This window comes from Amycolatopsis nivea (assembly GCF_004522235.1).
In the GTDB taxonomy this organism is placed as follows: domain Bacteria; phylum Actinomycetota; class Actinomycetes; order Mycobacteriales; family Pseudonocardiaceae; genus Amycolatopsis; species Amycolatopsis nivea.
The window spans coordinates 1-57,671 of sequence record NZ_SDLT01000035.1 but is presented as its reverse complement, the minus strand read 5'-3'; the positions used below and the strand labels follow the sequence as shown (position 1 = coordinate 57,671).

At 70.2% G+C, this 57,671-nt stretch carries 51 protein-coding genes and 1 riboswitch; of the genes, 19 read left to right on the top strand and 32 right to left on the bottom strand.

Translation table 11 applies throughout. From position 1 onward, the window contains the following. Positions 1-91 precede the first annotated feature (91 nt). Positions 92-1,114 carry an alpha/beta fold hydrolase gene (locus tag EIZ44_RS32690; protein WP_134732990.1) on the top strand — a complete coding sequence of 341 codons (1,023 nt, stop codon included), beginning with the start codon at positions 92-94 and terminating at the stop codon, positions 1,112-1,114. A gap of 120 nt (positions 1,115-1,234) precedes the next feature. Beyond that, complete coding sequence (locus EIZ44_RS32685) at positions 1,235-2,716, top strand: amino acid permease (protein ID WP_134732988.1); 1,482 nt, start codon at positions 1,235-1,237, stop codon at positions 2,714-2,716. 969 nt (positions 2,717-3,685) lie between these two features. Here the strand turns inward: EIZ44_RS32685 and EIZ44_RS32680 are convergent. Beyond that, positions 3,686-4,735, bottom strand: a complete 1,050-nt coding sequence (locus EIZ44_RS32680) for an NAD(P)H-dependent flavin oxidoreductase (protein ID WP_134732986.1) — start codon at positions 4,733-4,735, stop codon at positions 3,686-3,688. Positions 4,736-4,795: 60 nt separating this feature from the next. On the opposite strand from EIZ44_RS32680, the gene EIZ44_RS32675 reads away from it, so the two are divergent. Further along, the gene (locus EIZ44_RS32675) at positions 4,796-5,242 is read left to right on the top strand and encodes a pyridoxamine 5'-phosphate oxidase family protein (protein WP_134733049.1); all 447 of its coding nucleotides are present in this window, start codon (positions 4,796-4,798) and stop codon (positions 5,240-5,242) included. Positions 5,243-5,286: 44 nt separating this feature from the next. Here EIZ44_RS32675 and EIZ44_RS32670 read toward each other — a convergent pair whose 3' ends face one another. Continuing rightward, entirely contained in the window at positions 5,287-5,853 is a 567-nt protein-coding gene (locus EIZ44_RS32670; protein WP_037813701.1) for a Uma2 family endonuclease, read from the bottom strand. Positions 5,854-5,973: 120 nt separating this feature from the next. Continuing rightward, a complete protein-coding gene (lepA, locus tag EIZ44_RS32665) occupies positions 5,974-7,824 on the bottom strand; it encodes a translation elongation factor 4 (protein ID WP_037813702.1) in 1,851 nt (616 codons plus the stop codon). Between the two features lie 116 nt (positions 7,825-7,940). Between lepA and EIZ44_RS32660 the strand changes: the two genes are divergently transcribed. Next, the gene (locus EIZ44_RS32660; protein ID WP_037813703.1) at positions 7,941-8,552 is read left to right on the top strand and encodes a class I SAM-dependent methyltransferase; all 612 of its coding nucleotides are present in this window, start codon (positions 7,941-7,943) and stop codon (positions 8,550-8,552) included. On the opposite strand, the gene EIZ44_RS32655 is transcribed toward EIZ44_RS32660, so the two are convergent. Together EIZ44_RS32655 and EIZ44_RS32650 are read right to left on the bottom strand one after the other, a co-directional pair. Continuing rightward, positions 8,549-8,923, bottom strand: a complete 375-nt coding sequence (locus tag EIZ44_RS32655; RefSeq protein WP_037813704.1) for a VOC family protein — start codon at positions 8,921-8,923, stop codon at positions 8,549-8,551. The two genes, EIZ44_RS32660 and EIZ44_RS32655, sit on opposite strands and share 4 nt — an antisense overlap. A gap of 22 nt (positions 8,924-8,945) precedes the next feature. Beyond that, a complete protein-coding gene (locus EIZ44_RS32650; protein WP_037813707.1) occupies positions 8,946-9,806 on the bottom strand; it encodes a DMT family transporter in 861 nt (286 codons plus the stop codon). 392 nt (positions 9,807-10,198) lie between these two features. On the opposite strand from EIZ44_RS32650, the gene rpsT reads away from it, so the two are divergent. After that, on the top strand, positions 10,199-10,459 hold the full coding sequence (gene rpsT / locus EIZ44_RS32645) for a 30S ribosomal protein S20 (protein WP_009081037.1): 261 nt from the start codon (positions 10,199-10,201) through the stop codon (positions 10,457-10,459). Positions 10,460-10,560: 101 nt separating this feature from the next. On the opposite strand, the gene holA is transcribed toward rpsT, so the two are convergent. Then, positions 10,561-11,532, bottom strand: a complete 972-nt coding sequence (holA, locus tag EIZ44_RS32640; protein ID WP_037813709.1) for a DNA polymerase III subunit delta — start codon at positions 11,530-11,532, stop codon at positions 10,561-10,563. 131 nt (positions 11,533-11,663) lie between these two features. After that, a riboswitch (SAM riboswitch) is annotated at positions 11,664-11,797 on the top strand. 13 nt (positions 11,798-11,810) lie between these two features. On the opposite strand from holA, the gene thrC reads away from it, so the two are divergent. Then, positions 11,811-13,076 (top strand): threonine synthase, encoded by a 1,266-nt coding sequence (thrC, locus tag EIZ44_RS32635; RefSeq protein ID WP_134663031.1) that lies wholly within the window; start codon positions 11,811-11,813, stop codon positions 13,074-13,076. Between the two features lie 24 nt (positions 13,077-13,100). Here thrC and EIZ44_RS32630 read toward each other — a convergent pair whose 3' ends face one another. From EIZ44_RS32630 to nadD, 8 genes are all read right to left on the bottom strand, one after another. Continuing rightward, positions 13,101-15,479, bottom strand: a complete 2,379-nt coding sequence (locus tag EIZ44_RS32630) for a ComEC/Rec2 family competence protein (RefSeq protein ID WP_134663032.1) — start codon at positions 15,477-15,479, stop codon at positions 13,101-13,103. Next, on the bottom strand, positions 15,476-16,189 hold the full coding sequence (locus tag EIZ44_RS32625; RefSeq protein WP_370318227.1) for a ComEA family DNA-binding protein: 714 nt from the start codon (positions 16,187-16,189) through the stop codon (positions 15,476-15,478). Before EIZ44_RS32625 ends, EIZ44_RS32630 begins: the two co-directional genes overlap by 4 nt. A gap of 463 nt (positions 16,190-16,652) precedes the next feature. After that, positions 16,653-17,039 carry a hypothetical protein gene (locus tag EIZ44_RS32615; protein ID WP_134732984.1) on the bottom strand — a complete coding sequence of 129 codons (387 nt, stop codon included), beginning with the start codon at positions 17,037-17,039 and terminating at the stop codon, positions 16,653-16,655. A gap of 449 nt (positions 17,040-17,488) precedes the next feature. Next, positions 17,489-18,334, bottom strand: coding sequence for a DegV family protein (locus tag EIZ44_RS32605; protein WP_037813714.1), 846 nt, complete (start codon positions 18,332-18,334; stop codon positions 17,489-17,491). Between the two features lie 4 nt (positions 18,335-18,338). Next, on the bottom strand, positions 18,339-19,067 hold the full coding sequence (gene octT, locus EIZ44_RS32600) for a diglucosylglycerate octanoyltransferase (RefSeq protein ID WP_037813716.1): 729 nt from the start codon (positions 19,065-19,067) through the stop codon (positions 18,339-18,341). Positions 19,068-19,071: 4 nt separating this feature from the next. Continuing rightward, positions 19,072-19,686 (bottom strand): histidine phosphatase family protein, encoded by a 615-nt coding sequence (locus EIZ44_RS32595; RefSeq protein WP_043837324.1) that lies wholly within the window; start codon positions 19,684-19,686, stop codon positions 19,072-19,074. After that, positions 19,683-20,090, bottom strand: coding sequence for a ribosome silencing factor (gene rsfS / locus EIZ44_RS32590; RefSeq protein ID WP_037362547.1), 408 nt, complete (start codon positions 20,088-20,090; stop codon positions 19,683-19,685). The genes EIZ44_RS32595 and rsfS overlap by 4 nt, the downstream gene beginning before the upstream one ends. 45 nt (positions 20,091-20,135) lie before the next feature. Continuing rightward, entirely contained in the window at positions 20,136-20,735 is a 600-nt protein-coding gene (gene nadD, locus EIZ44_RS32585) for a nicotinate-nucleotide adenylyltransferase (RefSeq protein WP_078870493.1), read from the bottom strand. A gap of 166 nt (positions 20,736-20,901) precedes the next feature. Between nadD and EIZ44_RS32580 the strand changes: the two genes are divergently transcribed. The 3 genes from EIZ44_RS32580 (at position 20,902) to argS (ending at position 26,765) form a co-directional block, all read left to right on the top strand. After that, a complete protein-coding gene (locus tag EIZ44_RS32580; RefSeq protein ID WP_134663036.1) occupies positions 20,902-23,019 on the top strand; it encodes a RecQ family ATP-dependent DNA helicase in 2,118 nt (705 codons plus the stop codon). A 680-nt stretch (positions 23,020-23,699) separates the two neighbouring features. Continuing rightward, complete coding sequence (locus tag EIZ44_RS32575) at positions 23,700-24,989, top strand: MFS transporter (RefSeq protein WP_037813724.1); 1,290 nt, start codon at positions 23,700-23,702, stop codon at positions 24,987-24,989. 57 nt (positions 24,990-25,046) lie between these two features. Then, positions 25,047-26,765 carry an arginine--tRNA ligase gene (argS, locus tag EIZ44_RS32570; protein ID WP_134732982.1) on the top strand — a complete coding sequence of 573 codons (1,719 nt, stop codon included), beginning with the start codon at positions 25,047-25,049 and terminating at the stop codon, positions 26,763-26,765. A 13-nt stretch (positions 26,766-26,778) separates the two neighbouring features. On the opposite strand, the gene EIZ44_RS32565 is transcribed toward argS, so the two are convergent. Further along, positions 26,779-27,402, bottom strand: a complete 624-nt coding sequence (locus EIZ44_RS32565) for a TetR/AcrR family transcriptional regulator (protein ID WP_037813729.1) — start codon at positions 27,400-27,402, stop codon at positions 26,779-26,781. Positions 27,403-27,517: 115 nt separating this feature from the next. Here EIZ44_RS32565 and EIZ44_RS32560 point away from each other — a divergent pair, with 115 nt between their 5' ends. The 5 genes from EIZ44_RS32560 to EIZ44_RS32540 are packed head-to-tail and all read left to right on the top strand — an operon-like array spanning position 27,518 to position 32,346. Continuing rightward, positions 27,518-28,312, top strand: a complete 795-nt coding sequence (locus EIZ44_RS32560; protein WP_037813731.1) for an enoyl-CoA hydratase-related protein — start codon at positions 27,518-27,520, stop codon at positions 28,310-28,312. 2 nt (positions 28,313-28,314) lie between these two features. After that, positions 28,315-29,460 carry an acyl-CoA dehydrogenase family protein gene (locus EIZ44_RS32555; protein ID WP_037813733.1) on the top strand — a complete coding sequence of 382 codons (1,146 nt, stop codon included), beginning with the start codon at positions 28,315-28,317 and terminating at the stop codon, positions 29,458-29,460. A 10-nt stretch (positions 29,461-29,470) separates the two neighbouring features. Then, positions 29,471-30,205 (top strand): SDR family NAD(P)-dependent oxidoreductase, encoded by a 735-nt coding sequence (locus tag EIZ44_RS32550; protein ID WP_134732980.1) that lies wholly within the window; start codon positions 29,471-29,473, stop codon positions 30,203-30,205. 13 nt (positions 30,206-30,218) lie between these two features. Next, complete coding sequence (locus EIZ44_RS32545) at positions 30,219-31,841, top strand: AMP-binding protein (protein ID WP_134732978.1); 1,623 nt, start codon at positions 30,219-30,221, stop codon at positions 31,839-31,841. 28 nt (positions 31,842-31,869) lie between these two features. Next, a complete protein-coding gene (locus tag EIZ44_RS32540; protein ID WP_134732976.1) occupies positions 31,870-32,346 on the top strand; it encodes a hypothetical protein in 477 nt (158 codons plus the stop codon). A 2-nt stretch (positions 32,347-32,348) separates the two neighbouring features. Here EIZ44_RS32540 and EIZ44_RS32535 read toward each other — a convergent pair whose 3' ends face one another. Then, positions 32,349-33,620, bottom strand: coding sequence for an FAD-dependent oxidoreductase (locus EIZ44_RS32535; protein ID WP_240691477.1), 1,272 nt, complete (start codon positions 33,618-33,620; stop codon positions 32,349-32,351). 64 nt (positions 33,621-33,684) lie between these two features. Here EIZ44_RS32535 and EIZ44_RS32530 point away from each other — a divergent pair, with 64 nt between their 5' ends. Beyond that, positions 33,685-34,308, top strand: coding sequence for a TetR/AcrR family transcriptional regulator (locus EIZ44_RS32530; RefSeq protein WP_037813743.1), 624 nt, complete (start codon positions 33,685-33,687; stop codon positions 34,306-34,308). Here the strand turns inward: EIZ44_RS32530 and EIZ44_RS32525 are convergent. The 6 genes from EIZ44_RS32525 to EIZ44_RS32500 form a co-directional block, all read right to left on the bottom strand. After that, on the bottom strand, positions 34,305-34,472 hold the full coding sequence (locus tag EIZ44_RS32525; protein WP_439098631.1) for a PUA domain-containing protein: 168 nt from the start codon (positions 34,470-34,472) through the stop codon (positions 34,305-34,307). The genes EIZ44_RS32530 and EIZ44_RS32525 overlap by 4 nt on opposite strands. 59 nt (positions 34,473-34,531) lie before the next feature. Then, a complete protein-coding gene (proB, locus tag EIZ44_RS32520) occupies positions 34,532-35,638 on the bottom strand; it encodes a glutamate 5-kinase (RefSeq protein ID WP_134732974.1) in 1,107 nt (368 codons plus the stop codon). Further along, on the bottom strand, positions 35,635-37,158 hold the full coding sequence (gene obgE, locus EIZ44_RS32515) for a GTPase ObgE (RefSeq protein ID WP_134732972.1): 1,524 nt from the start codon (positions 37,156-37,158) through the stop codon (positions 35,635-35,637). Before obgE ends, proB begins: the two co-directional genes overlap by 4 nt. Before the next feature lie 126 nt (positions 37,159-37,284). Beyond that, positions 37,285-37,542 (bottom strand): 50S ribosomal protein L27, encoded by a 258-nt coding sequence (gene rpmA, locus EIZ44_RS32510; protein WP_009081082.1) that lies wholly within the window; start codon positions 37,540-37,542, stop codon positions 37,285-37,287. Between the two features lie 46 nt (positions 37,543-37,588). After that, entirely contained in the window at positions 37,589-37,903 is a 315-nt protein-coding gene (rplU, locus tag EIZ44_RS32505; protein WP_037813760.1) for a 50S ribosomal protein L21, read from the bottom strand. 161 nt (positions 37,904-38,064) lie between these two features. Next, entirely contained in the window at positions 38,065-41,397 is a 3,333-nt protein-coding gene (locus EIZ44_RS32500; protein WP_134732970.1) for a translation initiation factor IF-2 N-terminal domain-containing protein, read from the bottom strand. 510 nt (positions 41,398-41,907) lie between these two features. Here EIZ44_RS32500 and EIZ44_RS32495 point away from each other — a divergent pair. Next, positions 41,908-43,338, top strand: coding sequence for a S8 family peptidase (locus EIZ44_RS32495; RefSeq protein WP_134732968.1), 1,431 nt, complete (start codon positions 41,908-41,910; stop codon positions 43,336-43,338). 14 nt (positions 43,339-43,352) lie between these two features. On the opposite strand, the gene EIZ44_RS32490 is transcribed toward EIZ44_RS32495, so the two are convergent. The 8 genes from EIZ44_RS32490 to EIZ44_RS32455 all read right to left on the bottom strand — a co-directional run bounded on the left by EIZ44_RS32490 (position 43,353) and on the right by EIZ44_RS32455 (position 53,033). Beyond that, positions 43,353-44,192: an ABC transporter permease gene (locus EIZ44_RS32490; RefSeq protein ID WP_037814200.1), complete on the bottom strand. Its 840-nt coding sequence runs from the start codon at positions 44,190-44,192 to the stop codon at positions 43,353-43,355. Continuing rightward, the gene (locus EIZ44_RS32485) at positions 44,192-44,995 is read right to left on the bottom strand and encodes an ABC transporter permease (RefSeq protein ID WP_134732966.1); all 804 of its coding nucleotides are present in this window, start codon (positions 44,993-44,995) and stop codon (positions 44,192-44,194) included. The genes EIZ44_RS32490 and EIZ44_RS32485 overlap by 1 nt, the downstream gene beginning before the upstream one ends. Continuing rightward, entirely contained in the window at positions 44,995-45,936 is a 942-nt protein-coding gene (locus EIZ44_RS32480; RefSeq protein ID WP_043837293.1) for an ABC transporter ATP-binding protein, read from the bottom strand. Before EIZ44_RS32480 ends, EIZ44_RS32485 begins: the two co-directional genes overlap by 1 nt. 159 nt (positions 45,937-46,095) lie before the next feature. Further along, entirely contained in the window at positions 46,096-49,431 is a 3,336-nt protein-coding gene (locus tag EIZ44_RS32475; protein ID WP_134732964.1) for a phosphodiester glycosidase family protein, read from the bottom strand. A gap of 124 nt (positions 49,432-49,555) precedes the next feature. Further along, positions 49,556-50,281: a maleylpyruvate isomerase family mycothiol-dependent enzyme gene (locus EIZ44_RS32470; RefSeq protein WP_134732962.1), complete on the bottom strand. Its 726-nt coding sequence runs from the start codon at positions 50,279-50,281 to the stop codon at positions 49,556-49,558. Between the two features lie 134 nt (positions 50,282-50,415). Continuing rightward, positions 50,416-50,826 carry a nucleoside-diphosphate kinase gene (ndk, locus tag EIZ44_RS32465; RefSeq protein WP_020660996.1) on the bottom strand — a complete coding sequence of 137 codons (411 nt, stop codon included), beginning with the start codon at positions 50,824-50,826 and terminating at the stop codon, positions 50,416-50,418. Between the two features lie 70 nt (positions 50,827-50,896). After that, on the bottom strand, positions 50,897-52,456 hold the full coding sequence (locus tag EIZ44_RS32460) for an alkaline phosphatase D family protein (protein WP_134732960.1): 1,560 nt from the start codon (positions 52,454-52,456) through the stop codon (positions 50,897-50,899). Between the two features lie 97 nt (positions 52,457-52,553). Then, complete coding sequence (locus EIZ44_RS32455) at positions 52,554-53,033, bottom strand: GNAT family N-acetyltransferase (RefSeq protein ID WP_134732958.1); 480 nt, start codon at positions 53,031-53,033, stop codon at positions 52,554-52,556. Positions 53,034-53,086: 53 nt separating this feature from the next. Between EIZ44_RS32455 and EIZ44_RS32450 the strand changes: the two genes are divergently transcribed. Continuing rightward, complete coding sequence (locus EIZ44_RS32450) at positions 53,087-53,467, top strand: VOC family protein (protein ID WP_134732956.1); 381 nt, start codon at positions 53,087-53,089, stop codon at positions 53,465-53,467. 40 nt (positions 53,468-53,507) lie between these two features. Here the strand turns inward: EIZ44_RS32450 and EIZ44_RS32445 are convergent, their stop codons facing one another. Both EIZ44_RS32445 and folC read right to left on the bottom strand, forming a co-directional pair. Then, entirely contained in the window at positions 53,508-53,924 is a 417-nt protein-coding gene (locus EIZ44_RS32445) for a DUF4233 domain-containing protein (RefSeq protein WP_037813787.1), read from the bottom strand. Beyond that, complete coding sequence (gene folC, locus EIZ44_RS32440; RefSeq protein ID WP_134732954.1) at positions 53,921-55,600, bottom strand: bifunctional tetrahydrofolate synthase/dihydrofolate synthase; 1,680 nt, start codon at positions 55,598-55,600, stop codon at positions 53,921-53,923. Before folC ends, EIZ44_RS32445 begins: the two co-directional genes overlap by 4 nt. 168 nt (positions 55,601-55,768) lie before the next feature. On the opposite strand from folC, the gene EIZ44_RS32435 reads away from it, so the two are divergent. Next, positions 55,769-56,401: a class I SAM-dependent methyltransferase gene (locus tag EIZ44_RS32435; RefSeq protein WP_134732952.1), complete on the top strand. Its 633-nt coding sequence runs from the start codon at positions 55,769-55,771 to the stop codon at positions 56,399-56,401. A 93-nt stretch (positions 56,402-56,494) separates the two neighbouring features. Continuing rightward, complete coding sequence (locus EIZ44_RS32430) at positions 56,495-57,370, top strand: SGNH/GDSL hydrolase family protein (protein ID WP_134732950.1); 876 nt, start codon at positions 56,495-56,497, stop codon at positions 57,368-57,370. The last annotated feature ends 301 nt before the right edge of the window (positions 57,371-57,671 follow it).

Genomic DNA, 57,671 nt, shown 5'->3' with positions numbered 1-57,671 from the left:
CCGGTGAATCGTCAACACCCCTGCTTCGCAATCAGATAGTGACCCCCGAAGTTCCACCAGAACTCGACCTTGGGCGGTTAACCTGGAGAACATGACCGCGACGCAGCGGCCCGCACCCGCCGACCGGGGCGGCCGGCACCCCAGCGACCCGGCGCCCGTCCGGGAGTCGTTCCGGCGCTTCGCCGGGATCCGCACGCGCGTGCTCGAGGTCGGGCCCGCCGTCGCCGAGGCGCCCGCACCGAAGCGCACGCGCCGCAAGGGCGCCGAGAAACCGCGCGCTCCGCGGCTCGTGTTGCTCCACGGGTATTGCGACAGTGCCGACACGTGGCGTCCGGTACTCGGAGAACTAGCCGCCGCGGGCATCGCCGCGATCGCCGTCGACCTTCCCGGTTTCGGCGACGCGCAGCCGCTGCGCCCCGGCCCGATGCTGCCCCAGCTCGACGCGTTCACCGCCGCGGTGGTGCGCGAACAGGCCGTGCTCGGCCCGGTCGTGCTCGCGGGCAACTCGCTCGGCGGCACGATGAGCCTGCGCGCGGCGCAGAACCACCGGCTGCCGACCACCGGCGCGGTGTCGATCGCCGCGCCCGGTTTCGTCGACTCGTGGCTGGTGCGCACGGTCGGGCGCAATCCGCTGCCGCTGCGGCTGTACTCCTCGCTTCCGTTGCCGGTGCCGGGTTTCCTGGTCCGCGCGGTCGCCGAACAGCTCGTGCCGCGGATCCTCTACGCCGACTCGCGGCACGCGGACGCGGGCCAGGTCCGGCGGTTCACCACGCTCTTCCCCGACTACCGGGCCACCACGTCCCGGCTCGAACAGGCCCGGCAGCTCGTCGCGGAGCTGGCCGACGCCTACCGGCTCGACCAGATCAAGATCCCGCTGCTCGCGGTCGCGTGCGGCAAGGACAAGCTGGTGACGGCCGCGTCCGGGCGGAAGCTGCACACCCTGGTGCCGCACAGCAGGCTCGTCGTCCGCGAGGACTGGGGCCACTGCCCGCAGCTGGACGACCCGGCCGAGGTCGCGGAGCTGCTCGCGTTCTTCGCCGCGGGCGCGGTCCGCTCGGCCGCGCGCCCGGCGCCCACGGTCAGCGACGTCGAGGACGATTCCGCGACTGGGTGACGCAGGGCCGCCGCGATCGTCACACTATGGAGTCGGTGACAGGCGCGGCGCCTCCGGGTACGGTGCCCTGCCAGGGCCCGGAACCCGGGTCCGGCGAACCACCAGTCTGAGGAGACATCGATGTCAGCTCCGCGCGGCGGCCCTAACCTGGGCTCCGGGTCCGGGATCTTCCGGCGGAAGCCGATCGAAACCATCGAGAGCGTCGGCGAAAGCGGCCTGCAGCGCACGCTCGGCCTGCGGCAGCTGACCGCGATCGGCGTCGGCGGCATCATCGGCGCGGGCATCTTCTCGCTCGCCGGGGCGGTCGCGAACAAGACCGCGGGCCCGGCCGTGCTGATCTCGTTCCTGATCGCGGGCATCGCGAGCGCCGCGGCGGCGTTCTCCTACGCCGAGTTCGCCGGCCTCATCCCGCGCGCGGGTTCGGCCTACACCTACGGCTACGCGGTGCTCGGCGAGATCGTCGGCTGGTTCATCGGCTGGGACCTGCTGCTGGAGTACACCGCGATCGTGTCCGTGGTCGCGATCGGCATTTCCGGTTATTTCAACGATCTGCTGGGCTTCTTGCACGTGTCGCTGCCGCACTGGATGTCCGGCGCACCAGGAACGGAACCGGCGGGCATCCCGTCCGGGTCCTACAAGGTCAACCTGTTCGCGGTGCTGCTCTGCCTGCTGATCGCCTTCATTCTCAACCAGGGCATGAAAAACGCGGCGCGCTTCGAAACGCTGCTGGTGTACCTGAAGGTCGGCCTGGTGCTGCTGGTGATCGTGGTCGGCGCCTTCCACATCCAGAGCGGCAACTACAGCAACTTCTTCCCATTCGGCCTGAGCGGCGCTTTCACTGGTGCGGCAACGGTATTCTTCGCGGTCTTCGGCTATGACGCCATGTCTACTGCGGCGGAGGAGTCGCAGGACTCCCAGAAGCACATGCCGAAGGCGATCATCTACTCGCTGGCGATCTCGATGGTGCTTTACGTGCTGGCCTGCCTGGTCCTGACCGGCATGGTGAAGTACACCGACATCAACCCGGAAGCGGCCTTCTCGAGCGCGTTCGCGAAGGTAGGCCTCGGCTGGCTGGGCGCGATCATCGCGGTCGGTGCGATCATCGGCATCCTGACGGTCCTGTTCACATTCCTGATGGGCGCGACCCGCGTGGGCTACTCGATGAGCCGAGACGGCCTGCTGCCGAAGTGGTTCTCAAAGACCCATCCGGTCCGCAAGGTCCCGTCCCGCATCACGTGGATCCTGGGCGGCGCTTCGGCCTTGATCGCCGGCGTGCTGCCCATCGGCGAGGCCGCGGAACTGACGAACATCGGCATCCTGCTGGCCTTTGTGGTCGTGTGCATCGCGGTGATCGTGCTGCGCTACAAGCGCCCGGACCTCCCGCGCACGTTCAAGACGCCCGGCATGCCGGTGGTCCCGATCATCGGTGTGGTGTTCTCGATCTGGCTGATCACGTTCCTGAAGCCGGAAACGTGGCTGCGCTTCGCGATCTGGTTCGTGATCGGCATGGCCATCTACTTCGCCTACGGCAAACGCCACTCCGCAATGGAACGCGGCTCCGGCGACGACGAGCAGGGCGAGTTGAAGTCCACTTCGGATTGACCGCTTTCGCCTGGTTGAGCGGGTTGTGATGCGGGGGACGCCTTTTGGTGGCGTCCCCCGCGTTTCTTTTTGTGCTGCTGGTGATGTCGTTCTGGGGCTCGTCCGCTCGGGGACTCGCGCGGTGTCCGTGCACGATCGGGCATCGTTCGCGGTCTACGAGCGCACTTCGTCTCCACAGCTTTCCGCGGCTGGATCACGCATAGTTGCTCGATCCGCTTCGCCGCCGAGTCAGCCCGCGAAGGCCTGACTGCTGAGGGATTCCACGGCCAGGAACTCCGACACGCGACCGGAGCACAGGAACCGGCCAAGCCGTTGTGATCCCCTGCCCGCGCCGCGGCGGGTTCTCCAACGCAACCGCCCAAGCCATCGCGACCCCGACCCTCCCCGCGGCAGATTCTCAACACAACCGGCAAGCCGTCGTGGCCCGTGCCCCGCCGCCAGGTCCTCGACACAATCGGCCAAACCGTCGCGCCGCCGCTACGGCAGATTCTGAACGCAACCGCCGGGCCATCGCGACCCCGGTCCCCACCGCAGAAGGCACTCAACACAACCAGCCAAGCCACCGCGAACCCGGTCCTCACCGCGGCAAATCCTCAACACAACCGGCAAGCCGTCGCGACCCCTGCCCCACAGCAGCAGACTCTCAACGCAACCGCCAACCCGCCGCGCCCTTTGCCGCGCCACAGCTGCAACCAGCCAAACCGTCACGCCCCTTGCCCACCGCAGCTGCAACCAGCCAAGCCGTTACGCCTCTTGCCTGCCGCAGCAGGAGCCAGCCAAGCCGTCGTGGCCCTTGACCCCGCCGCAACAGGCACTCACTGCAACCCGCCAAACCGTCGCAGCCCCAGCCCTCGCCGCCGGAGGTCTCAGCGCAACCGGCCAAGCCGTCGTGGCCCTCGTCCCCGCCACAGCAGGCAATCAGCGCAACCGGCCAAGCCGTCGCAGTCTCAGGCCTCGCCGCCGGAGGTCTCAGCGCAACCGGTCGAGCCGTTCCGCTGCCGCCTTTGCCTCGGTGCGCAGGCGGGTCATGATCGAGGCCGCCGAACCGTCACCGGCGAGGGGGTACGTCTGGCCAGCCCACAGCGACATCGCCTCCGGGTCACCGGCTTTGGCGGCCGCCCCGCGGACTGGCTTGCTCAGGTGGTGCAGTTGCGGGTAGGCGGCCGGGGCGTCGGCGGAGAGGTCGCTCAGGACGCGGTTCACCATGCCCCGCGCTGGACGTCCGCTGAACGCGCGCGTGAACGCCGTCGGCCGGCCAGCTTCGGCGAGTGCGCGTCGCTGGGTGTCGCCGGTGCCGGCTTCCGTCGCGAGCAGGAAAGCCGTGCCCAGCTGCGCCGCCGACGCACCAGCGGCCAGCACCGCCGCGACGTCGGCGCCGTTGACCAGTCCTCCGGCGGCGACCAGCGGCAGGCTCGTCCGCGCGCCGAGCAACCGCAGCAGCGCGAGCAGGCCGTATTCCTCGCCGCCGGCCGGGTTGCCCGGGTCGTCGGTGAACAGCCCTCGGTGCCCGCCGGCTTCGAAGCCCTGCACGACCAGCGCGTCGGCTCCGCGCGCGGCAGCGAGGTCGGCTTCCTCCGGGTTCGTGACGGTGACCGCGACCTTGCCGCCCGCCTCGTGGATCCGCTGCACCTCGGCGGACGTCGGCGCGCCGAAGGTGAACGACACCACCGGAACCCGGTGCCGCACGACGAGGTCGAGCTTCGCCGGGTACTCGTCGTCGTCCCAGACCGGTTCGCCGAGTTCGACTCCGTAGCGGACAGCCTCGGCGAGCAACCGTTCGCGGTGCGCGCTGAGGTCGGCCACCGACCGGCCGCCGGGGACGAACAGGTTCACGCCGAACCGGCCGCCGGTGAGGTCGGCGGTCTGCGCGATCCGGGCGTCCAGCGTCTCCGGGCTGAGGTAGCCCGCGGCGAGGAAACCGAACCCGCCCGCGTCCGTGACGGCGCCGACCAGCTGCGGAGTCGTCGGCCCGCCCGCCATCGGAGCCACGATCACCGGGAACTCGAGATCATCGAACATGTCCCCGAGCCTAATGCCGGACCGGAAATGCGCCGGGCCGCCGCCGCGTTGCAGAAGAGCATGACGGCAACCCTGGAACAGCTCCGCGCGCTGACGGTGCAGGAGAACGGCCTCGCCACCGTGGCCACGACCCGCGCCGACGGCACCGTGCACGCGTCCGTCGTGAACGCGGGCGTCCTGGACGACCCGGTGACCGGCAAGCCGAGCGTAGGCTTCGTCGCCGTCGGCGGCGCACGCAAACTCGCCCTGCTCCGCCGCAACGGCCACGCGACCGTCACGTTCCGCCGCGGCTGGCGCTGGCTCTCGGTGACCGGCCCGGTCCGCCTGATCGGCCCGGACGATCCCGACCCCGGCTTCCCGGCCGACGGCCTCCCGCCCCTGCTGCGCGAGGTGTTCCGCGCCGCCACCGGCACCCACGACGACTGGGCGGAGTACGACCGCGTGATGGCCGCCGAACGCCGGGCCGCGGTGTTCGTGGAGGTGAGCAAGATCATCGGGAACGGCTGAGCACTTCTCATGACGCGCACAACGAAGCAGGCCGTCCGAACCGTTTAGCTCCTTCCGGCGAGTACCTCGGGCACGACCCGGACGGGGAACGGCCGCTGCGCTTCGAACACCTCAGCTCCCGCTGCCTTGGCGACCTGGCAGTAACTGCCGTCCTCGTCAAGTTCGAAGGCAGTCAGTTCAGGCGCCGCCGGGTCGATCACCCAGTAGCTCGGCACGCGTAGCCGTTCGTAGAGCGCCTTCTTGGTGTTCAGGTCGTGAATCGACGTGCTCGGCGACAAGACCTCGACTGCAAGAACCGGCGGCACTGGAAGATCCTTGGCGGTGAAGTCCTCGGTCCGGCCGACCAGCACATCCGGCTGAAGTTCTATCCGGTCGCCCACATGCACAGCGAACGGCGCACCGACGACGAACATGTCCTCGGGGCAGGCTGCGTAAAGCACGCCGTACAACTGATAGCCGATCGTCTGGTGTCTCAGACCTGGCGCGGGGCTCACGAGGAGCGTCCCGTCGATGAGTTCGTAGCGACGGCCGTCATCCGGCATCCCCTCGAGGTCGTGCACCGTCATGGGCCCCGACCCGGGAGGATTCTGGATTTCCGCCATAACCGTCATGGTGCTCTCCTTTCCCTGTTCGCGCCAGAGACTCCCTGTCCGCAATTGAGAACACCAGCCACCACCGACAAAAAACGGCGGCCCCGGAAACCCGGAGCCGCCGTTCACCCGAAAGTGACGCTACTTCTTGTTCTTCCCGTTGTCCTCAGTGGACAGTGCCGCGACGAACGCCTCCTGCGGCACCTCCACCCGGCCGACGGTCTTCATCCGCTTCTTGCCTTCCTTCTGCTTCTCCAGCAGTTTCCGCTTCCGCGAGATGTCGCCGCCGTAGCACTTGGCGAGCACGTCCTTGCGGATGGCGCGGATCGTTTCGCGCGCGATGATCCGCGAGCCGATCGCCGCCTGGATCGGGACCTCGAACTGCTGGCGCGGAATCAGTTCCCGCAGGCGCGTCGCCATCCGGTTTCCGTACGTGTAAGCGGCGTCCTTGTGCACGATCGCGGAGAACGCGTCCACCGTCTCGCCCTGCAGGAGGATGTCGACCTTCACCAGGTCCGCCACCTGCTCGCCGGACTCCTCGTAATCAAGCGACGCGTAGCCGCGCGTGCGTGACTTCAGCGTGTCGAAGAAGTCGAAGATGATCTCCGCCAGCGGGATCGTGTAGCGCAGCTCGACGCGGTCCTCGGACAGGTAGTCCATGCCCAGCAGGGTGCCGCGTTTCGCCTGGCACAGCTCCATGATCGTGCCCACGAACTCCGACGGCGCGAGGATGCTCACCTTCGACACCGGCTCGTGCACCTCGGCGATCTTGAGCCCGGTCGGCCAGTCCGACGGGTTCGTGACGACGACCTCGCTGCGGTCCTCCAGCACCACGCGGTACACCACGTTCGGCGCGGTCGAGATCAGGTCGAGGCCGAACTCGCGCTCCAGCCGGTCCCGGGTGATCTCCAGGTGCAGCAGGCCGAGGAAGCCGCAGCGGAAGCCGAAGCCCAGCGCGACCGACGTTTCCGGCTCGTAGGTCAGCGCGGCGTCGTTGAGCTGCAGCTTCTCCAGCGCCTCGCGCAGCTCCGGGTAGTCCGAGCCGTCCACCGGGTACAGCCCGGAGAACACCATCGGTTTCGGTTCGCGGTACCCGGCGAGCGGTTCCGTCGCGCCGTGCCGCTCGGACGTCACGGTGTCGCCGACCTTCGACTGGCGCACGTCCTTCACGCCGGTGATCAGGTAGCCGACCTCGCCGACGCCGAGTCCCTTGCTGGCCTTCGGCTCCGGCGAGATGATCCCGACCTCGAGCAGTTCGTGCGTCGCCCCGGTCGACATCATCTTGATCTTCTCGCGCGGCGTGATCTTGCCGTCCACCACGCGGATGTAGGTGACGACGCCGCGGTAGGTGTCGTAGACCGAGTCGAAGATCATCGCGCGGGCTGGCGCGTCCGCGTCGCCGACCGGCGGCGGGACCTGCCGCACGCATTCGTCGAGCAGCTCGGTCACGCCCATGCCGGTCTTCGCCGACACGCGCAGCACGTCCGAGGGCTCGCAGCCGATGATGTGCGCGATCTCCGCCGCGTACTTCTCCGGGTCCGCCGAGGGCAGGTCGATCTTGTTCAGCACCGGGATGATGTGCAGGTCGTTCTCGAGCGCGAGGTACAGATTCGCGAGCGTCTGCGCCTCGATCCCCTGCGCGGCGTCGACCAGCAGGATCGCGCCCTCGCAGGCTTCGAGCGCCCGCGAGACCTCGTAGGTGAAGTCCACGTGGCCGGGCGTGTCGATCAGGTGCAGGACGTGGTCCTTGCCGTCCACCTGCCACGGCAGCCGGACGTTCTGGGCCTTGATCGTGATGCCGCGTTCCCGCTCGATGTCCATGCGGTCGAGGTACTGCGCGCGCATGGCCCGCTCCTCGACGACGCCGGTGAGCTGCAGCATCCGGTCCGCCAGCGTCGACTTGCCGTGGTCGATGTGGGCGATGATGCAGAAGTTGCGGATCAACTCCGGCGGCGTGAAGGTGGTGTCGGCGAACGTCTTGGGCGCTGTCACTCGGGCTGTCCTCGGGATGGTGGGGGATGTCCGTACCCCATCGTCCCATGGACCTCCGGGTGCGGGTGGGGGTCATCCCCGATGCGGCCCCGCTCGTCTCGTGATGACCTCGAAGCATGAGCACTTCACCCTCCCCCTCGCCGCCCGGCCCCGGCGTGCTCGACGCCGCGCTCGACCGGGCTTTCGGCCATCCCAGCGGGCTGCTGGGCAGGCTCGGCGGCAAGCTGATGGCGATCGGCAACGCCACGACCGAGCACCGCATCGTCGACCTGGCGCGCCTCGAACCCGACGAGACCGTTCTCGTCGTCGGCCCCGGGCCCGGGGTCGGCCTCGACGCGGCGAGCAAACTCGCCGGCGAGGTGATCGGCGTCGAACCCTCCCCGCAGATGCGCGACCTCTGCACGGACCGCTGCGGCGACCGCGCCGAGGTGCGCGCGGGCAGCGCGGCCCGGACCGGCTGCGCGGACGCGTCCGCCGACGTCGTGCTGACCGTGAACAACGTCCAGTTCTGGGAGGACCGCCCGGCGGCCTTCGCCGAGCTGTTCCGCGTGCTCCGGCCGGGCGGACGGCTGCTGCTTTCGGCGCACGAGAAGTGGCTTCCGGTGACGCGGCACGAACTGGCCGACGAAGCCGCCGCAGCGGGATTCACCGACCTGCAGACCTGGACCTGGGACCCGCCCGGATTCGCCGCGCTCGCCGCCCAGCTCCGGGCCGTGAAACCGGGCTAGCGCTTGTCGCGGCGCAACGGATGGTCCTCCGGTACCTCGACGAGCACGATCCGCAGCCCGTCCGGGTCGGCGATCCACGCCTCGTCGGTGCCCCACGGCTCGCGCCGGGCTTCACGCACCGGTTCGACCCCGCGTCCGGCCAGTTCGGCCAGCGTCGCGGGGAGATCGCGGACCTGCAGGAACAGATTGACGTCCGGACCGGGCCCCTCCTCGCCCGTGCCGACCACCTCGATCGACCCGCCGCCGGCGAAAAACCGCGTGCCGCCGGGGAACTCGCGCTCGATCGCGAGGCCGAGAGCGTCGCGGTAGAACGCGGTGGACACCTCGTGGTCGCGGGGGTGGATCAGCACCCGGCTGCTCAGTACGTCCATGGTTCCTGCCTACCCGAGCGGCTCAGGCGACCGCAATCGCAGCGATCCCGGCCAGCACGACCAGCGATCCGGCGAGGCGGCGGACCGCGTTGCGCTCGCGGAGCACGAGCCAGGCGGCGACCCCGCCGAAGACGATCGACAGCTCGCGCGCCGGCGCGACCAGGCTGACCGGCGCGATCCGCAGGGCGTACAGGACCAGCAAGTAGCTGGCCGGCGAGGCGAGTCCGACGATCAGCACCTCCCGCCGGTGGTCGCGCCACAGCCGCTTGATCTCCGACCGGCCGCGCGCCGCGGTCGGCGCGAGCAGGATGCTCTGACCGATCGCGCCGCCGCCGAAGTAGACGAGCGGAGGCACGCCGAGCGACGTGACCGAGTGCGCGTCCCAGAGCGTGTAAGCGGCGATGACGACGCCGGTCGCGACGCCGTAGAACACCCCCGCGCGGCGGGCCCGGGCGTTGCCGGTGCCGCCGCCGAGGCTGATCACCAGGACGCCCGCGACGACGAGGAACGCCCCGATCAGCCCGAGCACGCCCGGCCGTTCGCCCAGGACCGTGACGGCCACGAGCACCGACACCAGCGGCCCGGTCCCGCGAGCCAGCGGGTAGACGATGGACAGGTCGCCGACCTCGTATCCGCGCTGCAGCACGATCCCGTACGCCACGTGCAGGACCGCGGTGCCCGCGGCGGCGAGCAGCCAGGTCCACTGTGGACGTTCCGGTTCGACGGCCAGCGCGACCGCGATCACCGGGAGCATCGCCGCCGCGGAAACCGTGTAGTACAGCCAGACGAACCGCGGGCCGCCGGAAACCCGTTTGGCGGCAAGGTTCCACACGGCGTGCACGACCGCGGCGACGAGAACCATGGCGAGGGCTGTGGTGTTCATCCGGACCCCTTCAGGTTTTCAGCGCACGCTGAAGACCGGGTCCTCCAGGCTTTTGTCCCGTCAGATGAACGGCGGGGCTCTGTCTCCCGCCGAAGGTGCCGCTCGGACCAGGCCCGCCCGCCCTCGTTGTCTTCGCGACCCGCTCTGCGGGACCACGGGCAGGCGACGGAACCCTAGGCACTACCGGACCCCACCGTAACCGAGGCGGGGCCGCGGTGCCGAGCGTTTGCCTGCTCCGGGGCCGTCGGCAACGCCGCGAACAGGGCTGTTAAAATTTTCGACTGTTGCCGTGCGGCATTCCGTCAGGGAGGAAACCCGGCAGTCCCTCGGGACTGATCCGGAGCCACACGAACGCGGCAGCGACCTTCACCGAGTGAAAGAGGAACGCCTCCATGGCCAACATCAAGTCGCAGGTCAAGCGCATCACGACGAACGAGAAGGCGCGGCAGCGCAACCTGGCGATCCGGTCCTCGGTGAAGACCGCGATCCGCAAGTTCCGCGAGGCCGCCGAAGCCGGTGACAAGGACAAGGCCCTCGAACTGCAGCGCGACGCCGCTCGCAAGCTCGACAAGGCCGTCACCAAGGGCGTCATCCACGCCAACCAGGCCGCGAACAAGAAGTCGGCTCTCGCGAAGCGCGCGAACCAGCTCTGAGCGCAGTCTTTCCGGAAGGCCCGGCGGCTTCGGCTGCCGGGCCTTTTCCGTGTCCTGGGGACCGGCCCGGCTGTCCTCAAGGCGTTCCCGGAACCGGGACGTCAGCGGTCGCCCTTGGCCGCGACCACGTCGAGGACCGCGCGCTGCAGCGCGTAGTTCGCGTCGGCCGCCGCGCCCTTGACCTCGGCGTTCAGCCGCGCCACGACGCGCATCGCGGTCGCCAGGCCGTCCTGGCCCCAGCCGCGGGACTGCCCTTGCGCCTTGCGGATCTTCCACGGCGGCATGCCGAGTTCGCCCGCCATCTGGTTCGGGTTGCCGCGCCCGGCCGCGGACACGCGAGCGATCGTGCGGACCGCGTCGGCCAGCGCGTCGGCGATCAGGACGTGCGGGACGCCCAGCTGCATCGCCCACTGCAGCGACTCCATCGCGGCGGCCCGGTCGCCCGCGACGGCCTTCTCCGCCACCGCGAAGCCGGTCACGTCGGCGCGTCCGGTGTGATAGCGGCGGACCGCCCGCTCGTCGACGACTCCCCCGGTGTCGGCGACCAGCTGCGTCGCCGCCGAGGACAGTTCGCGCAGGTCCGAGCCGACCGAGTCGAGCAGTGCCATCAGGCCCGCGGCGTCGATCTTGCCGCCCGCGCGGCGCACCTCGTTGCGGACGAACGCCTCGCGCTCGGCCGGTTTGGTGAGCTTCGGGCATTCGGTGATTTCCGCGCCCGCTTTTTTCAACGCGCCCGGCAGCGCCTTGGCGGCTTTGCTCCGCCCGCCGCCGCTGTGCACGACCACGAGGACGATGCCGTCGGCAGGCGCTTTCACGTACGCGAGGACCGCGTCGGAAAGCTCCTGCGAGATGTCCTGCGCCGACTCGAGCACGATCACGCGCCCCTCGGCGAACAGCGACGGGCTCACCAGCTCGGCCAGCACAGGCGGTGTGAGATCGGACACCCGCATGCGCGTGAGGTCGGCCGTCGGGTCCGCGGCCTTGGCCGCGTCGAGGGACGCTCGCACAGCCCGTTCGATGAGCAGTTCTTCCTCGCCCGTGACGAGGTGCAGCGGCGCGGGTGCGGTGGTCACACGGCCATCTTCTCACCCGGCCGCCGGGCCGCCCGCTCCGGTGATGTGGGCCGCCTCCGTGGCACGAGCTGATCGGGATGTCGTACGGTGTAGCCGAGGACGCGCCCGCCGGCGCTCCGACAACCGAATACCGCTCATCCAGAGGGGCAGAGGGAACGGCCCGACGAAGCCCCGGCAACCGGCGTACAGCCTGTCATCCCGCGATCGCGGGGTAGCTGACGACCACGGTGCCAATTCCGGCCCGCTTCGGCGGGGCAGATGAGGAAAGGAACCTCGCGATGACTGCAGCCCTCAGCGCCACCTCCGCCAACAAGACGATCGACCTCGGTCCGGCCGTCGAACTGGTGTCGAAGGAAGAAGGGCACCGGCAGCCGCTCGCTCCGGAATTCGTCTCCGTCGAAGACTTCTCGCCGCTCGAGGTCGCCTACGACTTCGGCCGCGTCCGCCGCGAGGACATCGAGGCGGGCCCGCGCAACATCTGGCGTTACAAGAAGCTCCTTCCCGTCCCCTCGACCGTCGAGGAGACCCCGAACACCGAACCCGGCTGCACCCGGCTCGTGCGCGCCGACCGGCTCGCGAAGGAGCTCGGCCTCAAGCGCGTGTGGGTCAAGGACGACACCGGCAACCCGACGCACTCGTTCAAGGACCGCGTGGTCGCCGTCGCGCTCGCGGCCGCCCGCGAGTTCGGTTTCGAGGTCCTCGCGTGTCCCTCGACCGGCAACCTGGCCAACGCGACCGCCGCCGCGGCGGCCCGCGCAGGCTGGCGGTCGGTCGTGCTGATCCCGAAGAACCTCGAACGCGCGAAGATCCTCACCACCGCGGTCTACGACGGCGACCTGATCGCCGTCGACGGCAACTACGACGACGTGAACCGGCTCGCCACCGAACTGGCCGGCGAGCACCCGAAGTGGGCGTTCGTGAACGTCAACGTCCGCCCGTACTACTCCGAGGGCTCGAAGACGCTCGCCTACGAGGTCGCCGAGCAGCTCGGCTGGCGCATCCCCGAGCAGATCGTCGTGCCGATCGCCTCCGGTTCCCAGCTCACCAAGGTGGACAAGGGTTTCCGCGAGCTGGGCCAGCTCGGTCTCGTCGACGCCAGCCCGTACAAGGTGTTCGGCGCGCAGGCCACCGGCTGCTCGCCGGTCTCCACCGCGTACCGCAACGGCCACGACGTCGTCCAGCCGGTGAAGCCGGACACCATCGCCCGCTCGCTCGCGATCGGCAACCCGGCCGACGGCCCGTACGTGCTCGACGTGGTCAACCGCACCGGCGGCGCGATCGAGGACGTCACCGACGAAGAGGTCGTCGAAGGCATCCGGCTGCTCGCGCGCACCGAAGGCATCTTCACCGAGACCGCGGGCGGCGTCACCGTGGCGACCGCGAAGAAGCTCGTCGAAACCGGCAAGCTCGACCCGGACGCGGAAACCGTCCTCCTCATCACCGGCGACGGCCTCAAGACCCTCGACGCGGTCGAGAACCACATCGGCCCGAGGGCCACCGTGCCGCCGTCCGCCGCGGCCGTCGCCAAGGCGCTCGGCTACTGACGCACCGGCCCGGGGTCCGCCGCACTACCGCGGCGGACCCCGCGGCTCGCCCCGGCGCACCACCGCCGGTCCGCTTCCTCCGGGAAGAACGGCGGTGTCCCCGTCGATATCGGTCCGGGTGACCAGCACTCCCATCGTTCCGAGAACGTCCACTGTGGACTTGCTCGGATGTCCGTATCCGTTGCCCGCGCCGACACTGATCAGCGCCGTGCGCGGCCGCACCGCCGCGAGAAACTGCGGCAGCGAATACCTCGACCCGTGATGCGGCACCTTCAGGACGTCTGCCCGCAGGTCGACGCCCTCGGCAAGCAGATCCGCCTGCGCGGCCAGCTCGACGTCTCCGGTCAGCAGAACCCGGCCAGCCGCGGTGTCGGCGCGCAGGACGACCGAACTGTTGTTGATCATCGTGCCGTCCTGCAACGCCGGTGCACGGGTAGTGGCGTAGCGCGGACCGATCACCTCAAGCGACAGCCCCGGCCACTCCAGCCGCTGCCCGTCGCTCAACTGCACCAGTGGCACGCCGCGACGCCGCGCTTCGCCGGAGACCGACTGCCACGCCCACGCGGGCGCACGCCCTGGCCCTACCGCGATCGCCCCGACCGCCCGTCCGTCGAATACCGAGGCGAGACCGCCGATGTGGTCCGCGTGCAGGTGACTCAGCACAAGCAACGGCACCCGTTCGACGCCCAGCCTCCGCAGGCATTCATCGACCGGCCCTGGCTCCGGCCCGGTGTCGACGACCACGGCGCGACCAGGCTCGGCCGTGGCCAGGACGACCGCATCTCCTTGTCCGACATCGCATTCCACCATCGCCCAGCCGTCCGGCGGCCAGCCAGGCACCAAGACTTTGGCCGGCACGACTGTCAGCAGCACGACGACCAGTCCGATCGCCACTAGCAGCCGCAGCCGGCGAAACCGCGCCGCCACCACGATTGCGACCAGCAGGACCGCCGCGCACAATCCTCCCCACCAGCCTCCGGGCCACGAGAGCGCCGCGCCCGGCGCTCTCGCGCCATGCCGGGCGACGGTGATCAGCCATCGGGCTTCCGGATCCGCTAGATGGATCAGCAGATGCCCCGCACCTGGCCACCACGGGCCGACGACCGTTGCCAGCACTCCCAGCACGGTGACCGGCGCGACCACTGGTGCCGCAAGAACATTGGTCACGACCGAAACCAGGCTGACCGTGCCCGCCATTCCGGCGATGACGGGAGCGGTGACCACGAACGCGGCTAGCGGCACGGCTAGCCCTTCGGCGTAACCGGGCGGGACTCCCCGCCGCACCAACGAATCTGCCCAGCGCGGCGCGAGCAGCACCAGCCCTGCCGTGGCGAGAACCGAAAGAGCGAAACCGAAATTGCCCGCCATCGTCGGATCCCACGCCACCAGTACACAAACGGCGAAGGCCAATGCGGGCAACGCTGAACCACGCCGTCCCAGGGCCAGCGCGAGCAGGCCGATGCCGCCCATTACGCCAGCCCGCACCACACTCGGTTCAGGACCCACCAGGACGAGAAATCCCACTAGGCAGGCACCAGCCGCTGTTGCGGAAAATCTCGGACCTGCTCGGACCAACCGGCACAGCAGCAGTACGGCTCCGCCGATGATTACAAGGTTGCCACCGCTCACTGCCATCAAGTGGGTGAGTCCGGAGGCTTTGAACTCACCTTCGACCCGTTGCGGCAACGCGCTCGTGTCGCCTAGCACCAGTCCGGGCAGGAGGCCCGCGGGTTCCTCCGGCAGGATCGCGCACAGCGAATGCAAGCTGTTCCGCAGAGCTGCGGCGGCTTGCTGCCACCACGGTGCCGGACCGATATCCGCTGGCGCGGCCCGCACGGAGAGGACTGCTGCGGTTAGTTCGCCGCCGCGTGCGGGCAGGAGACGACCGGATGTCGTCACCTCCTGGCCGGGCAGCAGACGATTCCATTCCGCGACCGGTGCCAGCAACAGAACCCGGCCGGTCGATTCGACTGGCAGACCGTCCACTGTGGCCGTTGCGACTCGGGCCGGGATCGCCACTGACCGGGTTCCCGCCTGTTGGTCGGCGTATCCGGCTTGGTGGATCGGCCGCGGGCGCTCGCTGATCTCGACCCGCAGCGTCGCTGTGACGCCATGTGCGGCAGCGGCTCCCAACGGGTCGGATGATGCGTCGTGGATCCGCAGAGCGGTTGGCACTGCGGCAATGAGTCCGACCAGCAGCAGCGCTCCCCCGGCACCGAGGTATCTGGCACGGCCGCGCACTAGAAGCACTGCCGCGCCGATCACCGCTACGGCACCGATCGCTGTCGCGATCCACCAGCCGAGTTGCAGTCCGGCGAGGGTGGCCACCCATCCGGCGACAGCAGCGGGGACGAGACGGAAATCGTGGTCGCGCCGGGCCGTTTCCTCGGTTTCCAGCTTCATCCGACGGTCACCTGCTCGCGGATTTTTTGGAACTTGCTCTCGCCAATGCCGTCCACGTCGCGGAGTTGTTCGACGCTCGAGAATCCGCCGTGCTGGGTGCGCCAGTCGGTGATGCGCCGGGCGGTGACCTCGCCGACGCCCGGGAGACTGTCGAGTTGTTCGGCGGTCGCGGAGTTCAGGTCGATCTTGCTGGCTGCGGCTCCTGAACCGACCGGTGCCGCTTGCGCGGCTGGGACGCCGACCGCCAGCTGCTCGCCGTCGGTGAGTCTGCGGGCGAGGTTCAGCGTGGTCAGGTCGACGCCCGGGTTGGCACCGCCGGCCGCGCGGAGGGCGTCGGCGACGCGGGAACCCGACGGCACGGTGACTAGCCCTGGCGAGCGCACGTGGCCGACCACGCTGATTACCAGATTCTCGTTCGTCTTCGACGCGTGCGGCACCTGCGCACGGGCAGTCGGGAGCGGCGGGGCGATCTCGGCTGCGGGCGAGCGGCCGAAGATGGCCAGGCCTCCGGCAATGACGGCGGCGGCTGCCAGCAATGCCAGGGCGAAGATCATTCCCCGGCGGCCCAGGAAGCCGGGCAGGCCGGTCGAACCGGGGAGCCAGCGCCGGGTCAGGCGATGCTCGATGTGTTCTGGCAGCCAGCTGCGGACCAGTTTGCCGCCGGGCAAGGAGCTTTCCGGCGGGGGTGGGTTGTCGGCCAGTGCAGACAACCGGGCTTTGCGACCCGTGGGCCGCAAGAGCGGCGTACCGTCCGCCAGCTGGCCGCCCAGTAGCGGTGCACTGTCAGCAACTGCAGCTTCCGGACCTGCTGCGCGAGAGTGCCGCCTTGAGTGGACCGCCGCGCCGTCCATGCCTGTGGGCAGGCGAGGATCCGGTTCCCCGCCGGGCACCTCCTGGCTGTCTGCAGTTGCCGACACACTCGCCCGGCTGCGCGCCGACCGGCCCGCACGGCCGAGGGGCAGCCAGCGGCGGACCGGCCCGCTGCCGGGTCCGCTGAGGTGCGGGACCGCGGCCAGCTGGTCGGCCAGCCAGGTGAGCCTGACGTTGACGGGAGTGCCCTGGTCTCGGGCGGAGGGCTCGAACACACGATCGACGCTAGGCGTCGGCCGGTCCGACTGCGAGCGGGTTCCGCGCGATCTGTGGACAACCCGCCCCTTGGGGACAACTCGGCCTTCAGCTCAGGTGCCGCGCCGGATTTTGTCGGGGCACGCGGTCATACTGGCGGGTTTGGCGCGCGGCACCGGTGATCGAAAAGCGTTCGCGTCCGGCGCGCTCGTCCGCCAGCACCCGGTCTCCGGTCTGCAACCGGATGATTCCCGTTGACTGGCGAGGAAAAGCCGAGACCCGAAGCGCGGTCGAAGACCGGATGGGCGCGCTCGAACAGACCCGCGCGCGACTGCTCGCCGAGCGGTTGCGCTTCAAGTGGCGGCCACGGACTCCGGTCGCGCCGCCGCAAACCGCCTGGTCTTCCGAGAGATCCGCGGCTTGGACGGAACGCTCGACGCGCACAGCCGCGACGACCTGACCCGGATGTCCGCCCGTGCAGCGGTAATCCGGCACTACGAGGACGAATTGGCGCCCTACCGCATGGCGAGTCGCCACGCTGCCCGAGCATCGCGGCAATGGCTACCTCGGCGAAATTCTCGCCGAGGGCACCAGAATTCTTGCTGCACAAGACGTTCCTCGCATCCGAACGGCGACACATCTCGGCAACGTCCCGATGGCGAACGCGTTCCGGCGCGCCGGATACCTCACCTTCGAGCGCACGATCACGATGTCTTGGCCGTGATTCGAGTGGAGGCTTGGGAACGCGCGGTCGCCCACGTCGCCACGATGGCGGCTGGTGGGCCAGCGGAACCGTCGTAGCGGGAGTTCACCGCACTCGGTGCCGAACTCGCCGAGGAAGGGCGTCTCGATCCACGAATACTCGGGAAAGCCGCTGGCCACGACGAGCAAGACCTCAAACGCGTCTGGCACCTGCTCGCGCGATTCGGCAACCAGGAAACCAGCTAGGCGCGCTGCACGACCACGCCGAGCACGCCAGGTCCGGTGTGCGCGCCGATGACCGCGCCGATCTCCGACACCACGCATCCCCCGGCACACCCCGGGATCGCTTCCTCGAGCCGGTTCGCCAATTCGACAGCTCGCTCCGGCGAGGCGAGATGATGCACCGCCAATTCGACCGGTCCGGTGCCCGCTGCCTGCACGGACAACTCGACCAATCGCCCGATCGCGCGGTTCATCGTGCGCACTTTCTCGAGCGGCAGGATCCGGCCGTCGGACATGTGCAGCACCGGTTTCACCGCGAGCGCGGTGCCGAGCAACGCCGCGGCCGAGCCGATCCGGCCGCCGCGGCGCAGGTGTTCCAACGTCTCTACCACGAACAACGTCGACGACCGCTCGGCCGCTTTCGTCGCGACCTCTTCGACTTCCGCCGGGCTGGCTCCGGAAGCGGCGGCGTCCGCGGCGTGCAGGGCAGCGAATCCCAAACCCATCGCTGTGGTGCGGGAATCGACGACCCGGACCCGGTCCGAGCCGACTTCTTCCGCTGCCAGCACTGCGGCTTCCCAGGTGCCGGACAGCTCGCTCGACAGGTGCACGGACACGACCGCGTCCGCGCCAGCGTCGAGTGCGGCCCGAAACGCGGTGGCGAACTCGGCCGGGGTGGGCCGGGAAGTCGTGACGATCTTGCGCTCCCCCAGCGCTTCCGCGAGCGCGGCGGGGCCCATCTCGAGGCCGTCGAGCGAACAGACGCCTTCCACGAGGACATGCAGGGGCACCACCCGCACCGAGTGCCGCTCGGCGAAGCCTTCGGGCAGGTGCGCGGTGGAGTCCGTGACCACGGCGACCGACACGTCGTCAGCCTACGTGGCCGGAGCCGAGGTGCGGGGCAACGAGTTTCGCCATCGCGGTGCCGACTGCTTCGTGTCCGGCCCATCCCCAGTGCATGCCGTCGGGATTTCCCGCGCCGCTCAAGACATGTTCGCCAACCACGCCGGGCGTGTCGAGCAACGGCACTTCGCGGCGCGCGGCCCACGAAGCGATTGCAGCGGCTGCTTCGGCGCGTCCTGTGTGTACGCGTCCGTACGCGTCGGCGCGGTGCACTGACGGCAGCATTCCGAACACAGGCAACTCAGGCCGCAACGCGCGCAACGCTTCGACAGACTGGTCCAGATAGCTCACGGTCAGCCGCGCAGGAAGCACGCGAGGACGTCCGCGCATCACGACAGACAACCGTGGCTGCGCAGCGAGATAGGCACCGCGTACAACGCGACGCACGCCGTCGGGGCGAAGGTAGCGAAGGCCCTGACGCAAGTACGTCGGCAACGGCGACGGCAGTGTGTCCATGTGGCCGACAGCGAGCACGACAGCGTCGACGCGGCGCAGATCCGCCCACACGCGCGGGTCGCCGGTGAGAGACCACCACAGGTCGCGTGCGGTCCAGCCGATGCCTGCGACGAGATCGGCTTGTCCGGACAACGCGTTCGCGGCGACGTTGGGCCACAGGCGCGGATCGTCGGCCGCGCAAGGGCCCTCGGGGCCGTGGAAACAGAGTGAATCGCCGAAGACGAGCAGCTGCGGGCTCATCGGGTCAGCCGGTGATGCCCGCGTTGTACGCGTGCAACCGCCACTTCCCCTCGCGGTGGCCGAGATCGACCCAGTGGCAGTTCATGATCCCGCCGAGCGACGGCCAGACCTCGACCGGAAGGCCGAGCAGCTTCGCCGTCAGCGCGAGGATCAGGCCGCCGTGCGAGGCGAGCAGGACCGATTCCCCGGCGCCGGAGTTCGGCTGCATCAGGTCGTCGACCACCTCGGCGGCGCGTTCGGCCACCTCGACGCGGGACTCTCCGCCCGGTGGGGCCCACGCGGCGTCGCTGCGCCACAGCTCGCGGTCGCCCGGATAGCCCTCGTCGACCTCGGCCCCGGTCAGGCCCTGCCACTCGCCGAGGTGCGTCTCGCGCAGCCGCTTGTCGATCTGCAGCGGCACGCCGATCGCCTCGGTGAGCACCGTCGCGGTGTCGGTGGCGCGGCGCAGGTCGGACGCGATCACCAGCTCCGGCGCGAACCGCGCGAGCGCGGGCACGGCGAAGCGGGCCTGGTTCCAGCCGACCGGGGTCAGCGCCGAATCGAGGTGTCCCTGCATGCGGCCGGCGGCGTTGTAGTCCGTCTCGCCGTGCCGCCAGAGCAGCAGCCGCCGCGGGCTCACGCCTCCGGGCCGTCCGCGTCGCCGGTGTCGTCGGCGGGGACCGTGGCCAGCCCTTCGACCTCGATCCGCGGGCAGTCCTTCCACAGCCGCTCGAGGCCGTAGAACGAGCGCTCGTCCGCGTGCTGGACGTGCACGACGACGTCCACGTAGTCGAGCAGCACCCACCGGCCCTCGCGCGCGCCTTCGCGCCGCACCGGCTTGTGCCCCTCGATGCGGAGCTTCTCCTCGACGTTGTCGACGATCGCGCCGACCTGCCGCTCGTTCGCCGCGGACGCGATCACGAACGCGTCGGTGATCACGAGCTGCTCGGACACGTCCAGGACGACCACGTCGCTGGCCAGCTTGTCCGCCGCCGCGTGCGCGGCCGCCACCGCCAGGTCCCGTGCCTCGGACGTCGCTGCCACAGTGCTCCTTCAAGATTTCGGGTACGCCCGGACGAGGGTACCCGGTCAGGCCTCGGCGTCCTTGCGGTAGAGGTCCTTCTTGGCGATGTAGCGCACAACGCCGTCGGGCACGAGGTACCAGACCGGCTCGCCGCGCTCGACGCGTTCGCGGCATCCGGTGGACGAGATGGACATCGCGGTGACCTCGACCAGGCTCACCTTGCCGCTCGGCAGATGGTGCGAGTTGAGCCGGTAGCCCGGCCGGGTGACGCCGATGAAGTGCGCGAAGTCGAACAGCTCGTCGGCCTTGTGCCAGGTGAGGATCTGCTCGAGCGCGTCGGCCCCGGTGATGAAGAACAGCTCGTCGTCCGGGTATTCCTCGTGCAGGTCCCGCAGCGTGTCGACGGTGTAGGTCTGGCCGCCGCGGTCGATGTCGACCCGGCTCACCGAGAAGACCGGGTTGGACGCGGTGGCGATGACCGTCATCAGGTAGCGGTCCTCGGCGCGCGTGACGCGGCGGCCGGACTTCTGCCACGGCTGCCCGGTCGGCACGAAGATGACCTCGTCGAGCGCGAACCGCGACTGGACCTCGCTGGCCGCGACGAGGTGGCCGTGGTGCACGGGGTCGAAGGTGCCGCCCATGACCCCGATCCGGCGTGGTGACATAGCCGGTGAGCCTATACGCGCGGGCACGCGAGGGCTCCCCGTCGCGACTGCGAGCTAGGTTACTGTTGTGACATGAGTCACATAACTCTGCGTTTCTAGCTGGAAACTGTCCGTTCCGGTCCGGGCGGCTCCGGGATTGTCGGGGGCATGGGGTAGACCGGGGGACGTGGACATCACCGATACCACCCCAGACCTCCGGACCCGCGCGGAGACCCTGCTCCGGGCGCTCGCCGGAGACAACGCCGCCCTCCGGGAAGACCAGTGGACCGCCATCGAGGCACTGGTCGCGCACCACCGGCGCGCGCTCGTCGTGCAGCGCACCGGCTGGGGCAAGTCGGCGGTGTACTTCCTGGCCACCGCGCTGCTGCGGGAACAGGGAGCGGGGCCGACGGTCATCGTGTCGCCGCTGCTCGCCCTGATGCGCAACCAGATCTCCGCCGCCGCCAGAGCGGGGATCCACGCGGCCACCATCAACTCGGCGAACGCGCAGGAGTGGGACCAGGTCCAGGCGTCGGTGGCCGCGGGCGAGGTCGACGTGCTGCTGGTCAGCCCGGAACGGCTCAACAACCCGGACTTCCGCGACAGCGTGCTGCCGAAGCTCACCGCCAGCGCCGGCCTGCTGGTGGTGGACGAGGCGCACTGCATTTCGGACTGGGGCCACGACTTCCGGCCGGACTACCGGCGGCTGCGCACGCTGCTCGGCGACCTGCCGGAAGGCGTGCCGGTGCTGGCCACCACCGCGACCGCGAACGACCGGGTGGCCACCGATGTCGCCGAGCAGCTCGGCATCGGCGGCGAGACGGACACGCTCGTCCTGCGCGGTCCGCTCGACCGGGAAAGCCTGCGGCTGGCCGTGGCCGAACTGCCCAGCGACGAGGCGCGGCTGGCCTGGCTCGCCGAGCACCTAGCGGAGCTGCCGGGGTCGGGCATCATCTACACGCTCACCGTCGCCGCCGCGCACGACGTCGCCGCGCTGCTGTCCGACCGCGGTTATCCGGTGGCCGCCTACACCGGGAAAACCGATCCGGCCGACCGCCAGGCCGCGGAGGACGACCTGCTGGAGAACCGGGTCAAGGCGCTGGTCGCGACATCGGCGCTCGGGATGGGGTTCGACAAGCCGGACCTCGGGTTCGTGGTGCACCTCGGCGCGCCGTCGTCGCCGATCGCGTACTACCAGCAGGTCGGCCGTGCCGGCCGCGGCGTCGAACGGGCCGAGGTGGTGCTGCTGCCCGGACGGGAGGACAAGGCGATCTGGGCGTACTTCGGGTCGCTCGCGTTCCCGGACGAGCTGCGCGTCACGCAGGTGCTCAACGCGCTCGCGTACGCCGACCGTCCACTTTCGACAGCCGCGCTGGAGCCGTCGGTCGAGCTTTCCCGGTCTCGGCTGGAGATGGTGCTGAAAGTGCTCGATGTGGACGGTGCGGTGCGCCGGGTGCGCGGCGGCTGGGAAAGCACCGGGCAGCCATGGGAGTACGACCGGGAGCGGTACGACCGGGTCGGTGTCGCACGGGCGGCCGAGCAGGAGGCGATGCTCGGGTACATCCGCACCGGCGGGTGCCGAATGGAGTATTTGCGGCGGCAGCTCGACGATCCGGAGGCGGTGCCGTGCGGCCGGTGCGACAACTGCACCGGGGAGCACTGGAGCACCGCGGTGTCCGACGAGATCGCGGGTGCGACGCGGGAACGGCTGGACCGGCCCGGGGTCGAGGTCGCGCCGCGCAAACAGTGGCCGAGCGGGATGAAAGGGCTCGACGTGCCGCTGTCGGGCCGGATCAAAACCGAGGAGCAGGCCGAGCCGGGACAGGTGCTGGGCAGGCTCACGGACGTGGGCTGGGGCGGCCGGCTACGCGAACTGCTCGGCCCGGGCGCGCCGGACGCAGAGGTCCCCGACTCGGTGTTCGACGCGTGCGTGAAGGTGCTCGCGGGATGGCAGTGGGCGCAACGTCCGGTGGCGGTGGTGGCGATCCCGTCGGCGACGCGGCCGCAACTGGTGGACAGCCTCGCACTGCGGCTGTCGGCGATCGGCAGGCTGGATTACCTGGGCGAACTGGCGTCGGCCGGACCGCCGCCGCGACAGGCGAACAGCGCACAGCGCCTGGCGGATCTGTGGCGGAGGTTGAGCCTGCCGGAGGACGTGGCGGCGAGCGTCGCGCAGACGCGCGGGCCGGTGCTGCTGGTGGACGACCTGATCGACACCGGCTGGACGATGACCCTGGCGGCACGGCTGCTGCGCCGGGCCGGGGCGGAGGGGGTGTTGCCGTTCGCGTTGGCGACCACTGCTTGAGGTGCGCTGGGTCTGGGCGGCTGGGCGAGGTTGCTGGGGCGGCCGGGTCGGTTGCTGGCGGGTGCCCTCTTGTCTGCGGGGCCGGGCGGTGGCGGCTTAGCGGCTAGGCAAGATTGGCTTCGCGGCTAGGCGGGATTGGCTGGGATGGCCGAAGGCGGCTGCTGGCTGGCGAGTGCGGCGGGCCGGGACTAGCCGGGTGAAGTGAGCCCGCGCTCGACGAGCTGCCCGCCGCGGTTGCGAGCGCGGGTCGAGGCACAGCGAAGGCTGCCAGGCTGATCCGAGATGCCGCACGAACGAAGCGGGGCGGGGCGGGGCGGGGCGGGGCGGGGACGAGCATCTGCCAACCAGCCCGGCTGCCAGCCTCGCGCGAAGCGGCGTGCGCGCCTGCGCCACCGCGCATTTGCCGCGCGGCAACGCCTGCACCACCGCACGAGCCCGCGCAGCTTCCGCCATCGCACGACCCTCTGCGCCCTCACCACCGCACGATCCTGTGCAGCTTCCGCCATCGCACGATCCTCTGCAGCCTGCACCACCGCACGATCCTGTGCAGCAAACGCGATCCCGCGTCACACACCGCAGTGGGACAAGCACCAACTGCCATCCTTCCCCGAGATCTACCGATCTCCGGGCATTTCTGGCAAAGTCCCGTTCCGCCCGTGCGGACGTGTGGAGGTTGCCCGATGGCCGGTTCGACGACCGAAGGCATTGCCCGGCATCGGTTGCCGGTGCGGAAGTTGTTCGCTGCCAGTGCGGGCAATGCGCTCGAGTGGTTCGACTGGACGATCTACGCGACCTTCAGCATCTACTTCGCCGGCGCGTTCTTCCCTCCTGGCAACGAAACGCTCGCGCTGATCAACACGTTCGCCACTTACGCGCTCGCGTTCTTCTTCCGGCCGCTCGGCGGCGTGCTGCTCGGACGGTTCGCCGACGTGCACGGGCGCAAGCCCGCCATGATTCTCACTATTTCGCTGATGGCGGGCGGGTCGGTCGCGATCGGGCTGCTGCCCACGTTCGCGCAGGTCGGGTGGCTGGCTCCGATTCTCCTCCTGCTCGCGCGGATCGCGCAGGGGCTTTCGCTCGGCGGCGAGGTTTCCAACGCTTCCGCGTACCTCGGCGAGGTCGCGCCCAAGGAACGTCGGGGGCGCTACTCCTCGTTCTTTTACATCTCCACCGGGTCCGCGGTCCTCATCGCGACCGTGCTCGGGTTCGTGCTCGCCCGCACGATGGACAAGGCGCACCTCAGCTCGTTCGGCTGGCGGATTCCGTTCCTGCTCGGCGGGGTGCTTGGGCTGGTCGGGCTGTGGTTGCGCCGCAGTCTCGCGGAAACCGAGCTGTACCACGAGAAAAAGGAGACCGCGCGACGCGTTGAGCGGCCGTTGCTCACCACGATCACCCAGCATCCCAAGGCGGTCGGGCAGCTCATCGGGTTCTCGATGCTCTCGACGCTCTGCTACTACACCTTCTTCAGCGCCCTCACGTCCTTCGCCGTCAAGGGGCGCGGCGCGAACGACGTCGACACCTTCCTCGCGCTTTCCATCGCGACCGCGCTCTTCGTCGTCCTCCAGTACCCGATGGGAGCCCTCGCGGACCGGCACGGGCGGCGGCCTCAGCTGCTGGTCTGGTCCGGCGCGACGGCACTCGTGATCGTCCCGCTCTCCTACCTCGTGCGGCCCGGGTTTTGGAATCTGCTCATCGTGTTCTGCGTCGGCCTCGCGCTCTACACCGCGATGACCTCGCTCGCCCCGGCGATCATGAGCGAGCTCTTCCCCACCGAACTCCGCGGGCTCGGCATCGGCGCCTGGTACAACCTGACCGTCGCCGTGTTCGGCGGGACCGCGCCGCTCGTGCTCAGCGCGCTGTCCGCGGCCGGTGCTGCCACTGCCTTCTTCTGGTACGTCGCTGTCGGGGCGGCGATCGCGTTCTTCGTGATCCTCCGGATGCCCGAAACGAAGGGCAGTGAACTGCGGTAAACCCGCTCGCGCGCGGTCGGTAGGCTTCAACGATCGACTACGCGAAGGAGGGACACCGTGCGCAAGCCCGAGGTTAGTGAGGAACTGGCCCGACGCGTGGTGGCAGCGCTCCGCCGCGCGTTCGATGTCGACCTCGACCCGTCCGCGGCCCTCATCGCGGTGTCCACTCGCGACGGTGTCGACTACCAGTGCAACCTGGCGATGAGCCTCGGCAAACGGCTTGGCAAACCGCCCCGCGAGGTCGCGGCCGGGATCGTCGAGAACCTGGAGCTGGACGGGGTCGCCGACCGGCCGGAGATCGCCGGGCCGGGATTCCTGAACTTCGTGCTGCGACGGGAATGGCTCGAGCAGCGCGTCGCCGAGCAGGCCCGCGACGACCGGCTCGGGGTGGCCGAAGCCGAGCAGCCGCGCCGGGTCGCGCTCGACTACAGCAGTCCCAACGTCGCCAAGGAAATGCACGTCGGGCATCTGCGTTCCACGGTGCTCGGCGACGCGATCAGCAGGTTGCTGCGCTTCGTCGGGCACGAGGTGCTGCCGCACAACCATCTCGGCGACTGGGGCACGCCGTTCGGCATGCTCATCGAGCATCATCTGGACGAACCGTCCGGCGACCGCAGCGACCTCAACGCGTTCTACCAGGCCGCGCGCCGGAAGTTCGACGCCGACGAGGCGTTCGCGACCCGCTCCCGCGAGCGGGTGGTGAAACTCCAGGGCGGCGACCCGGACACGCTCGCTTTCTGGCAGGAACTCGTCGACGAATCGACACGGCACTTCAACGCGGCCTACCGCAAGCTCGGCATCACGCTCACCGACGAAGACATCTACGGCGAAAGCTTCTACAACCCGTACCTGGGCGAGGTCGTCGACGAACTCGAGGCCGACGGCCTCACCGAAATCAGCGACGGCGCGGTCTGCGTGTTCCCGGAAGGCTTCACCAACCGCGAGGGCGACCGTCTCCCGCTGATCGTCCGCAAGCGCGACGGCGGCTACGGCTACGCGGCCACCGACCTCGCCACCATCCGGTATTGGACCGCCGAGCGCGGCGCGACCGACCTGCTGTACGTCGTCGGCACCCCGCAGGCGCAGCACTTCGCGATGATCTTCGCGGTGGCCCGTGCGGCCGGCTGGCTCGACGGCGTGCACGCCGAGCACATCGGGTTCGGCTCGATCCTCGGCGCGGACGGCAAGGTGATGCGCACCCGCGCCGGCGAGACGATCAAGCTCTCCAGCCTGCTCGACGAAGCCGTGGCGCAGGCCGCGGAAGTCGTTGCCGAGCGGAGCGAACTCAGCAAGGAAGAGCAGCAGGAAGTCGCGCGCGCGGTCGGGATCGGCGCGGTGAAGTACGCCGACCTTTCCAGCGACCGCGAACGCGACTACGTGTTCGACTGGGACCGCATGCTCGCCAAGGACGGCAACACGTCCGTCTACCTGCAGTACGCGCACGCGCGGATCGAGTCGATCCTCGCCAAAGCCGGAGAGCCTGACGAGGACGCACCGATCCTGCTTCAGGAGCCTGCGGAACGCGCGCTCGCGCTGACGCTGCTGCGGTTCAGCGAAGCGATCAGCGCGGCGACGTCCGCGTACGCGCCGCACAAGCTGTGTACGTACCTGTACGACACCGCCGTCACCTTCTCGCGCTTCTACGAACAGTGCCCGGTGCTGATCGCGGAAACGCCAGAGCTGCGCGCTTCGCGGGTACAGCTGGCCACGCTCACGTCGCGCACACTCGTGCAGGGCTTGGCGTTGCTCGGCATCGAAGCCCCGCGCCGCCTCTAGCACACCGTTCGAGCTAGCCGGACTGTCCGATGTGGACGAGCGCCAGCAATGTATCGGCGACCTCGTCCACGGCTTTCCCCCGCGCGGCGGACGGCAGTTCACCGCACCACGTCGGCGCCTGGCTCATCGCGGCGTGCATGCACTGCAGCACGGTGTCGACGCTGGTGACGGTGAACTCGCCGCTCGCCACGCCCTCCTCGATCAGCGCGCGGAAAAGCGCGTCGTGGCGGAGGCGGAGTTCCTTGATGCGCTCGCGTTGCGCGCTCGGCCACTCGCGCGGCATCAAGAACAGCCGCAGCGCCGCCGGATAGTCGTTGACCGCGATCGTGACGTGTTCGTGGATCAGCGCGCGCAGCCGGGCTTCCGGCGTGCCCTCGGTGCGGTCGAGCAACTGCTCCAGCCGGGCCGTCCACTCGTCGCCGAGCGTCTCGATCGCCGCTGTGCCCAGCTCGTCCTTGCTGGAGAAGTAGTAGTACAGCGAGCCCTTCGTGACGTCCAGGCGCTCGGCGACGTGCTCCAGGCTCACCGCGTCGTAGCCGCGTTCGCCGAACAGTTCGGCCGCCGCCGTCAGGATCTCCTGGATCCGCTTGCCCCGCTTGCGCCGCACGCGCTCGGACGGCGGTTTCACCGCGCCCATCCTGCTCCTCCCGGTTTTCCGCTGTCCCGGAAGCCTACCGGTTGACTGTAAGTTCAACTCTTGACTCGACAGTCAAATTTTGTCACCGTGGTCAGACGACAGACGGGAGCGAACGATGGAGTTCGAGGACATCCGGTACGAGATCGACGGTCCGGCCGCGGTCGTCACGATCGACCGGCCGGAGCGCTACAACGCCTTCCGCGGGCGGACGGTCGACGAGCTGATCAAGGCGTTCCGCTTGGCGTGGGCGGACAAGCACGTGCAGGCGGTGATCCTCACCGGCGCCGGCGAGAAAGCGTTCTGCACCGGCGGCGACGTCAAACAGCGCGCGGAGACCGGCGACTACGGCCCGACCGAGAGCGGCATGTTCGAGATCGGCAACCTGCACAAGCTCATCCGCGACATCCCGAAGCCGGTGATCGCCGCGGTCAACGGCGTCGCGGTCGGCGGCGGGCACGTGCTGCACGTCCTGTGCGACGTCACGATCGCCAGCGAGACCGCGCGGTTCGGCCAGGCCGGTCCGCGGGTCGGGTCGTTCGACGCCGGGTTCGGCTCGGCTTATCTCGCTCGGGTCGTCGGCGAGAAGAAGGCGCGCGAGATCTGGTTCTTCTGCCGCCAGTACGACGCGGCCGAGGCGGAGCGGATGGGTCTGGTCAACGCCGTCGTCCCGCCGGGCGAACTGCTCAAGACCGCCAAGGCGTGGGCCGGCGAAGCCGCCGAGAAAAGCCCGACCGCACTGCGCTTTCTCAAGCAGTCCTTCAACGCGGACACCGACCACCAGGCCGGACTGTCCAATTTGGCCATGTCCGCGCTCGACCTGTTCACTGCCTCGCCGGAAGGCTTGGAGGGTGCGCAAGCGTTTGCGGAGAAGCGCAAGCCGGACTTCGTCTCGCACGTGAACTGGCACTGACCATGGACTTCACCTTCACCGGCGACGAGGACGCTTACCGGCACGAGCTGCGCCGGTTCGCAACGAAAGTCCTTGCACCGCATTACCAATCCGACGACAAGGCGGCGAAGCTGCGACCCCAGCTCGTCGCGGACCTGGCCTCGATGGGCCTGACTGGCTTGCGCATCCCGGAACGGCACGGCGGCCAGGAGGCCAGCGCGATTGTCGCCGGGATGGCGGCCGAAGAGGTCGCGCGCGGCGACTTCAACGCGGCTTACCTGATCATCGTCAGCGCGCTGGTCAGCGACATCCTCACCCGCAACGCGACCGAGGAGCAGCAGGCCGCGTGGCTGCCGCCGATCGCGTCCGGCGAGGTCGTGCCTGCGTTCTGCATCACCGAACCCGGACACGGCACCGACGCCGCGAAGCTGGAGATGAAGGCCGAACCGGACGGCGACGGCTGGCGGCTCACCGGCGAGAAAACGTCGATCACCTTGGGCATGTCCGCCGACGTCGCGCTCGTGCTCGCCCGCACCGGCGGCCCGGGCGCTCGCGGCGTCAGTGCGTTCTGGGTCGAACTGGACGACGCGTACGTCTCGCGGGCAGCGTTCGACGACCTCGGCAGCCGGGCGATCGGCCGCGCTTCCCTGCACTTCGACGGGCTGCCCGTCCCGAAGGAAGCGTTGGTCGGCGGAGAAGGCCAGGGGTTCGTCTCCGTGATGCAAGGTTTCGACTACTCGCGCGCGATCATCGGGCTCGCCTGCCTTGGCGCAGCGCAGGTTTCTCTCGACGAGGCGTTGCAGTGGTCTCGCGACCGCGAAGCGTTCGGCAGTCCGATCGGCACCTTTCAGGGCGTCGCGTTCCCGCTCGCTGAGCAGGCGACGTACCTGCGCGGCGCCCGGCACGTCTGTTACGAGGCGTTGTGGCGCAAGGACAACGACGCCGAGCACAGCACCGAGGCCGCGATGGCGAAGTTCTGGGCGCCGAAGCTCGCCGCCGAGACCATCCACCAGTGCCTGCTGACGTTCGGGCACCTCGGGTACTCCAGCGAAAGCCCGGTCGGTCAACGGCTTCGCGACGTGATCGGCCTCGAAATCGGCGACGGCACCGCGCAGGTGTCGAAGCTCGTCATCGCGCGCAACCTGCTCGGCCGCGCCTACGCACCCTAAGGAGAGCACCATGCTCAAGGACAAAGTCGTCATCGTGACCGGCGCGGGCCAGGGCATCGGCCGAGGTATCGCCGAGAAGCTGGCCGCCGAGGGCGCGACCGTCGTGGTCAGCGACATCAACGAGACCACCGCGAAGGAAACCGCGGCCGCGATCGGCGGGATCGGCGTGAAGACCGACGTCACCTCCCCCGAATCCGTCGCCGGCGCGGTCGAGCAGGTTCGCGCGCAGTTCGGCCGGATCGACGTGCTGGTCAACAACGCCGGCTGGGACAAGGCGGGTCCGTTCGTCGAGTCCGACCGCGCCGATTGGGACCGCGTCGTGCAGATCAATCTCTACGGCGTGCTCAACACCTGCCGGGAAGTGCTGCCGGTGATGGTCGAGCAGGGTTTCGGGTCCGTGGTCAACATCGCCTCGGACGCCGGTCGCGTCGGCTCGTCGGGCGAGGCGGTGTACTCGGCGGCGAAGGGCGGCATCATCGCGTTCACGAAGTCGATCGCCCGGGAACTGGCGCGCAGCACGGTCAACGCCAACGTCGTCTGCCCTGGTCCCGCGGACACCGAACTGTTCGCCTCGCTCGGCGGCGACAACCCGAAGCTGCGCGAAGCACTGACGAAAGCCATCCCGTTCCGGCGGCTCGCGCAGCCGTCCGACATCGCGAACGTGGTCGCCTTCCTGGCCTCCGACGAGGCCGCCTACGTCACCGGCCAGACCGTCAGCGTCAGCGGCGGCCTCACCATGAGCTGACCCGGAGCCCGCCATGTTCGCGACGATCCTCGACGACGAGACGATCGAAGCCCACACCCGCGCCGGGTACTGGGCGAACCGCACCATCACCGACTATCTCGACGACGCCGCGGCGGCCGCGCCGGACAAGACCGCGTTCGTCGATTCGCAGCGCAGCGTCACGTTCGGCCAGCTCAAACAGGAGGTCGACCGGTGCGCGCTCGGGCTGCTGGAACTGGGCGTCCGGCCTGGCGACGTCGTGTCCTTCCAGCTGCCGAACCGGATCGAGTGGATCGTCGTGCACTACGCGGCGAGCCGGATCGGCGCGGTCAGCAATCCGCTCATCCCGATCTACCGGGACCGCGAGGTCGGCTTCATGGTGGCGCTCGCGAAGTCGAAAATCCTGGTGGTGCCGCGGGAATTCCGCGGTTTCGACTATCCGGCGATGGCGGAGCGGCTCCGTCCGCGGTGGCCGGACCTGGAGCACGTGCTGGTGGTCGGGTCGTCCTGGGACGAGTTCGCCGCGACCCCTTGGGAAGAGCGGCACGAGCTGCCGTCGTGGCGGCCTGATCCCAACGACGTCACCCTGCTGATCTTCACCTCCGGCACCACCGGCGAGCCCAAGGGCGTGATGCACACGCACAACACGGCCGTCGCCGCGAACAACCCGCTCCCCGACCGGCTCGGCATCACCTCCGACAGCGTCCTGCACATGGCGTCGACGCTCGCGCATCTCACCGGTTTCCTTTACGGCGCGAGGCTCGGCGTGCAGAACGGCGCGACCTGCGTGCTGCAAGACGTGTGGGATGCCGCGCGGTTCGTGGAACTGGTCGCCGAGCACGGCATCACCTACACCTCGGCCGCCACGCCGTTCCTGCACGACCTGCTGTCCGCGCCGAATCTCGCCGACCACGATCTCAGTTCCCTGCAACGGTTCTGCTGCATGGGCGCACCGATCCCCCGCGCGCTCGTACGGCAGGCGCGGCAGAAACTGCCCGGTCTCGTCGTGCTCGGCGGCTGGGGGCAGAGCGAAGACGCGCTGGTCACGCTCGGCATCCCGGGCGATCCGGACGACAAGCTGATCGACACCGACGGTTATCCGTGGCCCGGAATGCGGATCCGGACCGTCGACGCGGACGGGGCCGAACTGCCGCCGGGCGCGGAGGGCCGCCTGCAGGTCGCCGGGCCGTTCCTGTTCGTCGGCTACGCCGAACGGCTCGAACTGGCCCGCGAGAGTTTCACCGGCGAGTGGTTCGACACCGGCGACCTCGCGACCATCGACGCCGACGGCTACCTCCGCATCGCCGGCCGCACCAAGGACGTGATCATCCGCGGCGGCGAGAACATCCCGGTCGCGTATGTGGAGAACGTCCTTTACGAACATCCGGACGTCGAAGCGGTCGCGGTGGTCGCGGTCCCCGATCCGCGGCTTCAGGAACGCGCGTGCGCCTGTCTCGTGCTGAAACCCGGCGCGCACCTGGATCTGGAGAAGCTGCGCGGTTTTCTCGCCGAAAAGGGCGTCGCCAAGCAGTACTGGCCGGAGCGCGTGGAACTGTTTCCGGAACTCCCGCGGACTGCCAGCGGCAAGATCCAGAAGTTCCAGCTCCGGTCGCTGTTGGACAAGCAGAGCGGGACCGGTCCCCGGCCGGGTCAGTAGCTTCGGGCGCGAGAGAGGGGAGAATCTCGTGTCCCGCAACGATCCCGACTACGCCCGTGCCCTCGCGCTGCTGGAGGAAGCACGGTCCCGGCTGCACGGTCCGATCCGCCGCGAACGACGGCGGCTGCGGTGGGAGCGCTGGTGCAGGCGGCCGTACTATCGCTTCGAACCGGACGGCAAGAAACCGCAGCTCGTGCATCTCGCCGGACTTCGCGTCACTCCGCTGTGGACGATCGCGGGCACCGGGGTTTCCGACCTCGACGTGCGGTATCCGGTGTCCGCGCGCCGCCGGTTCACGATCGGGTGGCGCTGGCTCGTGCGGCACGACTACGACGAGTACCGGATACCGATTTCGCTGGTCGCCGACGCGAACGGCCGGGCTGTGCTGATCGCGCCGGGCGGCCGGACGTTCACCGCCGACAAAGCCGGCTGGCAAACCCTGGCTGCCCTTCTGTACACGGAGTACGCCATGCCACCGGGCGGACGCTGGTACGGCGCGGGCTGACGTCAGCCGCGCAGTTTCCGTCGCAGCGAGAGGGCCGCTCCCAGCGCGGTCATCGACGCGCGTGTCATCCCGCGGCTGAACCGGCTTTCCGTCACGAACTGCTTAGCGCTGCGGAGCGAACCACGCACTTGCGGGTACGCGCACTTCCGCATCTGCCGCTCGTAATCGGCGACCGCAGCGGTCATGTCGCCGCCATGGGAAAGGTTGCGGCACAACACTTGTGCATCGCGCAGAGCGATGTTCGCGCCGATGCCGCGGAACGGCGTCATGCTGTGCACGGCGTCACCGAGCAGGGTGACCGGGCCGGTCTCCCAGTCGCGAACCGGCACCGACGTGCGGATCAGCAGCATGCTCACCGTGCCGTCCGGCGAATCCCGCACCAGCCGGCTGAACGCCGGATGCCAGTCGCGGATCCGGTCCAGGATCAGCGAACGGAGGACGGGACCGTCCAGTTCGGCGAGATCGGCCGGGAAGCGATCGGCTTTCGCGCCGTAGGACCACATCACGTAGCTGCTGGTGTTGTCGAACAGCACCGGGTCGACGACCGCGGTCTCGTCGTTGACCGAAGCCGCTGGAAACTCGTGCGGCGCGGTGAACATCCCGCAGCCGGGCGGGGGCAACACGAGCGTCGGGGCCGTCGCGAGTTGCCGCGGAAGCTGCGTGCGAGCCGCTTCGGTCAGCGGGAATTTGCCGATGACAGTCCGGATTCCGGTATCCACGCGCTTCGCGTGCGGCAACAGCTGCGCACGGACCCGGGAGCTCGCACCGTCCGCACCGACGACCAGGTCCGCCTCGGCGGTCGTGCCATCCGCGAAGTGCAGGCCGACGCCCTTCGAATCGGTCTCGTAGCGCACGAATTCCTTGTCGTACCAGAGGATTCCGTCCAATCCGGACGACAGGACCTGGTGCATCGAAATCCGGCTGACCGAATGGTGCGCGGCGGTCGGGTCAGCGCTGGGCGGAGCGTCGAAGGCCGCCAACTCGCGCATCTTCTCGGTGACGAAGCCGAATGTGCCTTCGCTGACCCCCGTCGTGGCCAGGAACTGTTCCCACGCCGCAGGCGGGAGGCAATCATGCAGCGCGGCCGAGCCCATCGGCGCGATGTGCACGCGGTAACCCTGCAAGCGCTCGGTCCGGGTGCGGCTGCGCTCGTACACCGCCACCTCGACTCCGGCCCGCGACAGGCCGTGCGCGAGGCACAACCCGCCGGTGCCGCCGCCTACCACTGCGACCTTGATCTTTTTCACGGTCATCCCCTCTCGGTCGGTCTCCATAATCATCCTCGCGGATGATTGTGTCAACCTTCAGGATGATTAATGCGTCGGTTAGGCTGCCCAGGTGTCCGAGACCACCCCGCGCCGCGCGCCGCGCCCCGGCGAGCGCCAGCGCGATCCCGAGCGCACGAAGGCCCGCATTTTCGAGGCGGCCAAGGCCGAGTTCGGCAGCAAGGGGTACGCGGCCGCGCGGGTGAGCGACATCGCGCAGCGCGCGGGGGTGAACAAGCAGCTGATCTCGTACTACTTCGGCGGCAAGGAAGGCCTGTACGCGGAGGTGGCGAGCGAACCGTTCGCCGGGTTCTCCGCGATGACCACGCCGGACCGCCCGCTCGCGGACGTGGTCGCGGATTTCGCCAGGAGCGGGCTCTCCGACCAGGACCAGGCGCGGTTGTTCCTGCGGGAGAACATGGCCGAGGGCGCCCCGAGCGAGGCGGGGGCGGAGTCGCAGCGCGAGTTCCTGCGGGGGCAGCTCAAGTACATGCGGGCGCGGCAGGAAGCGGGCGACTTCCCGTCCGATGTGGACCCTCGGACGCTGCTGCTGATGCTGATGGCGGCGGCGAGCGCGCCGACGTCGCTCCCCCGGATCGCCGAGGCGCTTACCGGGGAGGATCCGTCGTCAGAGTCCTTTGTGGAGTATTACGCGGAGCAGCTCGCTCGCGTGGCTCGGCATCTCTCGGGGTCTTAGCGGCGCAACGGAACGAGGTCATCCGCGTGCACAACCTCCCGGCGATGCTCCACCGGGACATCCGCCGAATCCACCAGATCGACCACGTCACCGGCCTCAAAATCGCCGTCCAAACCGGTGATTCCCGCCGCCAGCAGTGACCGGCGGCGCAGGATCGCTCGCACGGCGCCGCGGTCGTCCTTCGTACAGAACCAGCCCGCGCAGCTCAGTGCCTCTCGGGGTCTTAGCGGCGCAACGGCACGAGGTCATCCGCGTGCACAACCTCCCGGCGATGCTCCACCGGGACCTCATGACTCGACCGGCCGATCAACGCAGGCAACTCCCCCGCATCGAACCCGACCACGCCACGCGCCACCGGGACATCCGCCGAATCCACCAGATCGACCACGTCACCGGCCTCGAAATCACCGTCCAAACCGGTGATTCCCGCCGCCAGCAGCGACCGGCGGCGCAAGATCGCTCGCACGGCGCCGTCGTCCAGGCGGAGGCGGCCGGAGGTGTCTGCGGCGTACCCGAGCCAGAAGCGGCGGGCCGACAGGCGGGTGTCGGCGGGCGCGAACGCGGTGCCCACGTTCGCCTCGCGCAGGGCGTCTCCGGCGTCGGCGGCGGCGGCCAGCAACACCGGGATTCCGGCGCCGGCCGCGGTGCGTGCGGCGGAAAGTTTCGAGACCATGCCGCCGGTGCCGAGGCCCGAGGACGACATGCCGACCGCGATGCCCTCCACATCGGACTCGCCGCGCACCTCGGTGATCTTGCGGGTCGCGCCGTCTCGCGGGTCGCCGTCGTACAGACCGTCCACATCGGACAGCAGGACCAGCGCGTCGGCGCCGACGAGGTGCGCCACGAGGGCAGCGAGCCGGTCGTTGTCGCCGAAGCGGATCTCTTGCGTGGCAACGGTGTCGTTCTCGTTCACGACCGGCACCGCGCCGAGCGCGAGCAGCCGGGAGAACGTGCGCTGCGCGTTGCGGTAGTGCGAGCGGCGGACGACATCGTCGGAAGTGAGCAGCACCTGGCCGACGGTCAGGGAGTAGCGGCCGAACGATTCCGCGTACGCGTGCGCCAGCGCGAGCTGCCCGACGCTCGCCGCGGCCTGCTGGGTGGCCAGGTCGCGCGGGCGCTTGCCCAGCTTCAACGGCGCGAGCCCGGCGCCGATCGCGCCCGAGGACACGAGGACGATCTGCGCGTCGCGGGCCACGCGGTCCGCGATGGCGTCCACCAGGGCGTCGAGCCGGGCAACGTCGAGCCCGCTGCCCGCGGTCGTCAGTGCCGAGGAACCGACCTTGACGACCAGCCGGCGGGCTTCCGCGATCTCCTGGCGCGTGCCGCTCACCGGTCGCGCTCCGCCTGCTCCTCGTCGTCCCACACGTCGTCCAGTTCGGCATCGATGGACGGGGTGGTCTCCTCGTCGACCAGGTCCTCGTCCTCGCCGGTGCCGTCGCGGCGGATCCGGCGGGCTTCCTTGCGGTCGGACGCGCTGACGCGGTCGGTGCGCTCCAGCCGGACGTCCGTGCCGCGGCCGGACAGGTGCACCGCCACACCCGGAGTGGAGGGCTGCCATTCGAACTGGATGTCGCCGATGGTGACCGGGCTGCCCGGGCGGGCGCCGTTCTTCGCCAGCGCTTCCTCGACGCCGAGCCGGTTGAGCCGGTCCGCCAGGTAGCCGACGGCCTCGTCGTTGGCGAAGTTCGTCTGCCGGATCCACCGCTCCGGGCGCGCACCGCGGACGATGAACCCGCCCTCTTCCTCCGGGTCGCGTTCGACGGTGAACCCGCTGTCGTCGATCGCGAGCGGGTGCAGCACGATCTTCTCCGGCTCCAGCACCGGCTGCGCTTCGCGATAGGTCTCGACGACCTCCGCCAGCGCGAAGGTCAGCTCCTTCAGGCCCTTGCGCGACGCGGTCGAGACCTCGAACACGCGCAGCCCGCGCGCCTCCAGGTCGGGACGCACGAACTCGGCCAGCTCGGCCGCTTCCGGGATGTCGATCTTGTTCAGCACCACCACGCGCGGGCGTTCCTCGAGCTTGCCGCCCAGCCCCGGCGTGTAGCGGGCCAGCTCCTCCTCGAGAGCGTCCACATCGGACAGCGGATCGCGGCCCGGCTCCAGCGTCGCGCAGTCGACCACGTGCACCAGCACGGCGCAGCGTTCGATGTGGCGCAGGAAGTCCAGGCCGAGCCCGCGGCCCTCGGACGCGCCCGGGATCAGGCCCGGCACGTCGGCCATCGTGAAGACCGACGACCCGGCGGTGATGACGCCGAGGTTCGGCACGAGCGTGGTGAACGGGTAGTCGGCGATCTTCGGCTTCGCCGCGGACAGCACGGAAATCAGCGACGACTTGCCCGCGGACGGGAACCCGAGCAGGCCGACGTCGGCGACCGACCGCAGCTCCAGCACGAGGTTCCGGCTCTCGCCGGGCTCGCCGAGCAGCGCGAACCCCGGTGCCTTGCGGGCCTTCGACGCGAGCGCGGCGTTGCCGAGCCCGCCGCGGCCGCCCTGCGCGGCGATGAACCGCGTGCCAGGGCTGGTGAGGTCCGCGACGAGTTCGCCGTCCTCGGTGAACACGACGGTGCCCGGCGGGACCTTCATCTCCAGGCCCTCGCCGGCGGCGCCGTTGCGGTTGCTGCCCATGCCCATTTTGCCGTTGCCGGCGCGGGCGTGCGGGCGGAAGTGGAAGTCGAGGAGGGTGTGCACGTTGGCGTCGACGACGAGGGTGACGTCACCGCCGTTGCCGCCGTTGCCGCCGTCCGGGCCGCCGAGCGGCTTGAACTTTTCGCGGTGCACCGAGGCACAGCCGTTTCCCCCGTCCCCGGCGGTCAGATGGATGACCGCGCGGTCCACGAACCGGGACGCCATGGTTCTGCCTCACTTCACGTGCGATGGTGCGAAAAAGTATCCGGACAAAAACAAACGAGGGGTGGTGCCGGAGTTATTCCGGTCCCACCCCTCGCTTGGAGGTTCTGACGCTATCGAGACCGAGAATCAGGCCTCGACTGGCACGATGTTGACCGTCTTGCGGCCGCGCTTCGAGCCGAACTCGACCGCACCGGCGGCGAGCGCGAACAGCGTGTCGTCGCCGCCACGGCCGACGTTCACGCCCGGGTGGAACTTGGTGCCCCGCTGGCGGATCAGGATCTCGCCCGCGTTCACCTCCTGGCCGCCGAAGCGCTTCACGCCCAGTCGCTGGGCGTTCGAATCACGACCGTTGCGGGAGCTGGACGCACCCTTCTTGTGAGCCATCGCTCATGCCCCTTCTTGAAAGCTTCAGTCCCGAAGATCCGAAGAACTACTTGGAGATGCCGGTGACCTCGACGCGGGTCAGCTTCTGCCGGTGACCCTGGCGCTTGTGGTAGCCGGTCTTGTTCTTGAACTTGTGGATCCGGATCTTCGGACCCTTGGTCTGCTCGACGACCTTGCCGATGACCGAGACCTTCGCCAACGCGTCGGCGTCCGTGGTGACCTCGCCACCGTCCACGAACAGCACGGCGGGAAAGGTGTGCTCGGTGCCCGGCTCGCCCTCGAGCTTCTCGACCTCGACGACGTCGCCGACGGCCACCTTGTACTGCTTGCCGCCGGTCTTGACGATCGCGTACGCCGACACGGATGTCTCCTGCATTACTCGACAATGGGTTAGGGGGCTGGCGCGGCCGGCCCGCCCGAAGACGGTCCAGGTGCTCGCGCAGCAACTCATGCTTGCGATGAGCCGTACTACAGGTTACGGGAGGCCCCGGGCGCTGCTGCACCCGGGGTACCCGTGGTGGATCAACTCTGGTCCGAAGCCTTCACCGGCGGCCCTGCCGGGCGCGAAGCTGCGCGGCGCGGACGGCGCCGGGTGCTGCGCACGGCCGGGGCCGGGACGTCGACCTCGGGTTCTTCGCCGGAGTCCGCTTCCGCGGCCTCCTTCGGGGCTTCCGCCTCCGGCGCGGCCTGGCTGGCCGCGGGCTCCGGCTGCTTCGCTTCCGGCTGCTGGACGGCGGCCGGGGCCTCCGTCTTGTCCTCGGCCTTGTCCGGCGCGGCGGCCTGCTCGACCGGCTGCTTGGCCGTCTCCTGGTCCTTCGCTTCGGCTTCTGGAGCGTGGTGCTCGTGCTTCGCCTTGGACGCGTTGGCCATGGCCTGCACCGCCGACACCACGGATTCGCGCTGCACCGGAGTCGGGGCCGGGGCGGCCTGCTCCGGCTTGGGCTCGGAGTGCTGCTCCTCGCCCTTGCCGCGGCCGCGGTTGCGCCGCGAGCTCTTGGTGTCGCCGCCGCCGTGGCTGTGGCCGTTGTGCCCGTTGCCGCCGTTGTGGCCGTTCCCGTTGCCGCCGCCGGTGCGCTGCGGTTCGGTGGACACGACGACGCCGCGGCCCTTGCAGTGCTCGCACGGCGTGGAGAACGCCTCGAGCAGCCCGGTGCCGATCTTCTTGCGCGTCATCTGCACCAGGCCGAGCGACGTGACCTCGGCCACCTGGTGCCGCGTGCGGTCCCGGCCGAGGCATTCGGTGAGCCTGCGCAGCACCAGCTCGCGGTTGGACTCGAGCACCATGTCGATGAAGTCGATGACGATGATGCCGCCGATGTCCCGCAGCCGCAGCTGGCGGACGATCTCCTCCGCCGACTCCAGGTTGTTGCGGGTCACCGTCTCCTCGAGGTTGCCGCCCGAGCCGGTGAACTTGCCGGTGTTGACGTCGATGACGGTCATCGCCTCGGTGCGGTCGATGACCAGGTAGCCGCCCGAGGGCAGCCAGACCTTGCGGTCGAGCGCCTTGGTGATCTGCTCGTCGATCCGGTGGTCGGCGAACGCGTCGCCGGTGCCGGTGTAGCGCTTGAGCCGGTCGGCGAGGTCGGGCGCGACGTGCTGGACGTAGTCGTTGATCGTGTCCCAGGACCGGCTGCCCTGGACCTCCAGCTTGACGAAGTCCTCGGTGAAGAGGTCCCGCACGACCTTGACCAGCAGGTCCGGCTCTTCGTAGAGCATGGTCGGCGCGCTGCCCTTCTTGCCGGAAGCGGCCGCCGCCTTGTCCTTGATGACGTCCCACTGCGCCTTGAGCCGGTCGACGTCGCGGCCCAGCTCCTCCTCGCCGATGCCTTCCGACGCGGTGCGGATGATGACGCCCGCGTCCTCCGGGACGATCCGCTTGAGGATGTCCTTGAGCCTGCGCCGCTCGTTCTCCGGCAGCTTGCGGGAGATGCCGGTGGCCCCGCCCGCGGGGACGTAGACGAGGAAGCGGCCGGGCAGCGAGATCTGCGTGGTGAGCCGGGCGCCCTTGTGCCCGACCGGGTCCTTGGTGACCTGCACCAGGACGCTGTCGCCGGTGGAGAGCGCCTGCTCGATCTTGCGCGCCTTGCCTTCCAGCCCGGCCGAGTCCCAGTCGACCTCGCCGGCGTAGAGCACGGCGTTGCGGCCGCGGCCGATGTCGATGAACGCGGCCTCCATGCTGGGCAGCACGTTCTGGACGCGGCCGAGGTAGACGTTGCCGACGATCGAGCCGGTGCCCGACGACGTCAGGAAGTGCTCGACCAGGACCCCGTCCTCGAGCACGGCGATCTGCGTGGAGTCGCCCTTCTCGGCGACGACCATGGTGCGCTCGACCGACTCGCGGCGGGCGAGGAACTCGGCCTCGGACAGGATCGGGGCGCGGCGGCGGCCCGCCTCGCGGCCGTCGCGGCGGCGCTGGCGCTTGGCCTCCAGCCGCGTGGAGCCGCGGACGCTGCGCACCTCGTCGCGCGCCGGGCGCTCGGCCTCGGCGGCCTTGGCCTGGCGGACGTGCGTGACGGTGTTCGGCGGGTCGTCGGTGCCGGTCGTCTCGGCCCCGTCGTCGTCCCCGCCCTTGCGACGGCGGCGACGGCGGCGGCGCTTGCTGCCGCCGTCGGACTCGGCGTCGTCGTCGGACTCCGCCTCGGCGTCGCCCGCCTCGTCCGGCTTTTCGGTCTTGTCCTTGGTGTCCTTGGCGTCCTTGCCGCCGTCTTTGGCACCTTTGTCCTGCTGGTCTTCGGAGGTTTCGTCCTCGTTCTCGGACTGGGCCTCGTCGCCGCCCTTGCCCCGGCCGCGGCCGCGACGTCCGCGACGCCGCCGGCGGCGGCCGCTCGCGTCGTCGCCGTCCTCGTCGGAACGCTCGTCGCGGGCTTCGCCGGAGGTGTCTTCCTCAGCGGTTTCGGCGGTGCGGTCGGGACGCTCGGCCTGCGCCGGAGCCTCGCCGACGCCGAACAGCGGCTCGGGCTTGCTCCGCGTCTGCTGCGCGGGCTCGGGCGGCAGGAAGACCGGCGAGGGCGCGGCGAAGACCGGCACGTGCACCGGGCCGCGGGCCGGGGTGGCCTGCTCGGTTTCCTGCTGGTCGGCCGGGATCGCGGGCGCGACGGCGCGGCGCGAGCGACGGGTCCGGGTGCGCTTCTCGCCCGACTCCTGAGCGGCTTCCGGTTCGGCGGATTCGGCCGAGAACGGGCGGGCCGACCAGCCGGGGGCGGCGGCGCTGGGCTGCTCGGCGGCTTCCGAGGCGGTGCTCTGCTCAGCGGCGGCTTCCGGCGCGGGGGTTTCCGAGGCGGTGCCCGTCGCGTTCGCGGCAGCTTCCGGCGCGGTGCCCGTCGCCTGCGCGGCGGCGTCCGGGGCGGCGGATTCGCTCGAAGCAGTGCCCTGGTCGGCGGCCGCTTCCGGAGACGCGGTGGCCTGAGCTGCAGCACCCTGGGTGGCTTCCGGGGCCTCGTTCTCCTGCGAAACGCCGCCCTGCTCGGCGGCGTCCGAGGCCGCGGCCGTCTGGGCGGCATCGCCGACCTGGGCTCCCGCGGTCGCCTGGTCGCTGGCCTGCTCGGCGGCGCCCGGGGCGGCGGTCTCCGGGGCAGCGCCGACGGCGGTCTCGGCGGCTTCGCCGGTCTCGCCCGCGGCCTCCGCGTCGAGGATGACCGCGACGCGGTGCGCGACCTCCTTGGTCACGCTCGACTGGGCGCTGCGGGGGCTCTCCCCCAGCTCGGCGAGCTTGCCGAGCAGGTCGCGGCTGCTCAGGCCGAGCAGCTTCGCCAGCGCGTGCACGCGGATGCGCGGCGGCAGCTCGCCCAGCCTGCTGGTCGTGGGTGCGACGGTATTCCCGCCGGTCTGATCGGCGGGTGTGTCCGCGTTCGACATATGTCTCCTCCGCCCCCGGGCGCGTCAGCCGGTTCGCACCGGTGGTGACGCGGCCGCGCAGGGGCCCTTTCTGTTCCGTGCCCGCCGTGGTGGTGACCAGCGGCGGGAATCCTGCTGGCAGCCGTGCGGTCCGCCGGGTCGGCGGCCGCTCGGTTCCTGGTCTGCTCGGCGGGGTGCCGGCCTGCTCGCGACCCCCGGGCCACCCGCCACGACATCGACCTTGGCCCGGCCTCCCGGGGGCGACGCGCGTGGTGCCGGTCCGGCACTCCTCCGGGCCGCTCACGACGCGAGCGGGATGCCCGTCGGCGCAGCGGCCAACGCGAGTATCCCACACCCGGGGGGACACCCGGTGTAGTCGGTGTCCCGCGGCAGGCGCCCGGGCGTGCCGCGATCATGCGCCCGGGCGAACTTCCGCGCTTCGCTTGTCGCGCCGGGCCCGGGGTGGTTAGCGTGCGGGCTCGGGCGCTCGCGCGGGCGCCCGGCACAACCCTGCGCGCGGTGGGAGGTCCGGTGTCTGTGCTGGCGCGGCCGCTGCGGGCGGCCGTGTGCTCCTTCCTGGTCCTCGCCGGCTGCGCGGCGGTCTCCCCCGCCGCCGTCGCGAGCCCCGGATGCGCCTCGGGCGGGCGGGCGGTGCGCTACGTCGTCGCGTTCGACCGCGGGACCCCGGAATCTTCCGCCCGCCAGCAGGCGAGCGCGGGCTGCGGGCAGCTCGTCGGCTACTACCCGCAGGTTTCCGTGGCGGTCGTCACGTCAGCCGATCGGGCGTTCGCGGACCGTCTCGGCCCGGAACGGGCGTTCAGCGCGCAAGCCACCCGGACGGCCGCCGAACAGCCAGGCGCCGCCGCCCAGCCCGCTCGGGCCACACTCCCGCTCAGCGACCCGGCGCGAGTGCCCGCGGCGGACCTCTCCTCGCAGCAATGGGACATGAACCTGATCGGCGCCCCGGCCGCGCACCAGGTCACCGAAGGCAGCCGCTCAGTGGTCGTCGGCGTCCTGGACTCCGGTGTCGACCCGAAACACCCCGATCTCGCCGCAGCGATCGACCCGGACGATTCGGCGGGTTGTCTCACTGGCGTCCCGGACCCGAGCCCGGCCGCGTGGCAGCCGACGACCTCCGCGCACGGCACGCACGTCGCGGGCATCATCGCCGCGGCCGACGACCGCAAGGGCATCACCGGCGTCGCGCCGGGCGTGCGGATCGCGTCGGTGAAGGTGATCGACGACCGCGGCTACGCAGATCCCGAGGCGGCGGTCTGCGGGATCATGTGGTCGGCGGCGCGGCATCTGCCGATCGCCAACAGCAGCTGGTTCGTGAACCCGTGGTCGCTGTCCTGCGTGCGCGGCAACGACCGCGGCGTGGTGCACGAGGTGCTGGCGCGAGCCGTGGAGTACGCGACTTCCCAAGGCACGCTGAACGTCGCCGCCGCGACCAACGAGGCGGTCGACCTCACGCCGTCGGGCCGCTCGGGTTCGCCGTCCGCCGCCGGGAAGTGCGAGGCGCTGCCGGCCGGGCTGCGGGACGTGGTGACGGCGTCGGCGATCAGCCCGGACCGGGTGAAGTCGGGCTACAGCTCGTACGGGCTGGGTGTGGTCGATGTCACGGCCCCGGGCGGCGACGACGACCGCTGCGTGGTTTCGACCGTTCCCGGCGGTTACGCGCCGATGTGCGGGACGTCGATGGCCGCGCCGCACGTCGCCGGGGTGCTGGCGCTGCTCAAGTCGGTGCATCCCACGTGGACGGCCGCCGAGCTGCGCCGCGCGCTGGACTCCCGCGCGACGCCGATGCCGTGCCCGGACGACTACGACCTCACCGGCGACGGCGCCCAGGACGCCTACTGCTCCGGCTACGACGGATACAACGGCTTCTACGGCCACGGCCTCGTCGACGCCCGGACCGCGGTGGCGCCCGCGCAGAACGGACTGCCCAGCCCGGCCCGCTGAGCCGCGTTCAGCGTTCAGGTAAGCAGCAGTTTCGCGATCCTCCTTGTCGCGCCCCAGATCCCGATCGCGGCGAGCACCAGCAGGTACGCCAGGTTGCCGAGCATGCTCCAGGAGAAGATGCCGGTCGCGAGCCCGCGCATCAGCTCGATCCCGTGGTAGAGCGGGAAGCAGCGGACCGCCCACTGCAGCGCCTCCGGGTAGACCGTGATCGGGAAGAACGTGGTGGAGAACAGGAACATCGGCATCAGGACGAGCTGGATGTAGTCGAATTGCGACGTCGACTTCAGGAAGCTGACCAGCGCGATGCTGATGGCCGCGAACGCGAACGACACGAGCAGCGCGGCGGGCAGGAGCAGCAGCGCCCACCACGACGTGAGCAGCCCCATGACGCCGGTGACCGCCAGGAACGCGACCGAATACAGGCCGCCGCGCATCATCGCCCACGCGATCTCGCCGAGCGCGACGTCGAGCGGACCGACCGGGGTCGCCAGCATCGCGTCGTACGTCTTGGCGTAGCGCAGTTTGAAGAACAGGTTGTACGTGCACTCGAAGACCGCGCCGTTCATCGCCGACGACGCCAGCAGCGCGGGCGCGACGAACGCGACGTAGCTCATCGGCTGCCCGTCCGGCCCCGGCACGGTGGTGACCAGTTTGCCGAAGCCGACCTGGAACGCGAGCAGGTAGAACAACGGCTCGAGCGCGCCGGACGCGAGCATCGTCCACGACCGTCCGTAGACGGTGAGCGCGCGTTCGATCAACGCGGTGGCGCGGCCGCTGTACATGCCCGCGGGCAAGACTCGAAGCAGAATTCCGCGCCGCTGCGGGAGAATCGGGGCGCTTTGCAGGTCGGTCATCACGCCACCAGCCGTCGGTAGAAGCCGCGGTGCGCGATCGTCCAGCCGATCGCCACCAGTGCTGCCAGATACGCAAGGTGCCCGAGCACCGGGAGCAGCTCCCTCCCGCCGAGCGTGGCGGCTCGGGAAAGCTCGGTGCCGTGCCACAGCGGGGAAATCCAGGCGAGCCAGCGCAGGTACAGCGGCAGCTGAGTGATCGGGAAGAACGTGCCGGAGAACAGGGTCATCGGGATGACGACGAACCGGAAGATCAGCCCGAACCGCTGTCCCTCGTCGAAGGTCCACGCCGCCAGCCCGGCGATCAGCGATCCGCACGCGAGCCCGGTGAGGACGCCGACGAGGACCACCAGCAGCGCCCCCGCGTTGTCCCAGGCGCCGAACAACCACGCGATGAGCGCGTAGACCGTGCCGGAAAGGGCGAGCCGCAGCATGGTCCAGATCTGGTGCCCGCCGAGGACCTGGCCCGGGGACACCGGCGTCGCGGTGACCGCCAGATAGTCCTTCTGCCATTTGAATCCGCTCAGGACCGGATAACTCGATTCGCTGACGCCCTGCTGCGCCGCGCCGGCGACGAGCAGCGCCGGGGCGACGTACACCAGGTACGACACCCCGCCGGTCGCCGGACCGGCTTTGACCTGCGAGCCGAACCCGAGCCCCATCGCGGCGAGGAACAGCACCGGTTGCAGGCCGGTGGAGTAGACCGTGCTGAGCCAGTGCCTGCGGTACCAGGTCCAGTAGCCCTCGACGCGCAGCCAGGCGCCGTGGAACCGGCCGACGACGCGGCCGGTGGCGGGAATGGTCATCAGTCCACCAACGTCCGGCCGGTGAGGCGGAGGAAGACGTCCTCCAGGGAACTGCGCCGGACGAGGCTCGACAACGGGCGCAGGCCGCGTTCGTGCGCGCGCTCGAGGGTGGCCTCGCCGGTCATCGTGTAGAGCAGCACCCGGTCCGGGAGGACCTCGACGCGCTCGGCCAGCCCGTCGAGCCGGTCGGCCGCGTCCTGCTGCTCCCCCGGCGCGAACCGGAGCTCGACCACTTCCCGGGTGGAATGCCGCGCGATCAGGTCGGCCGGCGAGCCTTCCGCGGCGATCCGGCCTCCGTCCATGACGACGAGCCGGTCGCAGAGCTGTTCCGCTTCGTCCATGTAATGGGTGGTGACGATGAGCGTGGTGCCTCGGGCCTTGAGCCGGAAAAGCCGGTCCCACAACAGATGCCGCGCCTGCGGATCGAGCCCGGTGGTCGGTTCGTCGAGCAGCAGCAGTTCCGGATCGTTGACCAGCGACCGGGCGATGGTGAGCCGCCGCTTCATGCCGCCGGACAGGGAATCGACCGGTTTCTCGGCACGGTCGGACAGCTGCGCGAACTCCATCAGCTCGACCGCCTTCCGCCGCACGTGGGCGCGGGAAAGGCCGAAATAGCGGCCGTAGACGTGCAGGTTCTGCCGGACGGTGAGCTCCACGTCGAGGTTGTCCTCCTGCGGCACCACGCCCAGGCGCGCGCGGATCCGCGGCCCGTCCGCGTTCGGATCCATGCCGAGGACGCGCAGATCGCCGTCGCTGCGCGGGGACACGCACGCGATCATCCGCATCGTCGACGACTTCCCCGCGCCGTTGGGCCCGAGGAAGCCGAACGCCTCCCCTCGCCGCACCTCGACGTCGATGCCGCGGACTGCCTCGAATTCTCCGAACCGTTTGACCAGCGCCTTCGCTTGCACGAGGGCTGGTTCCGATGCCGACTCTCCCACGAGGACCGACAGTAGAGGGAGGCACCGACAATTCTCGACCGGTTTCCCCGCCGCGGGTACGGCATCCGGGTGGATCTCCGGCCGGGGCCGGGGAAACGACGAGCCCGCGGCCCAGCGAAAAGGCGGGGCGGCCCGAAGACCGCCCCGCCTCTCAAAAACTCAGCGCACCGTCAACGACACCGACCGGGACACCCCGTTCACCGTCACCGAGATCTCCGCCGTCCCCGGGCGCAGCCCCCGCACCGTCCCGGTGGCCGGGTCGAGCGACACCACGTCCCACGGCGCGGGCGGCCAGCTGCCGATGTGCACCCCGCGACCGCCCCAAGCCGCGCTCACCGGGTACGCCACCGGAATCGACCGGCCCTCTTGCGTCACCGCGGCGGTCACCTTTCCGGTGCCGCCCCACGAAAGAGTGCCCGGGCCGGTCACCGTCAGCGCGTCGACGTTCGGGCGCGTTTCGAAGCGCACCGGCTGGCCGCGGTCCGAGGGGTCCACTCGCACCAGGGTCCAGCCGACGAAGCCGCCGTCGCCGGGGGCCGCGGCGGGGGTCTTGCCCGAGTTGCCGTTCACCAGGTACGGCACGCCGTCCGTGCGCGACAGGCCGAACACTCCCGCGTGCGAAGCCAGCGAGGCGGCCGGTTTTCCGGACTTCTCCTCGAAACCGGTCAGCCACGTCTGCAGCAGCGCGGCCTCCTTCCGGTCGCCCAGCTGCGAATTGCCGGTCGGGCTCGGGTCCTTCACCGGATGGTGCATCGCGACGACCACACCACGCACGGAACGGTCCTTCGCCGCGTTGTCGAGCGCCTCGCGCAGCGTGCGCACCTGGTCGAATCCGCCCGCGCGCAGCGAGCCGCGCGAGGAATCCATCAGGATCAGCCGCACGCCGTGGACGTCGACCACGCGGTGCGTTTCCCCGAATGCGTCCTGGAAGTTCTTCAGGCCGTTGCCGCCCTCGGCTTCGTGGTTGCCTGGCACGTAGTACCAGGGGACGCGGCCGTCCAGCTCTTCGGTGATGATCTTGCGGGCCAAGACGAAGTCCGGCGCGGTGCCGCGGTCCACGAAGTCGCCGTTGATCAGCACGAGATCCGGTTTCGCGGCAACCGCCTCGCGCAGTGCCCGGCGTGCTTGGGCGACGAGCGGACCGTCCGGAGCGTCGGCGGTGAACTGGGCGTCGCTGACGACCGCGATCTTGAGGCCGCCCTTGCCGAGGGTTCCATTGGTGACCAGCGCCGGGTCCGGGACGGCCGGATCGTGCGGCACGGCCGTGGTCGGCGCGACCTCGAAGGTGAGGTCGTTGAACACCAGTCTGCCCTCGTACTGCTTGCCCGCCGCGGTTTCCACGGCATAGAACCGGGTGAGGCGCTGCCCGTCGGGCAATCCGGCGGGCACCGCGGCGGTCACGTACCGCCAGCCGGTCCAATTCACACTCAGCGCAAGGTCCACAATGGACGCGGTGTTGGCGCCGTCGCGGAGTTCCGCGCGGATCCAGGCGCCCTTGCCGTCTCCGTTGATCCACATGCCGATCTTCTGCGTGCCAGCCGGAACCGAGATCGGGTTGGCAGCGTTGACATACGCGGCGCGCGTGGCGGTCGTGCCGGTGAGGCGGTAGTCGAGTGCCAGGCCCTTGCCGCCGTTGCGTCCCTCTGCCGACGAAAGCGCGGCACCGACGACGGCCGGGTACACCGTGGCGGACCAGCCTTCCGGGCCAGCCAGCGGTGCGGCGACCTTGGCTTCGGTGCCCACCGACGCCGCCAAGTGCATGGTCTTCCCGCCCGCGTGCACGGTGACCGCGGTGGCCCCGGAAGCGGTCTTCGCGGTGACTGCGAACCCCTTGCCCGACGGCTCGATCTTCACCACGGCGGGGTCGTATTCGAGCTTCACGTCGGACGGTTCGATCCAGGTGCCGTAACCGTCCGCGTCGTAGCCGTAGACCTGGAACTCGCCGCGCGCCTCCGCACCCGAAAGCGCGACCTGCTTGGTGCTCGCGCCGAGGCGGACCGGCTTGCCCAGCACGGTCAGCTTCGTGCGGCCGTTCACGAAGTTCTGGTGCGCGGTGACCGTCACGTCGGCTCGCGCGTCCGGGTGCAGGAAGTCGGGCTGCGCGGTGAAAACGTTCTTCGTGACAGTGCCGCGGAACGGGTTCGACGTGGTCCAGAACGGGCGCGACGCCACTGCGGCACCCGTCTCGTCGTGGCCGTTCGGCACGAGCGCGCGGCTCAGGCCGGACAGCACGCGCGTCGAGTTGTCGCCCTCCTGCGCGGGGGCGGGCGAGAAGCCAGTCAGCCGTCCGCTGCCGGCCACCGTCGCGAAGCCGATGCCGTTGGGCACCAAGCGTTCCCCGCCGTCCGAAGGCGAGTTGCGCACCGACGGCGCAGCCTCTCCTTCGTTGCGCGCGAGCAGCGTCGAGGAGCCGCCGCCGTCGAGGTTGATCGCGTCGTCGGCACCCAACCGCTTCAGCTGCCGGGCCATTTCCAGCTCGGTCATCCCGCGGCTGTCGGCCTGGCGGCCGTCGACCGTGACGAGCCACATCCGCTTGCCGTCAGCGGAAAAGCCGACGCCGGTACGCGGCGCGAGGGTGACGTCGTCAAGCTGCTGGAGCTGCCCGTCCTTCAGCAGCGTTTTGTTCCCGCCGACCGCGACCGCGATCTTGCCCGCGTCGGTCCGCGGCGCGTACGAAACGCCCACGCGATCACCGACGTGCAACGCCGCCAACGCGTCCGCACCAGCTTCGCGACCGAGCAGCAGCGTGCTTCCCGCCGGAATCGGGCCGTCCGCGGGCTTCGGACGCACCTGCGTCACCACACCATCGCGGACCTCGACCTCGACGACCTTCTGCGCGCCGGCGACCGACGTCGCGCGCGCCGAAGCGCCCCAGAGCGGCGTGTAGACGCCGAGCGCGTCCTTGCCGAGCACCGGGCTGTTGAAGTTCGTGGCGGGGACAGCTCGGCCGTCCGGCAGCGTGACCGACGCTTCGAGGAAGATGTCGGCGAGCTTCGCGCGTCCCTCCGCGGTGATCGCCGCGGTGGTGTTGTGGCCGGACGCGGGCGCGTTGTGCAGCTCGCCCTTGTCGATGCCGACGCCGAGCGGCGCGCCGGAGGCGTTGATGTCGAAGAAATCGCCGTTGACGCCCGCGACCGCACCGGCGCGAGCGACCTGCTGAGACAGCGGGGTGCGCGCGGAAACGGTGCCCGGACTGAGGTAAGTCGGCTTCAGGACCTTGCTGGTGAGGTCGACGCTCAGCGCGTCGCCGCGGATCCAGCCCTTCGGGTCGAAGCGGTCGAACTGAGTGAGGTTCAGACCAGGCGCCACCGCGTTGGTGGCGCTGCTGGTCTCGAGGCCGTCGTCGGCGGCGGGCGCCGCGGCGATCGCCGGGGCCTCCCGGGCCGAGGAGAAGGCGGAAGCGCTCTCGACCGGCGGCGGGCCGAGCGGAGCGGAGAGCGGGCCGGCATGCGCAGGCGTGGCCAGCGTCAGCACCAGCAGGGCGCCGAGCAGCACGGATCTTGATCTTTTCACCAGGTACCCCACGATCGCGAAAATGGCTCAGGTCAGCCAAATCCATCGGCGCGACCGCCGGAAGGCCCTGCGGTGAACGGGACCTGAATGGCGCAGGATTATCCGCTCAGGGGGTCATGCGCGCGGCGAGAAACTCCTTCGCGACGGCCTCGTCGCCGTCGATCTCCGGCTGCGCGTCGGTGCGCTTCCACAGCGACACCAGCAAATCCTGCGCGGGCACCGCGACCGTGGCCACCGCTTCGCCCTCGCCCAGCTCGGGCGGTTCGCCGGGCACGACGGTCCACGAGTGCCCGGTGTCGGTGGTGCGCACCGTGATCGGCGCGGCCAGCGGAACCTCGTGCTTCCAGCGCGCGACTCGCGGCAGCATCGTGCCCAGCACCTCGAAGACGCCGTCCGCGGCGATCAGCGGATCAAGCCGGGTCGTTGCGCCGCGTGCGCCGAACAAGTCGACCAAATGCACGGCAGTTTCGTGCACCTGACGGCGGAACCAGAACGCCTTGGTCTTCTCCGCGGCACCGAAAACCCAGCACGCGTCGGCGGGGTCGGCCGTGGCGAGCGCGTCCAGCAGTTCGGCCGCGCTCTCGGCGTACCAGGGCGCGAGGTCGCCGCTCGGCGTGACGTCGAATTCCTGCTTGCTCAGCTCGCCGGTGCGGACGATGCCCGCGGCCCACCGGTGCACATTGCCCAGATGCGCGACAAGGTCGCGCTTGGTCCAGTCTCCGCAGTACGGGACCGGGTTGTCCAGGTCGCCCTCGGCTTCCGCGGCGAAGGCCTCGGTGAGCGAGCGCAGGTGCGGCAGGTAATCGCGCGGCGGCAGCGGCAGGGCAGTCACCGGTGGAGGTTAACCGATGCGCCGAGCTCCCGGCAGCGGATTAAGCGCCCGGAAACACGAACGCCGGGCCGGGACCGCAGTCCCTGCCCGGCGTCCGCGAGGGTCAGTGCCGGTTCAATGCCGGTTCAGCCGGATCACAGGTCCGGGAACCACAGCTTCAGCTCGCGCTCGGCCGACTCCGGCGAGTCCGAACCGTGCACCAGGTTGTACTGGGTCTCCAGCGCGAAGTCGCCGCGCAGGGTGCCCGGGGTGGCCTTCTCGACCGGGTCGGTGCCGCCGGCGAGCTGGCGGAACGCGGCGATCGCGCGCGGGCCCTCGACGGCCAGCGCGACGAGCGGGCCGGACGTGATGAACTCCAGCAGGTCGCCGAAGAACGGGCGCTCCTTGTGCTCCGCGTAGTGCTCCTCGGCGACGGAGCGCTCGACGGTGCGCAGTTCCAGCGCGGCCAGCTTCAGGCCCTTGCGCTCGATGCGCGAAACGACCTCGCCGACGAGGCCGCGCGCGACGCCATCGGGCTTGACGAGGACCAGCGTGCGTTCAGTCACGACGGTATTTCTCCTTGTGCGGATTCGTGTTATTCGGCGCTGAGCCTATCCGACGCGCTTGCCGGGCCGGTCAGCGCCGCTGCGGCTGCAGCGTCTTGGACCACAGCGAGGCCCCGGTCGCGTCGCGAAGATCGACTGTCAGCGCCCCGCTCGCACCGTCCACATTCACCTCGCCGAAGTGCTGGAACCCTTGCACCGGCGAGGAATTCTGCGTCTGCGGGGCGTGCACGAACACCGCTTCCGGGCCGAACGTCGGGTCGAGTTTGTTCGGGCCGAACGCACCGGCGTTGAGCGGGCCGGAGACGAATTCCCAGAACGGGTCGAAGTCCTGGAACGCGGCACGCTCGGGCGAATAATGGTGCGCGGCGGTGTAGTGCACGTCAGCGGTCAGCCACACGACATTGCGCACACGGTTGCGCGAGATCTGCCGCAGCACCCAGGCCAGTTCGGTCTCGCGGCCGCCGGGCGCGCCAGGCAGGCCGTTGGCGACCGCCTCGATGTCCTTGCCGTCCGGCACGACGAGGCCGATCGGCATGTCCGCCTGGACGATCTTCCAGGTCGCGGTGCTGCGCCGGAGCCCGTCGGCCAGCCAGCGGGCCTGCGCGTCGCCGAGGATGTGGCCGGGTTTGGTCTGGTCCGAGGTGTTGGCGTCGCGGTAGGTGCGCATGTCGAGGACGAACACCTCGACCCGGCTGCCGTAGCGGAAGCTCCGGTAGACCCGGCCGTCGACGGCCTGGCGGCGGTCGATCGGATGCCATTCGTGGAACGCCTGGAACGCGCGCTGAGCGAGGACGTCGGCTCGTTTTTCGGTGTATTCGGGGCGGTCGTTGAGGATTTCGCCCGGGTACCAGTTGTTGACTACCTCATGATCATCCCACTGGACATAGGCGGGCACCTCTGCGGCGAACCGGCGGAAATTGGCGTCCAGCCGGTTGTAGGCGTGCTGTCCGCGGTATTCGTCGAGGGTTTCGGCGACCTTCGACTTCTCCGGCGTCACGATGTTGTGCCAGGTGCCCGCGCCGCCGGGCAGCGTGACGGTTTCGGTGAGCGGGCCGTCGGCGTACACCGTGTCGCCGCTGTGCAGGAAGAGGTCGGGACGGCGGTCGGCCATCGCGGAGAAGATCGTCATGCCGCCGAGGCCTGGGTTGATGCCGTAGTTCTGGCCGACGACGTCGCCGCTCCACAGGATCCGCGTGTTCGCGCGGCCGACCGGCGCGGTGGCGAACCGGCCGGCGACCGGCTCGCTCGCACTGCGGCCGTCGAGGTCCACGGCGGTGACGCGGTAGTGGTATTCGGTGCCCGGGGCCAGCCCGGCGACGCGCACCTTGCCGGTGCCGCCGGTGGCGGGCGTGACGAACGGGCCGGGCACCCGGCGGGCGTGCCGGAACGACGGGTCGCGCGCGACCTCGACCATCAGCCGCGCCGGCCGGTCGGCCCGCGACCACACGATGCCGGAGCCGGTGGTCACGTCCCCGGACGCGACGCCGTGGGCGAGCACCGGACGGTCGCGGCGGACGAGCGGGGCGGCCGAGGCGGAGCCGGGCAGGAGCAGCCTGCCTGCCGCGGCGAGCGCGGGGACGGCGATCCCGGCTTTGAGCACGGAGCGCCGGGAAGGGGTCGTTTCGGTCATGGCGGCCGTTCTATCCGGCGACCACGGCCAAGCGGCCAACTCGGGCTGACCGCCGGGTGAACGGCTCACCCGGCAGGAGGAAGCTCACAGCCGGCCGTCACGCTCGGTGTGCTTCCCGAACCATCTCGTGCTCGCACTCGCTCGGTCCGGACAACGGACGCTCCACGAACCCGTGCCGTTCGTACAGCGCCATGGCGTGCTCGTTGCCGCCCGCGACGCGCAACGCCAGCTCGCCCGCCCCGCGCCCTTCGCTCCAGCGCACGACGGCCCGGACGAGCGCGTCCCCGACTCCCCTGCCGCGCGCCGACGGGGCGACCCACATCGACAGCAGCTCGGCTTTGTCGCCGCGTTCGGAAAGGTGCCCGCTGACCATCCCGGCCGGAACGCCGTCGAGGTCGGCCACGACGTTGAGCGACACGTCGCGCAGCCGGGCCCGCCAGCGCGGTTCCGCGTCGCCTTCGCCCTGCCAGTCCGCGAGTGTCGAGCTGAACGCCCCCGGGTCCTCGCGCAGCGCCGCCAGCCGGAGGTCGCGCCACTCCGCCCAGTTCTCCGCGCTCAGCTCGCGCACCACGATCACACTTGCACCGTCGCCGTGGCGGCCCGGCCGTTACATCGGAATAGGGTGAAACCATGCGCATCGACCGGCTCGACCACCTCGTCCTCACCGTCGCCGACCTCGGTGCGACGGTCGATTTCTACACGCGCGTCCTCGGCATGACCGAGGTGACGTTCGGGGCCGGCCGCAAGGCGCTGGTGTTCGGCGCCAGCAAGATCAACCTGCACGAGGCCGGGCACGAGTTCGAGCCGAAGGCGGACCGGCCGACGCCGGGCAGCGCGGACCTGTGCCTGATCACGGCCGATTCGCTGGAGCAGGTCGTCGAGGACCTCGCCGCGCACGGGGTGCCGGTCGAGGAGGGCCCGGTCGACCGCACGGGCGCGACCGGGCCGATCCGCAGCGTGTACTTCCGCGACCCGGACCGGAACCTGATCGAGGTCAGCGTCTACCGCTGAGCCGCACCTCGCGGGAGTGCCGCGGCGGAGAGCGCGGGGCTCAAGCCTGCGGCTGCTGCTGGCTCGGCAACGTGCCCGCCGCCATCCGGCGCGCGACGTCGCGGCGCAGCCACAGGAACCACACGAACGCGGCCAGGAAGATGACGCCGATGATCGCGATCGCGGGCTGGGTGATCCCGATCCCGATGATCGCCAGCTGCAGCAGCAGGATCACCGGCACCGCCCAGACGTGCTTGAGCATCCCGCACAGCACGATCAGCACCACGGCCAGCGCGATGACCGTCCAGCCGGTGAAGCTCGTGATGCCGCCGCCGAGCTTGGCGACCACCGGCAGCGCGAGCGCGACGGTGATCGCTTCCATGATCAGCGTGCCCGCCATGACGCCGCGGAAGCCCTTCATCGGGTCCTTCGCGGGCGGCTTGACCGGCGTATCGGGCGTTTCCGGGGTTTCGCTCATGCCGGCTCCTTCCCGAACAGCGTGCGCGCGTCGCCCGCGGTGACCACGGATCCGGTCACCAGCACGCCGCCGCCCGCGAGCGGTTCCTCCGGGTCGTCGTTCTGCTCCACGAGGCCGATCGCGGTCTCGATCGCGGTCTCCAGGTCGGGTTCGGCGAGCACGCGGTCCTCGCCGAAGATCGACGCGGCCAGTTCCGCCAGGTCCTCGACCGGCAGCGACCGCGGCGACGAACTGCGCGTGACCACGACGTCGGAGACCACCGGCTCCAGCGCGTCCAGAATGCCGCGCGCGTCCTTGTCGGACAGCACGCCGACGACCGCGACGAGTCGGCGGAAGTTGAACTCGTCGGTGATCGTCGTGGCGAGCGCCCGCGCGCCCATCGGGTTGTGCGCCGCGTCGACCAGCACCGCCGGGGCGGCCCGCACGCGTTCGAGCCTGCCCGGGTTCTCGACCTCGGCGAACGCCTCGCGCACCGCCTCGACCACGAGCTGCTTGTCTTTGCCCGCCCCGAAAAACGCCTCGACCGCGGCCAGCGCGAGGGCCGCGTTCGCCGCCTGGTGCGCGCCGTGCAGCGGCAGGAAAATCTCGTCGTAGACGCCGCCGAGGCCCTGCAGCTTCAGCATTTGCCCGCCGACCGCGACCTCGCGTTCGAGCACGCCGAACTCGCTGCCCGCGCGCGCCACCGCGGCGTCGACCTCGACCGTGCGCTTCAGCAGGACGTTCAGCACCTCGGGGTCCTGCTCGCCGATCACCGCGACCGACCCGGGCTTGATGATCCCCGCCTTCTCCGCGGCCGCGTCGACCGCCGTCGGGCCGAGGTATTCGGTGTGGTCCAGCCCGATCGGCGTGATGACCGCGACCTGGGCGTCGGCGACGTTCGTCGCGTCCCACGCGCCGCCCATGCCCGCCTCGAGCACCGCGGCCTCGACCGGCGCGTCGGAGAACGCCGCGAACGCCATCCCGGTGAGCACCTCGAACTTGCTCATCGGCACGCCGTCCTCGCTCGCGCCGTCCACCATCGCCACGTACGGCGCGATGTCCTGGTACAGCTCGGCGTAGCGGGCGGCGGAGACCGGCCGGCCGTCGAGCGCGATCCGCTCGGTGACCAGCTGCAGGTGCGGGCTGGTGTAGCGGCCCGAGCGCAGGCCCATCCGGGTCAGCAGCGAATCGACCATCCGCGCGACCGAGCCCTTGCCGTTCGTGCCCGCGACGTGCACCACCGGGTAGCCGTGGTTGGGCTCGCCGAGCAGCGTCATCAGCGCCTGGATCCGGGCGAGCGACGGTTCGAGCTTCGTCTCCGGCCAGCGCTGGTTCAGCTCGGCCTCTGCGGCCATGAGGTCGCGGCGGGCCTCCGGGCCGTTCTCGTCGCCGAACTCGGCGGGCGCGCCCTCGTCGTCGAGTTCGTGCAGCTCAGTGCCCTCTTCGACGGACAGGTCCGGGACCGGGCCGAGCGCCAGGTTGTCGCCGAGCTGGCCGATGCCGCCGATCCCGCCGCGCGCACCGCCGCCGACGGTGTAGGCCGCGTCCGGCGCGTCGAGGTCCGGCTCCAGCTCGTTCCCGGGATCGTCCTCGTCGTCGCTGTGCGCGAGCGCGCCCAGTTCGTCGACCCCCGCGAAACTGTCCGGATCGGCGAGATCCGGCCGCCGGGTCTCCTCGGGCTCCTCACCGCGCGGCACTCGTGCACTCCTTGAAGTCGCTGTCCCGGCGCGGTCGCGCGACCGGGAAGACCAGGCGAAAGGTTCGGCCCGGCACACCGTCGAGCGTACCCGGGGCCGCCGCGCGCCCAGCGGCCCCGGGGCTTCGGCGTGATCGCGCCCGCAGGGATCCGTGGCAAGGTCGGGCGCATGCCCTTCGACCACAACCACCACTACCACCCGGCCCTGCTCCGCCTCCTGCCGCCGGGCCCCGGCCGCGCCCTGGACGTCGGCTGCGGCGACGGCCGGTTCGCCCGCAAGCTGGCCGCCGCCGGCATGACCGTCGAAGGCATCGACACGTCGGCGGAAATGATCACCCGCGCGACGTCCGCCGGTTCGCCAGGACCAGGCACCGTGGAATACCGCCGCGCAGACGTGACGACCGACCCGCTGGAACCCGAGGCGTACGCGTACATCTCCTGCCTGGCCTCCCTGCACCACGTCCCGTTCGAAACCGTCACGAGACTGCGCGACGCCCTCGCCCCCGGCGGCGTCCTCGCCGTCCTCGGCTGCGCCCGCCCGAGCCACCCCGGCGACTACGCCCGCGAACTCGTCGCCGTCCCCGCGAACCTCGCGGCCAGGCTGATCGTCTTCGCCGGCGACCGCCTCAACGGCGGCCCGGATCCGGTCGCCAAGGCCCCGGTGCACATGAAATTCCCGCCCTTGACCGACGTCCGCCGCGACGCCGCCCGCCTGCTTCCCGGCAGCACCGTCCGCCCGCTGGTCTTCTGGCGGTACCTGCTGACCTGGCGGAAACCCGCAGATCACCCAGCAGCCGGGTGAAAAGCCGCCCCGACCACCCGATCGGCGGAGAGCGCTCGCGCCCCGCGTGCCGAAAGGTAAAGCGGGTCGACCGCTAGGGAGGACGGGTTCCGCATGCGCACCATCCGAATCGTGCTGGCCGCGATCGCGGCCATCGCACTGCTTCTGTCGACGGCAGCGGCCGCGAGCGCCGCGCCCCGGCACTACCGTCATTACGTCGCCTTGGGCGACTCGTACACGTCGGGCCCGCTCATCCCGCTGCCCAGGCTGGATCCGTTCGGCTGCTTCCGCTCGACGTCCAACTACCCGTCGATGGTCGCGGACTCCCTCGACGTGGACCGCTTCACCGACGTCAGCTGCGGCGGCGCGAACACCTCGCACATGACCGCCCCGCAAAGCGTGCCGCTGGGCCAGAACGCCCCGCAGTTCTCCGCACTGCGCTCCGACACCGACCTGGTGACGGTCGGCATCGGCGGCAACGATTCGGGCCTGTTCGGCAAACTGGTGGACACCTGCCCGACCCTGCGCGCCTCGGACCCGACCGGAAACCCGTGCCAGAAGCACTTCACTGTCGACGGCGTGGACACGATCAAGGCGCTGCTCCCCAAGACCCAAGCAGCCATCCAGCAAGTACTGGCCGGAATCCACGCCCGCTCGCCGCACGCGAAGGTGCTGGCCATCGGCTACCCGCGCATCGCCCCCGCAGAAGGCTATTGCCCGAACGTCCTGCCCTTCGCGAACGGCGACTACGCCTGGCTCTCGAGCGTGGAAGAAGCCCTGAACGCAGCAGTGAGCAACGCAGTGGAGGCGGACGGCCAATCGTCCTATGTGGACACCTACACCCCGTCCTTCGGCCACGACGCCTGCAAAGGCCCAGGCGTAGCCTGGATCAACGGCAAAGACCTGAACCTGCTAGCCGCCGCCCCCTACCACCCGCTCTACGCAGGAATGGCAGGCGAAGCAAAGGTAATCCGCCAACAACTCCGCTAAAAGCGAGTGAGGGCCACCCCGACGGAACCAGATTCCCTCAGGGCCCCCCTCACGGCCAAAAACCGCACCAGTGCACCCAACAAGCGAGGCACCCACACCACCCCCGCACCCCGATACGAAGCCCAAATGCGGACGGCGGGTGCTTGTCAAGGCATCTTTCCCGCCTTGACAAGCACCCGCCGTCCGTCATCACAATCAGCTTCGGGGTGCCCCACGCAACCAAGTGGGCGCAATGTCGCCGCCAGGCGACGAGCCGCCTAAGAACTCCTAACAGAGTGAGAGGTTGACCAGTCGGCGCCAG

Coding starts and splice junctions, on each gene's coding strand:
- rpmA (WP_009081082.1), bottom strand. CDS start 37,542: ATGGCTCACAAGAAGGGTGCGTCCAGCTCCCGCAACGGTCGTGATTCG.
- EIZ44_RS32675 (WP_134733049.1), top strand. CDS start 4,796: ATGACGGCAACCCTGGAACAGCTCCGCGCGCTGACGGTGCAGGAGAAC.
- EIZ44_RS32670 (WP_037813701.1), bottom strand. CDS start 5,853: ATGACGGTTATGGCGGAAATCCAGAATCCTCCCGGGTCGGGGCCCATG.
- EIZ44_RS32500 (WP_134732970.1), bottom strand. CDS start 41,397: ATGTCGAACGCGGACACACCCGCCGATCAGACCGGCGGGAATACCGTC.
- EIZ44_RS32445 (WP_037813787.1), bottom strand. CDS start 53,924: ATGAGCGAAACCCCGGAAACGCCCGATACGCCGGTCAAGCCGCCCGCG.
- EIZ44_RS32550 (WP_134732980.1), top strand. CDS start 29,471: ATGCTCAAGGACAAAGTCGTCATCGTGACCGGCGCGGGCCAGGGCATC.
- EIZ44_RS32565 (WP_037813729.1), bottom strand. CDS start 27,402: ATGGGCGCGGTGAAACCGCCGTCCGAGCGCGTGCGGCGCAAGCGGGGC.
- EIZ44_RS32545 (WP_134732978.1), top strand. CDS start 30,219: ATGTTCGCGACGATCCTCGACGACGAGACGATCGAAGCCCACACCCGC.
- EIZ44_RS32630 (WP_134663032.1), bottom strand. CDS start 15,479: ATGAAGCTGGAAACCGAGGAAACGGCCCGGCGCGACCACGATTTCCGT.
- EIZ44_RS32560 (WP_037813731.1), top strand. CDS start 27,518: ATGGAGTTCGAGGACATCCGGTACGAGATCGACGGTCCGGCCGCGGTC.
- EIZ44_RS32535 (WP_240691477.1), bottom strand. CDS start 33,620: ATGGAGACCGACCGAGAGGGGATGACCGTGAAAAAGATCAAGGTCGCA.
- EIZ44_RS32650 (WP_037813707.1), bottom strand. CDS start 9,806: ATGAACACCACAGCCCTCGCCATGGTTCTCGTCGCCGCGGTCGTGCAC.
- EIZ44_RS32450 (WP_134732956.1), top strand. CDS start 53,087: ATGCGCATCGACCGGCTCGACCACCTCGTCCTCACCGTCGCCGACCTC.
- EIZ44_RS32555 (WP_037813733.1), top strand. CDS start 28,315: ATGGACTTCACCTTCACCGGCGACGAGGACGCTTACCGGCACGAGCTG.
- EIZ44_RS32660 (WP_037813703.1), top strand. CDS start 7,941: ATGAGCACTTCACCCTCCCCCTCGCCGCCCGGCCCCGGCGTGCTCGAC.
- EIZ44_RS32430 (WP_134732950.1), top strand. CDS start 56,495: ATGCGCACCATCCGAATCGTGCTGGCCGCGATCGCGGCCATCGCACTG.
- EIZ44_RS32655 (WP_037813704.1), bottom strand. CDS start 8,923: ATGGACGTACTGAGCAGCCGGGTGCTGATCCACCCCCGCGACCACGAG.
- EIZ44_RS32680 (WP_134732986.1), bottom strand. CDS start 4,735: ATGTTCGATGATCTCGAGTTCCCGGTGATCGTGGCTCCGATGGCGGGC.
- thrC (WP_134663031.1), top strand. CDS start 11,811: ATGACTGCAGCCCTCAGCGCCACCTCCGCCAACAAGACGATCGACCTC.
- EIZ44_RS32690 (WP_134732990.1), top strand. CDS start 92: ATGACCGCGACGCAGCGGCCCGCACCCGCCGACCGGGGCGGCCGGCAC.
- EIZ44_RS32490 (WP_037814200.1), bottom strand. CDS start 44,192: ATGACCGACCTGCAAAGCGCCCCGATTCTCCCGCAGCGGCGCGGAATT.
- nadD (WP_078870493.1), bottom strand. CDS start 20,735: ATGTCACCACGCCGGATCGGGGTCATGGGCGGCACCTTCGACCCCGTG.
- EIZ44_RS32460 (WP_134732960.1), bottom strand. CDS start 52,456: ATGACCGAAACGACCCCTTCCCGGCGCTCCGTGCTCAAAGCCGGGATC.
- EIZ44_RS32485 (WP_134732966.1), bottom strand. CDS start 44,995: ATGACCATTCCCGCCACCGGCCGCGTCGTCGGCCGGTTCCACGGCGCC.
- rpsT (WP_009081037.1), top strand. CDS start 10,199: ATGGCCAACATCAAGTCGCAGGTCAAGCGCATCACGACGAACGAGAAG.
- octT (WP_037813716.1), bottom strand. CDS start 19,067: ATGAGCCCGCAGCTGCTCGTCTTCGGCGATTCACTCTGTTTCCACGGC.
- obgE (WP_134732972.1), bottom strand. CDS start 37,158: ATGGCGTCCCGGTTCGTGGACCGCGCGGTCATCCATCTGACCGCCGGG.
- EIZ44_RS32575 (WP_037813724.1), top strand. CDS start 23,700: ATGGCCGGTTCGACGACCGAAGGCATTGCCCGGCATCGGTTGCCGGTG.
- EIZ44_RS32685 (WP_134732988.1), top strand. CDS start 1,235: ATGTCAGCTCCGCGCGGCGGCCCTAACCTGGGCTCCGGGTCCGGGATC.
- EIZ44_RS32435 (WP_134732952.1), top strand. CDS start 55,769: ATGCCCTTCGACCACAACCACCACTACCACCCGGCCCTGCTCCGCCTC.